Consider the following 57,671-nt stretch of genomic DNA (forward strand, 5'->3'; position numbering starts at 1 on the left):
CGCCGCAGGCCGGATCACCGCCATCACGGTTCAGCCAGGTCAGGTGGTCAGTGCCGGACAAAACGTGATGACGCTGGCAGTGGGGGATGCACGCGATGCGGTGTTTGACCTGACCACACCAGCATTGTTTCGGCCTGACAACCTGACACCGTTGAAGGTGACGCTGCTGGCCGATCCCGGTGTTCAGGCCACCGGCACGGTGCGTGACATCAGCCCGCAGGCCGATCCGCAGACCCGCACGTGGCGACTGCGCATCTCGCTGAATCATCCACCTGAGGCGATGGCACCTGGTGCCACGGTCATTATCAGCCTGCCCGATGCGCAGCTGCCGGTTATCGCCCTGCCCGCCAGCGCCCTGACCCGCTCCGCAGACAAACCCGCGCTGTTGGTCGTTGATGCAGCTTCACGCTTACAGCTTCGTCCGGTAGTACTGAGCCGCTTTAACGCACAGCAAATCTTTGTGACTGCCGGGATCCAGCCGGGCGAACGCGTCGTTACGGCGGGTGTCAGCACCCTGCAGCCTGGCGAAAAAGTGACGCTTACGCAGGAGTCTCCATGAAAAAAACGGCTGGCTTTAACCTTTCTGGCTGGGCGCTGGCGCATCAGCAACTGGTGATCTTTTTTATGCTGCTGGTGATGGCCGCAGGTGTACTGAGCTATCAACGTCTGTCGCGTAACGAAGATCCAGCGTTTACCATCAAAACCGCCGTCATCTCAGCCCAATGGCCGGGCGCTGACGTGGACAATACTGTGCAACTGGTCACTGACGTGCTGGAACAGAAAGTACAGGAGATCCCGTCACTGGACGCGGTAGAGAGCGAAACCCGCGCCGGGCAGACCGTGATTTATGTCAACCTGCGTGATGATACACCGCCGTCTCAGGTGGCTGGCATCTGGTATCAGTTGCGTAAAAAGATGAAGGATGTGACCTCTTCGCTGCCTCAGGGCGTGCAGGGGCCGGCAGTTAACGATGAGTTTGATGACACCTTCGGCACAATTTATGGCTTCACGGCTGATGGTTTTACCGACAGAGAGCTACGTGATCGGGTCGATAACCTGCGACGCAGTCTGACCAGCCTGCCAGACATCGGAAAAACCACCCTGCTGGGTGTGCAGGAGCAGCAGGTGGTTATTGCCTTTTCACCGCGCAAGCTGAACGGCATGGGACTCGATTTACAGCAGGTCAGCGACGCCATTAAAGCCCAGAATGACGTTGTACCCGCTGGCAGCCTGCGAACCGACCGCGAGAACATCGCGCTGCGGGTCAGCGGCACCCTGACCTCGGTCGAAAATCTGCGGGCGATTACGCTACATATCGGGGAACGTTTCATCCCGCTGACTGAACTGGCTACCATCAGCCTGCAACCTGCTGAACCCCCGGCGCCCACGTTTCGGGTTAATGGCGTCCCGGCAATCGGACTGGCGATCTCTATGGCCGCCAGCGGCAACATGCTCGATTTCGGTCAGCAGCTTAACCAGCGCATGCAGACACTGGCCAGTCAGTTACCGCACGGCATCACCATGACCCGCGTAGCCGACCAGTCTTCCGTGGTGAAAACCGCGGTCAGCGGTTTTGTCCGGATACTGGGCGAAGCAGTTGTCATCGTATTAGCCGTCTCCTTTGTCTCGCTGGGACTGCGTGCCGGTCTGGTGGTGGCGGCGGCTATCCCGCTGGTGCTGGCGATGACCTTTACCGGCATGCTACTGGCAGGTATCGGACTCCAGCGCATCTCGCTTGGCGCACTGATTATTGCGCTGGGGCTGCTGGTGGATGACGCCATGATCACCGTCGAAGCGATGGTGGCAAGGCTCGAAGCGGGCGACAGCAAATGGCAGGCTGCCACCTATGCGTTTAAAACCACCGCATTCCCGATGCTGACGGGCACGCTGGTGATGATTGCCGGTTTCATTCCGGTCGGTTTCGCTGCCTCGAGTGCTGGAGAATACTGCTATTCGCTGTTTGTGGTGGTCGCGCTGGCACTGCTCTGCTCGTGGGTGGTCGCGGTAATCTTCTCCCCACTCACCGGTTGCTGGCTGCTGTCGGCAAAGCATATCAAGGCCCACCAGCCGCCAGGCGTGCTGATGCGCGCTTATCATCGGCTGCTGGAGGTGATTCTGCACAACCGACTGGTGACGACGGGCGTAGCGTTGGCGGTGCTGTTATTCAGCCTTTATGCCACTACATTTATGCAGGGTGAGTTTTTCCCTGCGTCAGATCGCCCCGAACTGCTGGTCAGTCTGACATTGCCCGCCAGTGCGGCCCAGGCTGAAACCACACGTCGTACCGAACAGCTGGAAAAGATGCTCCAAAATGACCGGGATGTGGCGAACTTCACCAGCTATGTGGGTTCAGGTGCAATACGTTTCTATCTGCCTATGGATGTGCTGCTGGATAATGAAAACACCGCACAGCTGGTTGTGGTGGCGAAAGATCTCACCGTGCGCGATCGGCTGCGCAGCCGGCTGGAACGAAAACTGGCAGCAGATTTTAATGATATCACCACCCGCGTCTCGCCGCTGGAGCTCGGGCCACCAGTTGGCTGGCCGCTGAAATATCGCATCACCGGCCCGGACAATGCCCAGGTACGGCAGGCTGCCAGTCGGCTGGCGACAGTGCTCGCTCGCTCGCCGTTGACCCGCGGAGTCAATCTCACTGCCGGGGAGCCAGAACGCGTCATGACCCTGGCAGTGAACCAGACCGCAGCGCGCGCGGCCGGACTCTCTTCAGACACCATCGCCACCGCCCTGAACACACTGATGTCCGGCAGCGTGGTGACTACCCTGCGCGATCGCAACCGGCTGATCGATGTGGTGCTGCGCGGCGATGACAAGGAACGACAGAACACGGAAACGCTGGAAGGGTTGATGATCACTAATGCCAGCGGACAAAAAATCCCGCTGCGTCAGGTGGCGACCCTGAACTGGGGTGTGGATGATCCGGTGATCTGGCGCCGTCAGCGGCTCTCTTACATCACCGTGCAGACTGACATCGCGCCCGGTCAGCGGGCTGAACAGGTTTCGCAACAGCTCGCGCCAGGTGTTGCCGCCCTGCGTGCTTCACTGCCAGCCGGATACGGTATTGAGGAAGGTGGCGTGGCGGCGGAATCGGACAAAGGCAATGGTTCGGTATTTGCCCTGCTGCCGGTAACGCTCTGCGCCATGCTGGTCCTGCTGATGATTCAGTTGCAACGCTTCTCAGGCATGCTGCTGGCACTGAGTATGGCTCCGTTTGGTCTGCCCGGCATCGTATCCGCGATGCTTCCGGCTGGTACACCGCTGGGGTTTGTGGCACTGCTGGGGATTATTGCGCTGGCGGGCATCATCATCCGCAACGCGGTGATCATGATCAGTGAAGTGGATGCCAATAGCCGCGCCGGGTTGCCCGCTGATGAGGCAATCAGGCAGGCTGCCCATCACCGGGCGCGTCCCATCCTGCTGACCGCCTGTGCCGCAATCCTCGGTATGATCCCCATCGCCCATCAGGTTTTCTGGGGGCCAATGGCACTGGCAATTATTGGCGGTCTGGTCAGCGGTACGGTGGTCACGCTCACGGTGCTGCCCGCAGCATTGAGTCTGATGATGGAGCGCAGTTCACGTTAACAGCACGCCCGGCGATCCCGGCTGAGAGCAGCGGGATCGCCGGGCATATTTAGTTCATCACCTCAACCAGAATCAGTGGGCACTTTCTGACTTTGCAGGCCTGACTGTAGGCCAGCGAACAGACCGAACAGAGGTCACGCACGTCAGACTGGTACTCATACTCCATGAAATAGCGGAACTGGCCGCCCGCCGAATCTGTTCTCCAGAATCGCTGCGGCTCCAGAATTTCATCCAGTTGCCTGAATGTCAGGGCTGACGGGTTGTGATACCCGACTCTTACGCGGTATGTAGTCATGCACCGATTATTGGCATCCCGGCCCCGCGCCGCCAGTTGGTTATTGTTTTCAGTACAATAGCTGGCGCTTATCAACCCAAGTCGTCGGGTGCCGCAGGCTGGTCCGCCAGCAGCGCAAGCAGATGCAGCACTGCTTTTGACGGGTGATGCCGACGCCAGGCAAAGGCCACATCGGTAAACAGCGTGTTGTTTTCGATATCGCAGAAGCTCACTTCGGGATTATCAACACAGCGCATCGACTCAGGCACCAGTGCAATTCCGCAGCCCGCCGCAACCATGCCCAGCGAGGTAGTGATCTGCGGCGCCTGCTGGAAAGTGTGGCGTGAAAAGCCGGCCCGCAGGCAGGCAGTAACAATCAGCTCATACAGGCTCGGGGAGACATCGCGCGGGAAAATTATCAGGGTTTCACCCGCCAGCGCGGAAAGCCCCACGGTGGGTGTGCCGCTGAGGGGATGGGAACGCGGCAGCGCAATCAGCATCTTTTCGGTGGAGATCACGCGCAGATTAAAGGCTTTGCTGCTTTCGCACGGCAGGCGGATAAAGGCAGCATCCAGCAATCCCTCCTGCAGATCCTGCATCAGCAGAGACATATTTTCTTCGCGGGTCAGCAGCTCCATCGCCGGATAACGTTCTTTAAACTGGCGGATCAGGGTGAAGATGCGCGGATTAAACGCCACTGAGCTGGCAAATCCCAGCGACAGCTGACCGCTTATCCCGCGTGCAATACCGCGCGCATTCTCCAGCGCCTGATCGGCCAGCTGCACAATCTGCCGGGCATCTGCCAGAAACGCTTCACCCGCTTCGGTGAGTTCCACTCCGCGCGTCAACCGCTTCAGCAACGGCGTGCCAATCTCCTGCTCCAGCCGCAATATCTGCTGACTCAGCGGCGGCTGCGAAATGCCCAGCATTTCAGCGGCCCGGGTGAAGTGAAGCGTCTCGGCTACGGCAACAAAATAACGCAGGTGGCGAAGTTCCATATCAAAAACGTCTCAAAGTTAACAGGTTTCGCTATTGGACCCACCGATTGAATCGGTTCACCATTAGGTTAACACGGCTTAATGGTTAATCGACGAGGCATCAAATGAGCAATTGTGTAACTGATTGTTCCTGTGAGGATCAACTAAAACATACTGTCCTAACGCTTTCCCAGGATGCACCAGAAAGCGTTATCTATCAGACCTCTTTAATGAGTGCGCTGCTGAGCGGCGTATACGATGGCAACGTCCGGATTGCTGACCTGCTGCGCAAAGGCGATTTCGGCCTGGGCACCTTTAACCGGCTGGATGGCGAGATGATCGCGTTTGACAGCAAGGTATATCAGTTGCACGCCGACGGCAGCGCGCACCCGGCCGATCCGGCGCAGAAAACCCCGTTTGCGGTCATGACCTTTTTCAAGCCGCAGCACCTGTTTGAGTTTGACCGGCCGATGTCGCGCGAGGAAATCCATCGGGTGATCGACAGCGAAATCACCTCCGATAACCAGTTCTGCGCGCTGCGCATCAGCGGTCGTTTCAGCCGCGTCGATACCCGCACCGTGCCGTGCCAGTGCCGTCCTTATCGCTCCATGCCGGAAGTGCTGGGCGATCAGCCGACCTTTTCCTTCAGCCAGCGTGAGGGGGAACTGATTGGATTCCGCACGCCGCAATATATGCAGGGCATTAATGTTGCGGGCTATCACGAACATTTTATTACCGACGACCGCGAAGGCGGCGGCCACATTCTCGATTACGCGCTGGAACAGGGCACCCTGACCTTTGGTGCCATCAGCAAGCTGGTCGTGGATCTGCCGCAGGACAGTGACTTTCTCAATGCCGACCTGAACCCCGCCAATCTTGACGCCGCTATCCGTGCGGTAGAAAGCTAATCAGAGGAATGACGATGAAAACTCCAACCGATAACACGCTCTGGACCTGCGGCGCTGACCTGGTCGTCGCGCAGCTTGAGGCGCAGGGCGTCCAGCATGTCTTTGGCATCCCTGGGGCAAAGATCGATAAGGTTTTTGACTCGCTGCTGGATTCATCCATCCAGACCATCCCGGTCCGCCATGAAGCCAATGCCGCGTTTATGGCTGCCGCAGTAGGCCGCCTCACCGGCAACGCGGGTGTGGCGCTGGTCACCTCCGGGCCTGGCTGCTCAAACCTCATTACCGGCATGGCCACCGCCACCAGTGAAGGCGATCCAGTGGTCGCCATCGGCGGCCAGGTGAAACGCTCCGACAGCGCCAAGCAGGTTCATCAGAGCATGGACACCGTTTCAATGTTTCGCCCGATCACCAAATATGCGGTTGAAGTAACCGATCCTTCTGCGCTCTCTGAATGCCTGTCGAATGCGTTCCGCCACGCTGAGCATGGCCGGGGCGGCGGTGCCTTTATCAGTCTGCCGCAGGATATTGTCGATCAGCCGGTAACCGGCAAAGCGCTGAGCAGCAAAGGCCGCCCTGTGCTGGGTGCCGCGCCAGACGCGATGATCGATGCGGTCAGCGAGGCGATTGCCGGTGCTAAAAATCCGGTCATCCTGCTGGGATTAATGGCGAGCCAGCCCGAGAACAGTGAAGCGATTCACGATCTGCTGACCCGCAGTCACATTCCGGTCACCAGCACCTATCAGGCTGCGGGAGCGGTCAGACAGGATCACTTCTCACGCTTCGCCGGGCGCGTCGGACTGTTTAACAACCAGGCAGGGGATCGGCTGCTGCAACAGGCTGACCTGATCATCACCATCGGTTACAGCCCGGTGGAATATGAACCGGCGATGTGGAACAGCGGCAACGCGACCCTGATTCACATCGACGTGATACCCGCCGAGACCGACAACCGTTATCTGCCGGATGCCGAGCTGGTGGGTGATATCGCCGCCACAGTGCGTAAGCTGGCGGCACGCATCACCGCTCCGCTGCAGCTGACATCAGAAGCGGCCAGCATCCTTGAGGATCGTCAGCAGCAGCGCAAACTGCTAGCGATGCAGGGTGCCAGCCTCAATCAGTTCGCCCTGCACCCGCTGCGCATCGTGCGCGCTATGCAGGACATCATTAACAGCGACGTCAGCCTGACCGTTGATATGGGCAGTTTCCACATCTGGATCGCCCGTTATCTCTACAGCTTCCGCGCCCGCCAGATCATGATCTCCAACGGTCAGCAGACCATGGGCGTGGCGCTGCCGTGGGCGATTGGTGCCTGGCTGGTCGATCCGCAGCGCAAAGTCGTGTCGGTTTCAGGCGACGGCGGCTTCCTGCAATCCAGCATGGAGCTCGAAACCGCCGTCCGGTTAAAAGCCAATATTCTGCACATCGTGTGGGTCGATAACGCCTACAACATGGTGGCGATGCAGGAAGAGAAAAAATATCACCGCGTTTCGGGCGTCAATTTTGGCCCGGTCGATTTTAAAGCCTACGCCGAAGCGTTTGGGGCAGCGGGCTTTGCGGTGACCAGCGCGGCAGAACTGGAGCCAACGCTACGTAAAGCGATGGATGTGCAGGGCCCTGCGGTCGTGGCTGTGCCGGTTGATTACGCCGACAACCCGCTGCTGATGGGACAGTTGCATCTGAGCCAGCTTCTTTAATTTCTTAAAAAGGACATCATGATGAAAAACAGAGTGGCATTTGTGACCGGCGCAGGCCAGGGCATTGGTGAAGCGATCGCCCTGCGTCTGGCGAAAGATGGACTGGCGGTCGCGGTGGCCGATTTCAATCAGGAGACCGCTCGCAAGGTCGCTGAGAAGATTAACCAGCAGGGTGGAAAAGCGATTGCGCTGAAAGTTGATGTCTCGCAGCGTGATCAGGTGATGGAAGCGGTAGAAGAGGCGCGTCGCACGCTGGGCGGCTTTGACGTCATCGTCAATAACGCGGGTATCGCCCCCTCCACGCCGATTGCTGAGATCACCGAAGCAGTGGTCGACAAGGTCTACAACGTCAATGTTAAAGGCGTGATCTGGGGCATGCAGGCCGCGATCAAAGCGTTTGCTGCGGAAGGTCACGGCGGCAAAATCATCAACGCCTGTTCACAGGCGGGTCACGTCGGCAATCCGGAGCTGGCGGTCTACAGCTCCAGTAAGTTTGCCGTGCGCGGCCTGACCCAGACCGCCGCGCGCGATCTCGCCCCTGCCGGTATCACGGTCAACGCCTTCTGCCCCGGCATTGTCAGAACGCCGATGTGGGAAGAGATTGACCGGCAGATCTCGGAAGCCGCCGGGAAACCGGCCGGTTACGGCACCGAGGAATTTGCGAAACGCATTACGCTGGGACGACTGTCTGAGCCGGAAGATGTGGCTGCCTGCGTCGCTTATCTGGCCAGTCCCGACTCCGATTACATGACTGGCCAGTCACTGCTGATTGACGGCGGCATGGTGTTTAACTGATCTGCCCTCGCCTGCTGCATTCCCTGCGCAGCAGGCTCCTCTCCTGACCCTGATGAATCGTTAATTTTTTTTATCTGAAAAGCGGTTAACCATCAGCCTGTTGACCGCTTAACCGCGTCATTCCTGCCTTTTTGTCGCCGCAGAGATTAAAGCTGCTAATCATGCTGCCGATAAAACAGAGACTCCTCTCCCTGTTCGAAGCGACCATGTTAACGATCAACCATAACGAACCCGCCGCCATTACGAACAAAACGCGGTACAGCACTGACTCTGTTCTGGGAAGAACGGTTGAACGGTTATCATCAGGGATGCGGATTAACAGTGCTAAAGATGACGCGGCGGGTCAGGCGATTGCCAACCGCATGACAGCCAATATCAACGCCGATGCGGCGGTGGCGCGCGGCCTCAATGACGCTATCAGCTATTCCCAGACCGCCAATGGCGGCCTTGGCAGCATCGTCGATCTGCTTATCCAGGCGCGCACGCTGTCTGTCCAGGCAGCCAACGGCACGCTGTCGGATGCGGATCGGCAGAGCGTCAACGGTGCCTATCAGCAGATTCTGGCAGGTATCAATGAAGTTGCGGATCACACTGAGATTTTTGGGCGTTATCCGCTGGCGACCAATAATCCCGATCTGCCGCCTGCGAAACTGGGTAACGTTGACCCGATCAACACTAAGTTTCCGGTTCCGGGTAAGAATTACTCCTTTACCTCTGGCGTGATCCCGCTGGCCTATATTCCGGCAGGCTCGACATCAATAAGCATCACTATCGACTCTCTGGGTATGGATGACGATCTCCAGCTCTTTACCCGCGACGGTAAGCATCTGGTCGGTACACCGCTGGACGGCAGCGCGCCCGATTATACCTGGGCCAGCAAAGGCATCACGAATGCGGCTACCGCAGATACCCGCCTGCTGACCAGCAATAATGGTTTTGACAGCGGTGCGGCGTATGACAGTTCGCAACTGCTCGAGGGCGGTCCGAGCTGGACGCTGGCGGGCAGTAACAGCAGTACCTACAACGGCATGAACATCACTTATAGCGGTGATGGCGACCGTTATGAGGATGTCGCCAGCGGCGATTTCAACAACGGCACCATTACCAGTAACCGGCTAGAGCGCATCACGCTGGATACCGTAAACGAAGATTTGATTGTGGTGGTGGTGGGCAATGGCTCCTTCACTGGTAATCTGACCTGGGGAAAACTGCCCGAACCTAAAGGTATGCCCGCAACGCCGCCACATGAGAGTCGTCCGCTGGAAGTGGTCACCAGCGCCGATTATGGTCAGCCGGTGCAGTCGGATAGCATCCCCGCTACGCCGTCAGATACCAAAACCCTGGGACTGAACAATACCACGCTGCTGAACAGTGATGACATCTCCAGTACCATGAAGGCACTGGATAGTGCGCTGGCGAAGATCAGTGGCTATCAGTCGACCTATGGCGCGAAGATAAATCGTTACGAATCGAACCGTAATGTGCTGGCACAGCAGGGCGTTGACACCTCAACGGCTCGCAGCCGCATCCAGGACGCGGACTATGCTGAAGAAGCAAGCCAGCTGGCACGCAACCAGATCATTCAACAGGGCCAGACGGCCGTCAGCAAGATGGCGAACAAAACGCCTGAAATGATTATCCAGCTGTTAGGCAGTTGATGCCTCGATCAGGCTGAGCCGCCAGGCTTAGCCGTCTCTATCTGTTGTCCTGCATCCCGATTATTTGCTCCTGCTCCAGACCTGCGGTGGCCCGAAATGCGCGGTTACACTTCATCACGCTTTGATCCCAGTCACACATTCTCGTTTAAGAATCGTTTAAGTTTGATCGCGATCACCCTTCTTTGTTAAAGAAATGCTAAATACTGGCAACAATTTAATATCATCCTTCAGCGCAGGGTTAATTAAAACAACAGGTTAATTGTTACCATGCTAAGTAATAACCTGAATTTTCCTGGCGTTATGTAACCTTTTCATTACTTTTACGCCATGCGAGGGCTGTTATTTTGCTGACAATACTGGGTTTTTCGATGGTCGTTTGCTTCATGTATTTAATCATGACCAAACGCATGTCAGCCTTAATTGCGCTGATCCTGATACCAACCATATTTGCGCTGATTGGCGGTTTTTACGCAGGCCTGGGCACCATGATGCTGGATGGCGTCAAAAAGCTGGCCCCTACCGGCGTGATGCTGACCTTCTCCATTCTCTATTTCGGTCTGATGATCGATGCCGGACTGTTTGACCCGCTGGTGCGCTTTATTCTGCGGATGGTACGCGGCGATCCCCTGAAAGTGCTGGTCGGAACGGCGGTACTGACCCTGCTGGTCTCACTGGATGGTGACAGTTCGACCACTTACATGATTGCTATTGCCGCGTTCCTGCCGCTTTATCACCGGCTGGGCATGAACGTGCTGATGATGACCTGTCTGGTCAATCTCGCCAGCGGCATTATGAACCTCTCACCCTGGGGTGGCCCGACGGCCCGTGCCGCGGCGGCACTGCGCATTGACGCTCTCGACATCTTTATTCCGATGCTGCCAGCCATGCTGCTGGCCTGCGTCAGTCTGGTCGCGATGGCGGTGTTGTTTGGACTGCGTGAGCGTAAGCGTTTAGGCGTGATGACCATGAAAGATCACCATCTCGACAACATCGAGCTGGGTCTGGGCGATGCCGAAGAGTGCGCCGCCAACCGTCGTCCGAAGATGTTCTGGCCTAACTTCATCCTGACTACCTTGCTGCTGGTGCTTCTGGTCATTGGTTTAATGCCGATTCAGATCCTGTTTATGCTGGCGTTTGCGATTGCGGTGATGCTCAACTATCCCACGCTGGAGGAGCAGAAAGCCCGTATCAGCTCCCATGCCGGTAACGTGCTGGCGGTGACCGCGCTGATTTTTGCCGCCGGTATTTTTACCGGCATCCTCTCCGGCACCGGCATGGTTGATGCGATGGCGAAGAGTCTGCTGGCGGTGATCCCGCCCAGCTTCGGACCTTACCTGGCGGTGTTCACTGCGCTGGTCAGCCTGCCGTTCACCTTCTTTATGTCGAATGATGCGTTCTACTTCGGCATCTTGCCGGTTATCGCTCAGACGGCGGCCAGCTATGGCATTACTGCTGAAGAGATCGCCCGCGCGTCTATTGTCGGTCAACCATTCCACCTACTGAGTCCGCTGGTGCCGTCAGTCTATCTGCTGGTGGGTCTTGCGAAGGTCGACATCGGCGATCACCAGCGCTTTGCGATCAAGTGGGGGATTCTGGTCAGTCTGGTGCTGATGGCTGGCGGTCTGCTGACAGGCGCGTTCCCGCTGTTCCACAGTTAACCCTCTGCTTTAGGGCGGATAACCGGCTTTTTTGCCCGGTTATCCGCTTCACCGCTCCGCCTTCTGCTTCATCCCTCTCTACACTCTATAGCCAGGCTGTGTTGCTGCGCGCCGAACAGACGCGAGCTACTCAGCAATTTTGCCGTAGAGACGATGGAGGCCCGATGAAAATTCACCACCTTAACTGTGGCTGTATGTGCCCGCTGGGCGGCGCGTTCTACGATGGATTCAGTAAGGGCCTGAAGGCGCATCTGGTCTGTCACTGCCTGCTAATTGAGACGGACCGCAGCGGGCTGGTGCTGGTGGATACCGGCTTTGGTCGCCAGGATATCCATGCGCCCGGCAGCCGCCTGTCTGGCTTTTTCCGCGCATTAAACAATATTCAGCGCCGCGATAATCTGACCGCACTGTCACAGGTTACGTCATTGGGTTTTCGGGCTGAAGATGTGCGGCATATTATTCTGACCCATCTCGACTTTGATCATGCTGGCGGACTGACCGATTTTCCGCAGGCGCGCATCCATCTGTTGCAGCAGGAGGTCGATACCGCCCACCAGCGTCATAGCTGGCTGTCGCGCGAACGCTATCGTCCAGGACAATGGGGAGGTATCAGTAACTGGGAGACCTATCAGGCTCAGGGAGAGAAATGGTTTGGTTTTGAGGCGGTTAACCGCCTGAGTGACTTACCGCCGGAAATTTTGCTGGTGCCGCTGGCGGGCCATACGCCGGGCCATGCGGGCATTGCGATTCAGCAACCCGATGGCTGGCTGCTCCATGGTGGCGATGCCTGGTTCTACCGCGGCGAAATGCGGCAGCCGACGCGGCACTGCACGCCGGGACTGCGCTTTTACCAGTGGATGATGGCGATGGATAACGAGGCAAGACGGCACAATCAGCAGCGACTGCGTGAGCTCTCCTGCCAGCGCGGCGGCGAAATTACCTTTTTCTGCAGTCACGATGCCCGTGAGCTGGATGCATTGCAGGTTAATGCGCCGCTGCGCTGATGTCTGTATGCGCTCAAACAGTCTGGTTTTACCAGGCTGTTTGAGCGCACAAACTCCGGTATAGCCCGAGCGTAGGCATCAGGAAAGCGTTTCGGGCGTCCACATTGAATGATGAACAGGAACAAGCCCTGGCACGGCTCATCGCAAGGGATTAACGTGAGCGCCGTTGGCCGAGAATTCAATACCACACGACAGACTATTCTCAGGGTAAAGGCAGGCAACACAACAAACTAAGAAGTTCATCTGCCACCTCTTTCGCTAAAAGTATGCCCAAAGGTTTAGACTAAGAATATAGTATCACTTGAGGACAAGAAATTTTTTTAATAAACCAAAAGGAATGGACATTAAGGATGAGCAAAAGAAATGATATTATTGATGGTCGTCAAATTCATCTTAAATATGGCCTTATATATACCGAAGTCCTTGGATGGATTGATCTCGGCCATGCTCAGGGTAATGATATAAGAACGCTGCTGAGAAGTATTGATTCCGGAGAATCTTCAGGCAAGGAACGCTACGACATAACCTATTCGCAGTCTATGATTGATCCGACCAGAACCATTAAAATAGGTAAATTTATTACCTGGCGTATCAAACGCGGTCGTTCGAATTTCGAACGTAAAAGCATAGCGCTGGCAATGATGATGTCACTGGCCCGGAAGTTTGAAGGATTGCAGGCATCATTCACCCTCAGTTGCGTTACAGATAGCGGCTTTAGTGGAGAAGATCTGGTATCAGATTTGCTGGGTTTTTACCGTGTTGTCACCCTGTATGATCTCTTTGAGCTGCTGCGCCCCGTCAGCAAAGCAGAAGCACTAAAAAGATGGGATTATTACGGTAAGATCGGTTCCTGGAAAAACGATTCCTTTTTGCCACTTTTATTCCCCGACCCTGAAATATTTCCCAATGCGAGACCCCGAAATGGTGTTCTGCCGAATTTTATGACGACAGTGAAACCGTGGAGTGACTTCCATTCGGGGATAGTTGGTATCGCCAGCGCTGATGGTTCATATATAGACAAAGCTAAAGGGGGGCCATTACCCTATGCGTAAGTCTCTTAAGATATTCGTTGGTGCAATTATCGTTATTGCGGTTACTCTCACCTATGCCTGGCCATGGGTCAAAATGGAATTGGCCGGTAGCGCTCACTATACCGAACTGGATAAACGAGAGTATGATTTTTATACGCCTGACATATTAAAAAAAATGCCGCGAATTTCTGATCATTACTCCTTTGATTTTGCAAATATCACAGGACCTGCAACGCATGTGTATGCAGTGAAATTCTACGATACGAAAGATACCAGTAAAATAGAAGATTATTTGAAGTCCATTGGATACAAGCGGGCTGAATGTCATGTTGAGTCAACGTGTTGGCGTAGAACTGATCCTCAGGAATCTGTTTATGTCGGGGCTTTGAATGGTGAGAAAACCGTAATCGTGCAGGTTGTCTACAACTTCACATAACCATTTTCAATTGATGATTATATAAAGTGGGGATGCTCTATTAATCGCTTCTTGCCATTATCATTATTGATGGGCTCAGGAGCCTTATCCTGAGCCCTTAAAGTGCAGCCGTTTCAGCGGCCATCCACTACAATCCGATTACGCCGGATCGCCCGCCCTCTTTTTCAGCTGTGCTGAAAGCCAGGGCGCAGTCAGGCTCTCTGCAGATGCACTGACCTCTTCCGGCGAGCCGGAGGAGACAATCCTTCCTCCTTTAAGACCCGAGCCGGGACCCAGATCAATCACCCAGTCCGCCTCTGCCACAATGCGCATAGTGTGTTCCGCCATCACAACCGTGTGACCGCGTTTCACCAGTTCATCAAGCACAATCAGCAGCTTATCCATGTCAGACGGATGCAATCCTGTCGAGGGTTCATCAAGCAGATAGAGCGTGGACGTACGCTGAATGCGCTGCAGTTCCCAGGCGAGCTTGATGCGCTGACACTCCCCGCCGGACAGCTCAGTGGCGGGCTGACCCAGCGTCAGGTATCCCAGTCCCAGCGACATTAACGCCTTCAGCGAACGCTGGATCCCGTCATACCCGTGAAATACCTCAGTGGCGTCATCCACGGTAAGATTAAGCACATCCGCTATTGTCAGGTTGTTCCACTTCACCTCCAGCGTTTCTGGATTGTAACGGCTGCCCGCACAAACCGAGCAGGTTGCCGTGGCGCTGGGCATAAAGAGCAGCTCAATCGAAATCTGTCCCTGCCCTTCACACGCCGGACAGCGTCCGGCTGGCAGATTGAATGAAAAGCGGCTGGCGCTGAAGCCTTTGGTTTTCGCTGCGGGGGTGTCGGCAAAGAGCCTTCGGACGATGTCAAAAAATCCGGTGTAGGTGGCCAGATTTGAGCGTGGCGTCCGACCGATAGGACGCTGGTCGATTCTGACCAGCCGGCCGATGGCCTCACTTCCGCTGACAACCTGGCCCTTAACGCCTGGCACCAGATCCTCTTCCTCGCCCTCATCACTGTCAGGCGTTTTATCAAAACGGCCGAGCATTTCCGGCAGCACACGATTCAGCAGCGTCGATTTTCCGGACCCTGACACGCCGGTGACTGCCGTCATTCTCCCCAGCGGAATGGCGATATCCATACCAGCAATATTGTTGCAATAGACCTGCTCAAACCGAAGCCAGCTCTCTGCAGGGCGACGCTGGCGCAGCCCGGTATAGCTGCGGGAGAAGAGATAGCCCGAGGTCGGTGACGCACTGACTTCTTCAAGGCCTGCCGGTTCGCCGTTATAGACTATCTCACCGCCATGCGTTCCCGGGCCAGGGCCGACCTCGATGAGCCAGTCTGCCTCGGCGATAAGATCAATATTATGTTCGACGACCACCAGCGAATTACCTGCACGCACCAGATTCTTCAGGGCCGCGAGCAACGCGTTGACATCATCGGGATGCAGACCGGCTGAAGGCTCATCCAGCACATAAAGCACGCCAAACAGCCGTGATATCAGCTGGGTGGCCAGACGCACGCGCTGCAACTCGCCGGATGAGAGCATGGTGGTGCGACGGCCCGGTGCCAGATGGCCCAGCCCCAGCGTTTTCAGCTGATCAAGCCGCATCGCAATATCCGACGCCATCCGGATAACCGCCTCCCGCAGCGCGGCCTCTTCCGGCAGGTCTGATGAGGTGCCACTCGCATAAGGCTTCAGCAGTTCTGCAAGCTCAGAGACCGACAGCTCACTCAGGCTGGCAATGTCATAACCGGCAAAGGTCACGGACAGCGCGTTACGGTTAAGTCTTTTACCGTGGCATTCAGAACAGGGAGTAACCGTGACAAAGCGCGCCAGCCGTTTCTTCGTCGTTTCACTGCCACCCGAATAGCTCTGTAGCACAATTTTTGCTGCACTGGTGTAGGTGCCTGTATAGGCGGGCTCTTCGCCTGCCGCCAGCGCTTTTTCACGCTGCTCAGCATTCAGACCAGCAAAAATCGGCACCGAGGGCTGATCGTCAGTCAGCAATATCCACTGCTGATTACGGGCTGAAAGCGTATGCCAGGGCGCATCGACATCGTAACCCAGCGTTTCAAGGATGCTTCGCAAATTTTTGTTATGCCAGCCTCTGGGCCAGGAGGCTATGGCTCCCTGTCGGATGCTCAGTGAGTCATCCGGCACCATCGATTCAGTTTTGACGGAGTGAACTCTCCCCAGTCCCTGGCAATGCGGACAGGCGCCTTCAGGATTATTAGGCGAGAAATAATCGGCGGTCATAAAAGACACACCGTCAGGCCTTACGCCCGCACGGGAAAACAGCAGGCGCAGCGTGACGGAAATTCGCGTGAGGCTGCCCACCGTAGAACGCTCCTGCGCGCCAGCCCTGCTCTGCTGAAGCGCCACCGCAGGCGGAAGTCCGTCAATGTTATCCACATCCGGCGCAGCGGCCTGATCGATCAGACGACGGGCATGTGGCGAAACGGATTCAATAAACCGGCGCTGGGCTTCCGCATAGATCGTATCAAAGGCAAGTGACGATTTACCGGAGCCTGAAACGCCCGTGAACACCACCATAGCGTTTCGGGGAAACCGCAGCGAAACATCCTTGAGATTATGCGTTCTTGCACCCTGTACCGAGACATAGGGGTCGATGTGCTCATCAGCGCGATAATGATCGGCGTTGCGTTGTTTTGTCATGATTTCCCTGGTTGATAATGCACGGCAGATTCACGATCGCCTGCCGTTAATGACTAAAAATTGCAGATGCACACCCGGCGTTCGGGCTATCCGGCCCGTTTGGGGAGAGAAACAAACAGCAAGGGTAGTCAGGGATCGTGGTGTTCACAACGCGGGGGGCTGATTCAGGGCTTGCCGGTCTGAAATGTTGTGGTTTATGCCGTCACAGTTCTGGCTGAGTCAGGATTCAATAAGGTACCGCAGGGACAAAAAAGCCCGCACATGGCGGGCTTCGGTTACTGGACGCTTATCCTTTAGGATTGGGCAGAGCCTACAAGGGATGCGAGCGGAATATTAAACATTTTATGCAGGTTCCGGATCATTGGCAGCGTCAGCGAACGCTTATGATTCAGTACCTCATAGACGCGGTTCGGGCGTCCAATCGCTGGCACTAAGTCTTTCGCTGTCAGCCCCATCTGCTCCATGCGGAATTTAATCGCCTCTACCGGATCGGGTGCCTCAATCGGATAATGTTCCTGCTCGTATTTTTCGATAAGCAGGATCATGACTTCCAGAAAGTCCCCGGCTTCACTTCCCGGTTCTGGCTCGTTATCGAACAGGGGAGATACGGCAGCCAGAGCGGCTTCATAATCTGCTTCACAGTGAATCGGTTTGATTTTATAAGTCATCACATTTCCACCGTACTTGCGTTTATTCTGTCGTATTCGGCGTGCGTACCTACAAACTTTATGTAGACCGCCTGAAACCTGTAAGCCACTGCAATAATTAAACGGTAGTGATTGCCTTTAATATCAAACACCACCCGATTGTTGCTCAGAAAATCTGCCGTTCTGTACTTATCCTTAATATCCTGCGGCGTTTTCCACTGAGCCTTACTGACTTCATCTACCCATGCTCTTAGCGGCTGCTCCGCCTGATTATGGGCCTCCCAGAATCGCTTGAGAGACGCGATAGATATAATTCGCACTGACGTTCCCTGTTGTCCCATGGCGGTACTAATATAACAGTCCCAAATCGGGACTTCAAGGCTAAGCCACATTTTGATTTCAGGAAAATAGTGTGAATAAACTTTTATAAAACAGAAGAATGGTATGTTAGCGCTGGATGATGCTAGCAATTTTTAAGCTTCCTTAACGCAAACAAACCCGTCAGAGACGGGTTTTCAGGCATTAAATGCGAAAATCATCGTTACAGCATTACGGCTTTTTAAACTTCTCTTCGACCTTCTCTTTTGCTTCCGCGATTTTATCGCCGGCTTTCTCCGCGAATCCCTCTTTGTACGCCGGGTCGTTGCCTGACGTTACCGGGCGGGTGCCGTCGTCAGCGCGGACCTGATGTGTGCTTTCAGATAGCGGAGCGGGCGCAGTACGATTGCCGGTCATCGGGTCTGCACTGAGAGGATCGGTATTGGCAAGGTCAATATCCACTTCCTGACGGCGTACCGAATCGTTGATGGTTTCAACCCGATCGCTGGCTTCTTTGCGCAGCACCACTTCTTCGATGATCTGCGCGGTCTTATTAATCACTGGCTGCTCATGCGTCTCTTCCACTTCAACTGTTTTTTCAGACCAGTCAACATTCGCGCGTGAGCCCGTTTCGCTGACCGGACGACGGAAGATTTCGGCGTGCTGCTCATGCAGCGAAACATTTTCGGTCACCTGATCCGTGACAGTGTAGCGGCGCACGCGGGTTGAACCTTCACTGACCAGACGTTTACCCACTTCCAGTCGCTCCTCGGCGAGACGCAGCACATCCTCGTCACTTTCGTTACCAGTCAGGGCGGAACGGCCAGTGACGCGATGAGCAGGATCGGTATGAAGCAGGTCGGCTGGTGCGTTATCCGGAAGCGTTCCACTGGCGGATGCAGTCAGGCCTTCACCGGTAGTGTATTCATCTGGTACGGCCGCACTGCGCTCAGTCAGTTCTTCATGTGCATCCAGGATGCCCAGTGCGCGCGGTAACGCATCTTCATCGGCCCGCATTGATAGCACCACACCGCCGGTACGCATGGCGTCTTCATAGACTTCAGCCTGATCTTCTTCCAGCGTATTCCCAAACAGGCGCTGCCAGAAGCCTGGGTGACGGGCTTCGTGACCTTCGGTACGCAGGCGATCACCGGAGATAATATCAATGTCATCATCCAGGAACCCGGCCTTGATCAGGTTACGCTTTGCACCCTCTGCCAGTGAGATATTGCTGAACATTGTTACGATTGTTTCACGTGCCATGTTGTGTTCCTCGGTGATGGATTCGGACGGCTCTGGATAGGGTGTTCGGGTCAGATGAGCGTGCTGTTTACGCAGGGTGACAACCTGTTCTGCAGTTTCCTCGCTGACAACCTTGCGGATATGCCACTCCTCTTTCAGCACCAGATGACGAACAATCTCAATTTCTTCTTCGACGATCGGAATGATCAGCACGCCATTTTCTTCACGGATCTCCGGCATCTCCGCCAGCCGTTCCGACTTAGGAATGCGGTCTATTTCTGCAGTCTGATGCCGGAGCATCAGCGCAATCTTCTGCTGATGCTCATTGACCTGACGGGTAACCCTGACGTGACCATCAATAACTCGTTGTTTCGAGACCTCAACGGTTTCTTCTGCCAGGCTTATCACCTGTTCGCTACCCTCTGACCCTGGTTTTTCAGGAGGTTGATTGTGCATAGTTAACCTGCCTGTGATACAGAGCGATCATTTGTACTTTTCAGGACCTTGAGCATAAGTGACTGCTTTTAGATTGGTTAAAGCCTGGCACAAACGATAGCAAAAGATAGGAAAACTCAGAAAAACGAAGCTATATGAAGATAAAATGACGCTAAAATCTGATAAGCGATGCGGAAGAGTAAAAATGACAAGCGTAACGGAAAACAGTCAAATCTGTTTCGCTGCTTGCCTGGAGAAAGAGGAGGAGCAGCAATCTGGGGCTAACGGGGTCTGAAGTGAATCAGCCGCATCGGATCAGGGGTTGAGCCACTCGCTTCCCTGCAACCCGCCATCAGAGGCATAGCGAAACAGGGCGCGCTGATTATCATTTCGCTGAAGCTGATAAGCGTCCAGTACGCTGACCCACACGATGACCACGCCAAAGCGAGATTCTCCCGCTTCCGCTGTTGTCGCTTCAGGCGTCTCATCAGCCGTTGCCCGTGCTTCACCCGGCGGTCCGGCGGTGTAAGTCTGCCGCGTGTGCTGCGGTAACTCACGCCAGACTGCCCGGGCAATATCACTTCCCGCCGCATAACACTCAGCCTGCCCCGCCATCCGCAACTGCAGGCGGCGCTGATGGCAATATCCCAGCACGGTGACCTGCGGGTTCGCCGCCATCTCCTGCCATTTCGGACTGCGCACATCCGTATGAAAGGTCAGCGTCCGGAGGGCGTCAGCACACTGGCGCAATACCACAGTGCGCGCTTGTGGTCGCAGTGCAACATCCACGGTACAGAGCGTCAGATAACGGAATCCGGCCTGCGGATCAGTAGCTGCCGCCTTCAGTGCCGCCCAGGCTGTAGCTTCAAATGTTTTCAGATCCATTGGGAATTACTCTCATCAGTTTCAATATTCAGTCATCAGGCTAAAAGCGTAGCAACGATGTGCGCGGATCACCCGCAGGGGGGCGATAACAGCCAATGTGCCCGTCAGGAACTCTGTGCTATTTTTGCGCCATCGCCTTACAGATTCGACACGCAGGAAGTTGCACGATGTCCACTGAAGATGTACCGCCAGCAATACCACCGCACGTCACCTCACCACGCCTGACTTACCGTCCGCTGCGCGAAGAAGACTGGGCTTTTTATCTGGCGGTCAGTCAGGATCGATCAGTGATGAAGTACATCAGCGACCCACGCAGCGCAGAGGAAATCAGACTCCACTCTTTTGATGTCCGCCTGCCTGCCTGGTATCCAGGCTGCAAACACTGGCTGTGTCTGGTGATCGAGGAGAAGACATCTGGTTTACCGGCTGGTTTCTGCGGATTTATCGATCGCGGTGAGGGCATTGCGGAGTTTGGTTTTATTCTGGCCGCCGACGCGCAGGGCAAAGGGTATGGCCGCGAGTCGCTTCATGCCACTATCGCGTTTTGCTTTGAGCAGCTGGACTATCGCAAGCTGACCGCCACGGTGACCGCAGGCAATGCGGCTTCACGACGGGCACTACTTTCTGCTGGCTTTCTTCAGGAAGGTACGTTGCGGCAGAACTTCTTTCTTGACGGTCAGTGGCAGGATGACTGGATCTTCGGCTTGCTCGAACAGGAGTATCGGCCTGAATGCTGACCTGCAGTCAAAGAGCAGCCTGCTCTTTGACTGTCACGGGCATATCGATCAGCGTGGCGTCACATCGTGACCGCTGGCAACCGCGGGTGGATAGTGCTCTTCCCCACACAGCATCGCCTCAAAGTCCGCCGGCGTCATTGGCCGGCAAAGGCCATTGCCCTGCATAATGTCGCATCCGGCAGTTGTGACAAAAGCGATCTGCTCTTTGTTTTCCACTCCTTCTGCGGCCACCCGGATCCCCAGGCTATTGCCGAGCGCGGTAATGGCCCGGAACATCATCCGCACCCGCATGCTGGAACCCAGCTCGTGCGTCAGCGACTTATCTATTTTAAAGCCTGCCACAAAGCTATAACGCAGCAGATTAATGGCCCCGAGCGTGTGTCCGTAATGATCGATAACGAACGAGGCACCGGTCCGGCGTACTGCTTCAACCTGAACCGGCAAATCCTGCACCAGCACAGCCAGCAGTGGTTCATCCACTTCCAGCTCAACGAAGCCAGCATCGCCTCCGGCACTTTCACGGATCACTGCTTCCAGACTGTTGCCTGCTAACTGGCGCGGGAACAGGTTGATACTGACGCGAAGCTGAGGCGCGCGAACCTGCCACTGCCGGACCTGTGCCAGAGCACTGCGGATGATCCATTCCCCCAGCGTCACTGAAAGCGGACTCTTAACCAGCATGCCGATAAATTCGGCAGGCAACAGTAGCCCGCGCGTTGGATGCTGCCAGCGCACCAGTGTCTCGCAGCCAGTCAGTTTCCCACTCTCAACGTCGTAGCGGGGCTGATAGTAAAGCGTGAATTGCTGCTGCCGCACCGCCGTTTCCAGTTCACGCTCAAAGCGGCGGCGCTGCTGCTCCGCTTCACGAAACGCGGGCATAAACAGGATACTGCAGCCTTTTCCTGACGCTTTGGCACGGTAGAGCGCCAGGTCAGCGGCGGACATCACCGAGGAGGGATCGCGCCCATGCTCCGGGTAGGAAGCGATGCCGGTGCTGGCACCCACCACAACGGGTGAGTCGTGATAGCGGAACGGCGTCTGTACAGCTGCAATCAATTTTTCCGCCGTGATTGCCGCTTCTTCGCTGCCGCCCGCTAACAGGATCACAAATTCATCACCGCCCAACCGGGCAGCCGTCACGGCACTGGCGCACACCGCACGAATCTGTTCAGCCACATGACACAGCAGCGCATCTCCGGCAGCATGTCCCAGTGTATCGTTAACCTCTTTAAAACCATCGAGATCGGTCATCAGTAATGTATAGGGGACATCCGCTTTAGTCAGTAGTCCGACCTGCTCCATAAATGCGCTACGGCTGGCGAGACGCGTCAGCATATCCATTGAGGCCAGCTCACAGAGCCGCGCCTCACTCTCATAACGAGCCGTGACATCACGGATGATCATGCCCACCAGCCGCTCGCCCTCTTCACGCCAGCCCGAAAAAGAGACTTCTGCCGGGAATTCACGACCGTCGCGCGTCACACCCCATATCTGAAGCGAGCGGGGGTGCGAGATAGCCGCTTCATCAGAGGTAATCCGGGCCAGTTCATTACGGTAGTCAGTCTGGCAGCGAGCCGGAATCAGCTCGCTGACGTACTGACCACGCATCTCCTCTGCACTGTAGCCGAACAACGCGGTGGCAGCCGGGTTCCAGAAGGTAATACCGCGCCGCAGGTCGGTGCAGACAATGGCGTCGGGAGAGGTGGTCGAGATCGCCTGAAGCCGCTGCTGGCTGGTGTAGCGCAATAACTCCAGACGATGCATCTCCATGCGATCCATCACCAGCGCGGCGATATCATTCAGATGCTTCCTATCCTCTGCGGTCAGCGGCTCACGCGGATGGCTGTCGGTCAGGCAGACCGTACCAATGTGATGGCCATCCGGGGTCGAGAGCGGGATCCCCGCGTAAAAGCGGATAAAGGGGTAGCCATGAACCAGCGGACTGTCGCGAAAGCGCGGATCTTTTAGCGTATCGGGCACGCAGAGGATGTCGCCCTGTGCCAGCGTATGGTGACAGAAGGCGACGTTGCGCGATGTCCCTGAGATATTTAAACCATAGCGGGAGGCAAAGAACTGCCGCTTCTCGTCGATAAGCGACACAAAAGCGACAGGAACCCGAAACAGCCGCGCAGCAAGCGTGGTGAGGCGATCCAGCGCATCGGTCGGCGGTGAATCCATTAGATTATACTGCTTAAGTGCGTCGAGACGAGCTGCCTCGGCATCATGATAAACTGGACGTTTCAGCGTAACTCCCCCTCTGATGTTATCTGCTGTGGCCGGCATGACACAGCCTAAAGAGGACACGTTCAATCAGACAGGACATGCAGAATCTGCTGCCGACCCGTTGCCGAAGAAAGGCCCATCAGTAAGCTCTGCAGCAACCTGTCGCCGCGCTGAGCCCGATGAAGCTGGCACCGCAGACTAAGGCGCGCCAGTTAATACATTATGCCTGGCTGAGGGGTTGCGGCGGATCAGCAGCTCATGGCGGACCACACCAGACATCTGGCCAGGGCTTATCAGACGAGCGGTAAATGCGCTTCGCTTGACTCACTATATCGGCCTGACATGACTTTACTTAAGAGAAAACACCGGTTGAAAGCCTTACTTTTTCAGTTTTGGCACCAGTTCATAATGCGGATGCTCTCCGGCCAGCAACATCAGCAGTTCATATTCGCCCTGGCTGAGCAACACCGGATTTTTGGAGGCTTCTTTGGTTTGCCAGACGCGCTGGCTAAGGTCGAAACGTTCTGCCGCAATCTCCTGAGAGAGACCGGCAGCAAGCCGCAGTTCGCGTACATTATGCTGCACGGCGATTGGCCGCTGTAAAATCTGATTTCCCATGTGAAACTCTCCGCCTGCGGAGCTCCGGTAAGATGGCCGGGTAAAAAAATGCGTCCGCGGCCAAAGCATAAATTTGAGTTAAGTTTTAACTACCCGTCAGTTCTTTCCTGTCGGCAGAAAGAAAAGCGCCAATATAATCACAGGAATTAACGTAGATTATATTTAAAGCGATGTCCGGATAAGGCGTGAGTCGCTCTGAATAATAAGAACTCTTCTGAAATTAACGCCCGGCAAGGCCCTGAACAATGACCGTTGATTCAGTTCGCAATAAAAGAAAGTGAACACAGAATGTCATTCCGGCCTGCATCGCATTTGTCAGAACCACCCGGCGACCTGATAAGGCTATGCTTTGCCAAAAGTCACCCAGCCACCATTTGGCTCAGTCGGTGTGATGCGTTTATTCGCCACGTCGACGGTTTGATGCGGGAGGGTAAAGCGCGTAATCACGCTGCCCAGCATTTGGGTCTGTCCGCTGAGGCTACCTGCCGTCGCCGAAACCTGCTGAACCAGCGTTGCATTCTGCTGCGTAACGCGGTCAAGTTCTGCAACGGCGACGGTGACCTGAGCAATGCCTTTGCTCTGCTCATCCGAGGCCAGCGCAATCTGTCCAATCAGTTCATTGACGCCGCCGACACCGCGCAGCACGGCTGCCATGGTGGTTCCCGCACTCTCTGCTGCCCGACGGCCATCGTCAACACGTGCCACGGTATCAGCAATCAACTCTTCGATCTCTTTAGAAGCAGCCGCACTTCGCTGCGCCAGTGAACGGACCTCGCTGGCGACCACCGCGAAGCCGCGACCCTGCTCGCCCGCACGGGCGGCCTCTACGGCGGCGTTAAGCGCCAGAATGTTGGTCTGAAACGCGATGCCATTAATGGTGGCAGTGAACTGCCGGATTTTTTCTGAACCCTGCGCAATGCTGGTGATAGCCGCCGCTACAGTCTGAACCAGTTCCACACCCTGATGCGTCGTATTGGTGGTGCTGGCAGCCAGTTCACGTGCTTCACGGGCATTCTGAGCATTGTGGCGCACGGTAACGGTGATCTCTTCCATGCTGGCTGCGGTCTGCTCCAGCGCAGCGGCCTGAGTGGATGTCCGGTCGGAGAGATCGGCGTTACCCGCGGCGATGTCCCCCGCTTCACGATGAAGAATAGCTGCGTTATCGCGGATAGCGCTGACCGTCTGCAACAGGCTGTGCTGCATCTCTTTGACCAGCGGCACCAGTTGCCCGACACAGTTGCGCCCCAGGTCTTCCGGTTCGCGCGTCAGATCGCCATCAGCAATGATTTTTAAATGACCGCGAATTTTACCTACCGGACGCACCAGGTGGACAACCAGATAGCGGTCACAGAACAGCAGCAACGCCACGGCCGCAATCAGTGCTGCCAGCAATACGTTTTCCAGCCGATGCCGGTCAGCTTTCAGGGGGGCCTGATTATCAGCCAGCTGCTGCGTCAGCTTATCCAGCTGTGCGCGGGCAACGGTTTCGTATTCTGCTGGCGTGGTTGTGAGTGCAGCACGGAAGCTATCCCAGTCAGCATCGGCGGGGGTTAAGGCGACAAGAGCCTGTTTATCGGCTGGCGACCCGCTCTGCAAAATAATAGCGCTGCGGGCCAGAAAGTTTAGCTGCTGCGTCAGAGCCTCTGAGCGATCGATTTGACGAAAAATGTCGCGCACGATTTGGCTGCTGTAGCCGCCAGCCAGCGCAACGACGCCCAGTGAGACGATCATCATCCACAGCACAACGCGGCGGATAGTGAAATGCCTGAGTGAATTCATGAAGTTTTCCCCGATGTTGTCATTGGTGTAGTTAAGAAAATCAGCAAAAATAAGTTATGTCATCTACTTTAATGCGTTATTATATCGCGCACTATGTTTATGCTGCCTATACTGGCAGGATATTTAAGAAATTAATAGGTTTTAACGAAAAAATATTACAATCGTCATTACGAAAATATTTCGTTAAAGAAAAAGAATTTGCTATTCTGACCAACGGTGACGTGCAGCGTAATAAAAAATAAAGACTTAACGGCTATATCTTTTTACAGAAATAGCCTGTAGTTATGACGCTAAATCATTTAAAAATTCTGTTTAATTTCGCTCCGTAACCAACCGGCGCGGAGGAATCCATGCTTATGAGTCTCAGCGTCGGTGACGAATGCCGCACGCGAACCCTGCACGCGCTGCGCAGCAATGACGAAAGTCGTGACGATGTGTTGCGACAGTTCGTCCGGCTCGCCAGCCAGGCACTCGGTATTCCCGGCAGCTTTATCTCCGTACTGGATGATGAGATGCAACATGTAAAGGCGGCGAATAATTTCACACTCACCCAATCCTCACGGCAGGACTCCCTCTGCCGGCATGCAGTGGACAGCGACACCACTGTAGTCGTGCCTGATACGTTACTGGATATCCGCTTTGCTGCACATCCGCTGATTACTGGTGCGCCTTATATCCGCTTCTATGCCGGTGTGCCGCTGAAAAGCAGCACCGGCCTGATACTGGGTACGCTGTGCGTGACCGACACCGCGCCACAGCGCTTTAGTGGCGATCAGGTAGCGATGCTTAAAATGCTGGCGACACTGGTGATGTCATTTCTTGATGCCTGGCACTCGGCGGGGTTTGCCGATCCGGTAACCGGCCTGCCCAACCGTCAGCGTCTGATTCGCGACCTGCAGTTTCTTGCCGCCTCCGGGGACACCACGCCACGGCGGCTGGTGCTGATTGACTGTATTGATATGCCGCGCGCTTATGAGCTTGCGCGCTCAATGGGCATGGGGCCGGTTGAAAGCCTGCTGAAAGATGTGGCGACACTGCTGCCGCTGCGACTGCGTCCTGCGCCGGGGGAGATGCTCTATACCGTGGCAACCGGGCGCTTTGCCCTGCTGACACGTCAGGAGAGCAGGCTCACGGCCAACTGGGTAGCAACGAAGCTGGCGGGGATCAGCGCGGATATCGGCGATGGGCTGTCAGTCGCACTGAAGACCCATACCGGGGAAGTAAGTTTCAAAACCGGAGAGATCCCCGCTCAGGAGATCCTGCGGCGTGCAGTCAGCGCACTGCATGAGGCCATAACCCGCGACGTGGCCTCGATGCCCTTCGGTGAGGCCACCGATACCCGCCATACGCAGGATTTCACCCTGATGCATGACCTGGCCACGGCAATACGCCAGGATAAAGGGCTGTGGCTCGCCTATCAGCCTAAAATCTGTCTGCACAGCGGCAAGCCGATTGGACTGGAGGCGCTGATCCGCTGGCAGCATCCGGAGCGCGGTGAACTGTCACCGGCACAATTTTTACCTTTTGCCGCACAAACCGAGCTGCTCAGCGAGCTGACGACCTGGGTCACAGAGCACGCCATCGCCCGGCTCTCCCGGCTTCGCAACAGCTATATTCAGCTGCCCATCACCATTAACGTCAGCAGCAGCGATTTTTCCCGCGATGGTTTTGCCGACGAGCTGGAAGAGCGGATGATCAGGGCGAAGCTGCCGGTTTCGTTACTGGGCGTGGAATGTCTGGAGACGGAACGGATTCTGGAAAGCCCGACCGCGATGCAGGGGCTTGAGATGCTGAAACTGCGTGGATTCGGTATTTCACTGGATGACTTTGGAACCGGCTATAGCAACATCAGCTATCTGCGGCGCATGCCGCTGGATGTCATCAAGCTGGACCGATCACTGATCAGCGAGATTTCCTCTGATACGGCATCGCGCGTGATCGCCCGCAGTATTATTTCAATGCTCAAGGATCTCGATTACATGGTGCTGGCTGAGGGCGTGGAGAATGAGGAAACGGTAAAAGTACTGACCGAGTTCGGCTGCGATCAGGCGCAGGGCTTTTTCTACTCCAGGCCGCTGGCGGAAACCGCGCTGGATGAGTGGCTGGGCTGGCGATTACGCAGTAAGTACTGAGCCTCCCCAACCAGCCCCCAATTCTTACCTGCCTGACTCAAACGCGCTGAAGCCGTCTGGCCCGGCAATCATCACAGTATTGCGCCCCGCAGCTTTTGCCTCGTAGAGCGCTTCATCGGCACGTCTTAGCAGAGCCTCACGATCGCAAGCCTGTTCCCCCAGCGAAGCTACCCCTGCTGATATCGTCATCGTCCCGGCAAACGGGAAGGTAGTGGCGCAGACGGTCTCACGGATGCGTTCTGCGGTGCGGGCGGCATCTGCCAGCGAGGTGTGCGGCAGCAGCAGAATAAACTCCTCGCCCCCAAACCGGCTGACGATATCGCCGGTGCGGCAAAGCTGCCGCAGCAACCCCGCCAGGCTCACCAGAACCGCATCGCCCGCATCATGCCCGTACCAGTCGTTTATCTTCTTGAAATAGTCAATATCAATAGCGATGACACACTGTTCATGGTCGCTGTCTGACTGCGCCGCCAGCGCCGAAAATCCGCGTCGGTTGCAAAGCCCGGTCAGTGGATCGGTCATCGCTTCATCATTCAATGCGGCCAGGTGACCCGCAACAGCGTGGCGATGCTCCTGCACAGCTTCTTTGAGCCGGTCAGCCTCGTAGTACCAGGTTTTAACCGTGGAGAGAGATTCCGCCTGGGCTTCGCTGCCGCCATAGCGTACTCTGTCCGCCAGCTTTTCCAGTGGAGAAGCGATCCGCCCCGCCATAAAAGCAATAACGCCTGCTGTAACGATGATAATGCCCAAAACGAACCAGATGGCGCTTTCAGCCGTGCGCATCAGAATATGCGTGACCGTTTCTGAGGTACCGGTAATAAAGACGTTCCAGCCGGTTTTACGCAGCGTACCATAGCCGGTGAGATAGTTTTGTCCGTCATTTTCCAGCGTGAAGTGCCCGCTTTCCGTGGTGGCAAGCCGCTTCTGAAGTGCCAGACTCAGCAGCATCTTTGTCCCAACCAGCGCCGGGTCGTGACTGAAAATAATCAGCCCTTCATTGCTGACCACGCTGACCGTCGATCCTCTGGTGTAAAAATGCTGGCTCAGGATCTCACTCAGCATGCTCTGTTTTTTGAGATAGATGGTGCCACCGATGTAGCCCAGGTAATGGCCCTCCCGGCTGAAGAGCGGCTGAGATAAAAACACCACATAGTTACCGACGGCAGAGGTAAAGGGTGCGGAGATAAAGGGCTTCTGGGTCGCAATGGCCTGCAGGCTGACCGCCGAGTGCAGCTTCATGCCAATCAGGTTCAGGCTATCGGGTGAGATTGCCGCAATGATGGCATCATGATTGACCACCACCACCGAGTTGAAAAAGCCTGACTGCATTCTGAGACGCTCGGTCTCTCCTTGAAGCCGTTGAATATCGCTTAGATCCCTGATCTGCGCGGCACTCCAGGCCAGTTCACGTTGCGCTGTCGCCAGGTAACGATCGGTGGTGTCGGCCAGTTTGCGGGCATAGGCAATGTTCCCTTCAAGCAGGCTGTCTTCGATATTGGCCTTCTGAAACAGCAGCAGCGCGCTCAGCAGCAGACCGGAAGTCAGAATGACGCCTCCAATGGAAAGCAAAGTCAACAGCGAACGAAGGCGCATTTTTTCATGGAGCATTGCGGTCAGGATCCGGATTAAGTGTCATTTGAGTGTAACAGTTGACACTGCAGGTCAAGGGGAGAACAGAGGTGGATTTATAGAAGATCAGGACGTATTGCCGGGTGTAGCACAAAATCGTATGGCGTTACTTAAAGCCGGGTTCAGCTTTCAACCGGCCAGAACAAACATCAGCAACAAATGATTAAGCGGTAATAATGAGACTGACTGAGCTGGGTCCTGTGCAGATGATGCGCTATTATTATCGCGGACTGCAATGAGAATGCCTTGCGGGAGCTAAAATAACGGGGCATGCTCTGCCCCGCTTATCATTATGGCTGAAACAGGTGTCGAACAGTTTAATTAAATTAGCGTCAGTAACAGGTCTTCATGAATATGCATAAACATTTAAATTGCTTTAACGCCAGAATACTTTGATATAAGAACGGCTGCTGAGTCTTTTAATAAAATGATGAGGGCAGTTAAAACGATACTCTTCCCATTCCAAATTAAACCACTGAAATTCACCATCTTTAATTTTTTCGAGCAGGGTCATTGCCTGCATAGGCGTCTGAAAAGCATAAGCTTTCATCACGCCCTCTTTGGTGCATAAATCAATATGAACCATGTAACCCCCGGGTGCTAAAAAGATCGGACATTTTATAATTATTAAACAGCCTATTTAGCATAATCCATTTATTGTCTGCCGATAATCTGATTCCGTAATATTTGCGTAAAAATTATGTATTTTATTTCCCCTTTATTATTTTGGGCAACTCTGCCTAATTTCATCAATTAATTTGACCATCTATTTTTGCTCCGGCCATACCCGAAAACTCTTTCTGCCTGCTTTTAAGTCAGCACCGAGGGCGGCAGCAAAACGTGATCGCGAAGCATGACGTTTATCTGCTCATCGTTTCAGCCCCAGACTGCCCGGCCATCATGCTGCAGGAAAGGAATGACGCTGACTGACAGGTTGAGATGGTCATAAACAGAGCACATCGTTTACACTCTCAACAGCCTCATCTGCAATCCGGTAACGGTTATGACAGACCGTGGAGAGAGGCAGGAGATTACTGACGGCGGGCAATAAGGAATCTTATGCTGGATTATATGGTGTCGCTCTACCGTACTGTTCCTGTCTCATCTGACTGTCTCAGCGACTGGCTTGCCAGCTGGCTGGCGCAGCAGCAGACCCGATGCCACGACCATAATTTCTCTGCCAACTTTCCCTGGCGTGAAACCGGTCTGCCCCAGCACACCTTTTTACAGCGTGAACTGACGGTTAACGGTCAGCGTTATCTTACCGGACCGCGATATCTGGGGGGCGATCCTTCCCAGCCTTTTATTGAGATCGTGGCCCGGGACGGCCCTATCGATTACGCTGTCGCTGACGCCATCATGCAGGCGTGGCAGCCGCTCAAACCGCTAAAACTGCGTATCCTGTTACCCGCAAGCCATCCCGATATCGGGTTAACCGATCAACTGATATTCCTCAGCGATCCGGTTGCGCTCGCGGTGCCTCACGACGAAGGCATTTCACTGGTGAAAGCTGGCCGTAAAGATTACCCCGCTTGTATCCAGGCGATTAACCACGCTTATCGCGCCAGCTGGCACATGCTGCCGCATCTGCGTGATCAGCTGATGGCATCAAGCAGGCAGGAATTACGGGAGGATATCGCTGGAGGACATGTGCTTTTGATTGTCTGGCAGGGCATGGTGGCTGGGCTGATGATTTGTGTTCGCCGGAGACTGACCTTTATTGAGGGGTTTCAGATTATGGATGAAGTGATTATGCCTGCTTATCAGGGCCGTGGACTTGCCGCGCGCGCTCAGCAGCGTTTGCTGCAGCAGCTTCATCATCACTATGGTGAGAAGGCGCTGCTGACCGGCACCATTCTGCCTGGTAACACCCCTTCACTGCGCAGCGCGCAAAATGCCGGGCGACGCTGCGTGCTGAAATATCAGTTTTTTACCCCTGACGATTTACGTGCGGGCCGACGGACAATTTAAATCACCATAAAGCCAGCTCAATCAACTTATCCTGCACGCTGTAAACGCGCTGCTTCAGGCTCAGGCTCTCCTCTGTGCTGATCCATTTTGCATCAAACGCACCATTAATTTTTTCCAGGGCGATTTTGGTGCTGCTTTTCAGACCTTCGTGCCAGTTCGCGTCTGAACGTCTTGCCGCCTGTGCTTCCAGGCTCTCAACTAACTCCGCGACACTTTTACCACCGGTAGTCGCTTCAGATACAGACATATCACCCTCTTTTAGCTGCTAAAAACGGCCACACTCGCGGAGCACATTATACCTGATAGCTGATCGGCATGGCGCTTTCCTGTGCGCACGACCAGGCATTCCCTCTGGCACCACAGATATTCGCTGAAGGGCACGGCTTCGCTCGCAAAATTCCGCGAGCTGTTCTTAACTCAGATTCAGTGATTTTCGTTCCACTGAGAGAGCTATCGGAGGATGTTTTGACAACAACATCTCAGACAACCGCCAGTGATAATACTCTGACACTGCGGCGCTGGATTACTGTCGGTCTGCCCGCCACAGAGCTTTTTGCCCTGTGGCTTGAGCCCGATACCCTGCCCCGCATTATGAGCCACTTTGCGAGCGTGAGACCGGTTAATAAAAGCGATGCGCACTGGGAGATTGAGGGGCCATTTGGTAAGCACTACCGCTGGGAAACCCGGATTGTTGAAGCGCAGCCAGGCGAAATTATTGTCTGGCGCTCGCTGGAAGGTGCTGACATCCCTAACGAAGGCGAACTGCGTCTTCGCCCTGCCCCGGGTGAATGGGGTACTGAACTGGCTCTGACGTTGCACTTCACCCCGCCAGGTGGCGCACTGGGAAAAAAGGTGACGAAGTTATTTGATCTGTTGCCGAAAGAGGTGGCCAGCAAAGCGTTACATCGCTTTAAGAGTCTGGCTGAGACCGGTGAGATCCCCACACTGCAGGGGCAGCCCGCGGGCCGCCATGCCGGACATCAGGATAAGGAGAAATAAATGCGCGCACTCTGCTGGAATGGTGTCAACGATTTAAGTGTTGAAACCGTGGCCGATCCCGGTCTGCTCAATCCTCATGATGCCATTATTCGCGTCAGACTCACTACCACCTGCGGTTCCGATCTGCACGTTATTGATGGCCTGATTCCGGGTATGCGGGAAGGCGACATCATGGGGCATGAATTCATGGGAGAAGTAGTGGAGGTCGGCAGCGCGGTCAACACTATCCGACGCGGTGATCGGGTAGTGGTACCCTCCTTTATCTCATGTGGTTCCTGCTGGTATTGCCAGCATCAGTTGCCCTCCTGTTGTGATAATACCCATCCGCAATGGGAGAAAGGAGAGACGGTGCTGGGCCACGCGACCGGTGGCATATACGCTTACAGTCACGCGTTTGGTGGTTATGCAGGCTCACACGCAGAATATATTCGCGTGCCCTTTGCGGACAATGATTGCTTCGTTATCCCTGAGGGCGTAACCGATGAACAGGCGCTGTTCCTCTCCGATGCGACTCCCACCGGTTACATGGGCGCCGATTTCTGTAATATTCATCCTGGTGACACGGTGGTGGTCTGGGGCTGTGGCGGCGTCGGCCTGATGGCACAGCAAAGTGCATGGTTGATGGGTGCACATCAGGTCATCGGTATCGATCGCTATCCGGAGCGACTGGCGATGGCGCGCGACTATGCGGGCAGCATAACGCTGGATTACACTGAGGTCGATATCAACGAAGCGCTGCTGGAGTTAACCGGCGGGCGCGGCCCGGACAGTTGTATTGATGCTGTCGGCATGGAAGCACGTGGCGAGGGATTAAGTCAGGTCTACGACAAGACTAAACAGATGCTGCATCTTGAAACTGATGTGGGTGCAGCATTGCGGCAGGCGATGTATGCCTGCCGTAAAGGCGGCAACATCGCCATTCTGGGGGTGTACGGCGTCATGGATAAGTTTCCGCTGGGGCTGATGATCAATAAGAGTCTGACTATTCGCACCGCCCAGCAGCATGGGCAACGCTACATGCACCGTCTGCTTGAACATGTTGCCCGAAACGAACTGAACCCGGCTTTCATGGCGACGCATCGATTTCCGCTGGAAGAGGCACCGCGGGGCTATGAGATGTTTAAACATAAAGAAGATGGCTGCGTTCGTGCCGTGTTTGTTCCCTGATAACAGGTCTGCCCTGACTCCGCAAAACCCGATCAGGGCGGCTGTGCCGCCCTGCTAAACCTCACTTTATTTTTGCAGTTGATCCCATCAAACTCCGGACGCCCTTAATCGAATTATGACAGCCAGTAATGGCACGACCGCGCTGAAATAAACCGGGCATAGTTGCATACCAATATGAAGTTTTCATGAATTTAAAGCGAAAAACCGGCTTTAAATGAACAACATGTCAATATCAGGCTGGCGCAGATAGCTATTCACATTTTGAAAACAAAATAATCACACTAAGTTATTTTTTCATGCATAAATTAGTGCCAGTTTTCATTTATGGAGCAGGCAAATGACGCAGTTTGTGGCAGTTTTTCTCTCTTCACTATTTATGTGCAGCAACGTTTTTGCAGGTTCAGTCTCTTCTGTCTCACTCGGGGCTATTTCAACCGCATTGAATGAACGCATGCAAGTTATGAAGGCCGTCGCAGGTTATAAAGCGCAGCATCATTTACCTGTTGAGGATCTGCCACGTGAGCAGATTGTGCTGGAGAGCATGCTGAACAATGCACAGCAGGCCGGACTTGAACCTCAATCAGTAGCGCCTTTTGTTCATGCTCTGATGAATGCCAGCAAGGCGATTCAGTATCGCTATCTGGCGGACTGGCTTTCCGCGCCCGATAGCACCAGGCCTGCCGCAGATCTGACTGAGACCCGGCAACAGATACAGCGGCTGGATACGCAGTTGCTGACTGCTATCAGCCAGCGCCTGATGGCGGGTTCGTTGCCAGAAGCTGACAGGCATTGGCTGATTACGCAACTCGCAGCGCCCCACCTCAGTGAGGCGGATAAAAATACGCTTGTTGTTTCTCTCTCACAGATTCAGCGCAGGCATTAACGCTCACGCAGTTAGAGGCCGGAAACGTTTCTGGCCGCTAACTGCGTAGCCGCAATGTGGCAGGCAGCACCAGCTGGCTGTTAACCGGATCCTCGCCACCGATCATGGTGGTCAGCATAGAAAAGCAGGCCTGCGCAAGTGCCGGGACATTCTGCTCTACCGTGTCGATGGGAATGGAGAGTGAATCATAAAGATAGTGGTCATCGAAACTGGCGATACGGATGTCGCTGGTCAGCAGATTATGCTCGCTCATGTAGCGCAGCACTCCCTCCAGCAGGCCGCAGGCGGCGGTGAACATCGCTTTGGGCGGTCGTCCCAGCCGCTTGCAGAGCGCAGCAAACATCTCATAGCCGCTGCCGGGATGATAGTTACCCTGAATAATCCACTCCGGCTGCAGCGTCACACCCGCCCGCGCCAGCCCCTCTCTGAATCCCGCCAGACGATCCTGGGTCGGTGAGAGATTAGACTGACCGCCCATAAAGTAGATCTCCTCCGGACGGGTGCGGGCCAGCTTTTCAACCAGCTCAGCGGTGGGCCTCACAGAGTCGGTAATGACCCACGGCAGCTTTGTGTTGTTCATGTGGCGGTCAAACAGCAGCACCGGCAGCTGTTCGCTGAGGCTGACGTAGTCGCTGTCGCTCAGCATACTGGAGGCGACAATCAGCCCGTCGACCTGACGCGCCACCAGGTTGTTGACCACGGCCATCTCCTGACCGGCATTTTCATCGGTGCAGGAGATCAGCAGCTGCAGGCCGGCTGCGCGGCAAAGATTTTCCAGCGCATGAGAAAAGGCCGCAAAGCCGTGATTGGTGATTTCCGGCACCACCAGCCCCAGAGTATGACTTCGGGCGTCATGCAGCATCCGGGCGTGGATGCTGGGCTGATAATGGTGTTCGCGGGCAAGCGTAAGAACCCGCTCTCGCGTCTCCTTCGCGACCCGTAATTCTTCGCCACGGCCGTTGAGCACCAGGCTGGCAGTGGCTTTTGAAACCCCTGCCAGCCCGGCGATGTCACTGATCGTAACGCGTTTTGTTTTTCTCACGGCAAGGCATCTGTTAATGAAACAAGCGCTTATTCTACCATGCAGCCACGTAACGACCAGTAGCGGGCCTGCAGTTCTGCGCGCCCGCGCAGGGTCAGCAGCGCCGGTTGGTCCGGAAAATAGCGGCTGCTCATCACCCCTTCCCCGTCGTTGATGAAAATCTCAACGCTGGAGTGGTCACACAGGATGTTCAACCGGCGGGCTGCGCCGGTCCAGTAGCGGTACGTCCATTTACCCGTCACCAGGCTGCGACGAGCCAGCCGCAGTTCATTCTGCTGCCAGGTGAGGATCAGCGTATCGGCAAAGTTGAGTTCGATGTCGCCCTGACTTTCCAGCTCCAGCTCCAGACGCTGTGCGCCGATCGGCGGTGCATCCTCGGCGCGGCCCTGATAGTGCTGCTCTTCCTGCCTCAACGCCTGCAGTTCCGCAACGGGCTGCTGACAGAGCCGCCCATTGCGTGAGCTCAGTTCGCGCACACAGGTCATCTGATGGATCCAGCCCTGTGCGACGGTGGGCTGGGCCATCTCTTCACCGTCTGGCGTTCCCATCCAGCCCACCAGCAGACGCCGACCGTCAGCGGTCAGCGTGGTTTGTGGTGCATAGAATTCAAACCCGGCATCCATTTCGTTCAGCGGGCCATGCAGGTATGCAGGCTGCTGATAATCCAGCGAGCCACTCAGCCAGGCGCAGGCGTGACTGTTCAGATAGCGTTTCTCTTCAGGCACAACACCCTGCGGACAGCAGATCAGATACGTGCTGTCGCCGAGCGTGAACATATCCGGGCACTCCCACATATATCCCGCAGCGCCCAGACCACCCAGTTCACTGCCCGCAATCTCGCCGAGGTTCTGCCACTCCCGCAGATTATCAGAACGCAATAGCAGCACCCTGCCCTGCAGCTGGGTATTCTGCGCGGCCAGCACCATGTACCAGTCATCTTTGTGACGCCACACTTTGGGATCGCGAACGTGACCGGTATAGCCCTCCGGCACGGCAATGACCGGGCCGAGTTTGTCAAAACCGCCCGCGTTGTTCTGCTGCGCCAGGCACTGCCACGCCGTGCGCGAGCCATCATCAAACTTCACATTGCCGGTGTAGATCAGCGTCAGCCGACCGTTGTCGTCTACCGCGCTGCCGGAGTAGCAGCCGCTACGGTCATACTCCTCATCCGGCATCAGGGCGATGGGCTGATGCTCCCAGTGCAGCAGATCGGCTGAGCGCCAGTGTCCCCAGCATTTGTGCTGATGCGCACAGCCCAGCGCGTTCCACTGGTAGAAGAGATGATAGTGACCGTCAAAATGGATGAAGCCGTTGGGATCATTAAGCAGCCCGGTAACCGGCGCCAGATGCCAGCCGGGATAGTGGCTGTCGCTGAGCGCCTTTGGCATACCCTGCATCACCGCCTGCAGAATGGCGGCAAGATGTGTTGATGAGGCCATTATTCTGAATCCGTTTTGTATTTGAGCAGGTAAGAGATCACAAACGCGGTGGTGAACGCGATTGCCATACCGATGGCATAATTGAGCATAGAGCCCGCCTGCACAATCGCCATGCCCGGCAGACCGGTCAGCCCGACCGCGGTCATATAGACGTGTACTGAGACGACCCAGGCCCCACCCAGCGCGCCACCGACTAATCCGGCGATAAAGGGTTTCATAAACCGCAGGTTGATACCAAAAATGGCCGCCTCGGTGATCCCCAGCAATGCAGAAAACGCGGAGGGCAGCGAAATCGCCTTGATCTTCGCATCACGGGTTTTGAACCACACCGCCAGACAGGCACCGCCCTGAGCGACGTTCGCCATTGCCCATATAGGCAGCAGGAAGTTCACGCCAATCGAAGGATTGCCCAGCAGCCCTGCCTCAATCGCATGGAAGCTGTGATGGACGCCGGTGATGACAATCACCGAGTAAAGCCCACCAAATACCAGCCCGGCCAGCCACCCAGCGTGCGCAATCAGCGTGCTGAGGACAAAGGAGATGCCATCACCCAGCATACGGCCCGCCGGTCCGATAATCAGCAGCGCAATAAAACCGGAGATAATCACCGTCAGGAATGGCGTCAGGATCAGATCCAGCGCATCCGGGATCACCCGACGCAGCTGCTTTTCCAGCATGCTCATAAACCACACCGCCAGCAGCACCGGGAACACCGTGCCCTGATAGCCAATCATCGCCACTTCAATGCCGAAGAAGTTCATGGTGTGGAAACCGGCGGCGACGCCCCATGCATTTGTCAGCGCCGGGTGGGTCAGAATACCGCCCAGCGTCGCCCCCAGAAACGGATTACCGCCAAACTCGCGGGCTGCAGTAAAGCCAATCAGGATCGGCAGGATAATAAAGGCCGCCGAGCTGCACATATCCAGCATGATATAGAGCGCATTTTCCGGATTGACCCAGCCGTAGGTTTTGACCATCCCCAGCAGGCCCATCAGCAGGCCTGATGCGACTATGGCCGGAATGATTGGCACAAAGATGTTAGACAGCAGGCGCGCGATGCGCTGGAAAGGATTGAGCTTACGGGCAGCAATATCAGCGGCCTCAGACTTGCTCGATTCGCTGATACCCGCCTCGGCGATAAAGGCAGCGTAGACCTTGTTCACCACGCCGGTACCGAAGATAACCTGAAGCTGGCCCGCATTGCGGAAGCAGCCTTTAACGCCTTCAATCTGGCCAATCGCGGTGGTGTCCGCTTTTTCATCATCTGCAAGCACCAGTCGCAGCCGGGTCGCGCAGTGAGCCGCGCTGGCGATGTTCTCTTTGCCACCCAGCAGGGGCAACAGGGCCCGCGATATTTTTACATAGTCCATACACACCTCAGTCTCGTTATGTTTTTATCCGCCTGGCGTTGAGGCCCCGACATCCGGGGCCGCCCGGTCAGAACCAGGTTTCCATCTGTACGCCAAAGTTCCATTCGCCACCGGCGTCGAAGCCTTTGCTGCCGAACGCGTCGTCACTGGCATAGTTATCCAGCCGGTGATCCCAGTTCATCCAGGTTGCAAACAGACGAATTTCCGGACGTTTAAGGAAGTCACCGACGTCACCGGCTTTCAGGGTTGGTGCAACGGTGAGTTTGGTGAAGCTGCCGCTAACCGCGTTACGGTTGTTGTAGCCTTCCGGACGCAGGTCCATGTACTGATAAGAGCCTTCATACTGCATCTCAAAGTTCTGCGTGATTTCCTGAATCAGCCGCAGGTTAACTGTCGCCCAGTCATAGCTGTCCCCTTTGACGTAACGATCGTCACTGCGCTGTGCCAGTACGGCAGGTGCAATGTGCCAGCCTCCACCCAGCGGTGTGATCCCGTAACTCGCCAGCCGCCAGGTATTTGCTTCCGGCAGCAGTGCGCCGTCAGAACCAATCGACTTAACCTCTGCGCCCAGGCCATGACCATAGAGCAGTGCCGTTTTCGATGTTCCCTCTGTCAGCCCATAGAAGCTGTCGTTATGCAGGCCCAGCAGCGCATGTACGCCGGTTTCGGCCGCATCGCTTTTGACTCTGAGACCGTCGATATCTCTGCGATCGTCGTTATCTTTCGCGCGCATTCCACTGACCATCATCTGCACCGGGCCAACAAAGTTATTCAGCGACAGAATGTAGTTCTGCGCGGTATTTTCATTGTTTTCGATGTCGCCAAAGGTTCGGCCATACAGCGAAATGTTGCTGTGCGCCTGATCGCTCCATTTCATGTCATAGATACCTGCACCAGTACCGGCAAGGAACACCACATCGGAGTCAATCCAGTGGATATCAAAGTTATCACGATCAAAACGCTTACCAGCCCATACGGTTGCGTTATCGAACGCGCCGGTAAACGTTGGAAGCTGACCGAGTTCGACAAACGCCTGACGCAGGTTGAGATCGCTGCTGGAAGCCGTCCAGTCGTTGTAGGTGCGCTGTCCATCGGCCAGCATCGCTTTGAAGCGGGTGGTAGCGCCATTGTCCAGCGTCTGCTTATGTTCGAGGTTGAGCTCAACGTAGGTATCCGGTTCATTACCCAGACGTCCAACGTGACCGCCGGTCTCCCCGGCAGGGGTGACGGTCGGGCCACCCTGCGTTTTGGCGGCTGAGCTGTTCATCAGCAATCCGGAACGGGCATAACCGTGGAACTCAAAGCCACCTTCATCTGCAGATTTTTGTTCCAGCTTCGCGGTGCGCTGTGCAACCTCGGCGGTGGAGGTCTGGGTCTGCTGCTGCACGGCTGCCAGCTGCTGAGCCTGCTTCTCTGCCACCTGTGCCTGCTTTTCGGCGACCTCTGCGCGGGTTTCAGCAACACTTGCCCGCTGTTCGGCTGCCTGCAGTCGCTGCTCCATCGCCGCAAGGCGTGCTTCAATGCTGCTCATGCTGGGATCGGCCCAGACGGATGTGGAAAGGAATATCGTAGAGAGGGCGACTGCTAACGTGCTTTTTTTCATTTTCTTATATCCCTGAGGAGAAGCTATCATCACCAGTAATTTTTGCTAAACCGGTTTAGGCGCAAATCATAGCCATGGGTAATTTCCCTCTGCAATGAAAAGTGCTAAACCGGTTTAGTGATTGTGAGATAGCTCCCAAAACAGGGGAGTTACAGGACGATTAGCCGCCCAGATCGTCCAGTTGGTGGAGCCACGGAAGTGCTGTCATGGCACCTTTTGCCGTGGTTGCAAGTGCGCCACATCGTTGTGCAGTGGCAAGACAAATGGCCAGCTGTGATTCATCGGCAGGCAGCCCCAGCTTCGCCAGTCCCCAGAGTAATCCGGCCACAAAGGCATCACCTGCTCCCGTAGTATCGACGCTGTTCACGGGCGTAGTCGTATGGTGAGTTATCTGGCCCTGATAGCAGGCCATCACCCCTTCCCTGCCACGCGTCACGAGTAATAAGCGAATGCCAAATCGTTCGGCCAATTGCAGCATGCTGACAGCCGCTTCCTGACCCGGACAGAGGAAATCAAGTTCTTCGTCGGAGAATTTGACCACGTCGGTATGACCGAAAGCCTCGTTCACCACCGCATGTAGCAGTGCCGGATCGGGCCAGAGGTCTTCACGCAGATTCAAATCGAAGCTGACATGACCGCCTGCCGCCCGGGTCTCTTTCATAGCGGTCAGCGTCGCGGTACGTGAGGGTTCACCCGCTAAGGCGATCGAACAGCAGTGCAGCCATTCACCGCGCTGGAACTCAGGGAGATCCGACGCCTCAAGAAACAGGTCGGCACTGGGGCGCACCATGAAGGTAAAGGAACGTTCGCCCTGCTCGTCCAGCCCCACCACCACGGTTGACGTGCGATGCAGTGGATCGGCGATCATGTAGCGGGTATCTACCTTCTCTTCACTGAGCGTCTGCCGCATAAACTCACCAAAGGGGTCAGCGCCTACCCGGCCGATAAAACCACTATTTCCCTGCAGACGGGCAATTCCAACAGCGACATTGGCGGGTGCTCCGCCCGGACACTGCATCAGACGACCCGGCATTTCGGGTAGCAAATCGACCACAGCATCCCCGATGCACCATACGCGAACAGACATAAAAAACTCCTTTGATTAATCCTGATAGCTAAACCGTTTTAGCTATAACGTTAAACCGTAGTGAGTTCAAGCATTACGATGCTGAAGTGAAGGGTATTTAACAGAAGAGTTTGTCTGGCAAAGGAGTCAGGCACAGAAGAATGTTTTACGCATGCGGGTGGATCTGACAACCAAACCGGCGCAGTGGCCGGTTTGGTTGTCAGAGAAGCGTGATGATGATTACTTCAGTGTAGAGAGTATCTGTCTTATCGACGCATCGATCTGTTCAGCAATATCTTTTGGCAAACGACTGAATTCATACTGCACGGTGCGCTTCTCGTCATTGGTTTTACGACGCGCATAGGTATTGGCCGTGGTAAATGTTGCCAGTTTCTCTGTCACGGTTTTGCTGGCGGGCGCCGGTTTTTTTAACTGACGACGCGCGCCTTTAAAGCCATTCAGGATAGCGCTCTTCTTATCATCCGCGTTGGCGCTTTGCAGGGAATCATCTTCATTCAGCTTTTGCTTAATCTCGCTAACTAACGCAGAGACTTCAACCGCTTCCGCTTTCGCCTCTTCCCAGACATCAAGCAGCAACTGGTAATCCTGAAGAGTCAGCTCGGAAACGACCGGGAAGAGTTCGATAAACTCAGCGGGTACGGCCGCCGCCTGGAACGCACGAGAGACCTTGGCGTTAGAGATACCTTCTGCTTTAGCTATCTCTGATTTGCTCATGCCATTTTCGTTCATCAGCATAAAGCGCAGACCTAACTCACGCAGGTTATGTTCTTTCGCGGTCTGAATATCCGCGGCCAGCTGACGTGCATCGCTGAGGCTCAGTTCATCCGCTGTGACCAGCACTTCCAGACTGGCACCACAAAGAAGGCATGCGGCGCGGCGGCGCGAGCCATCCATGATCTCAATCCTGTCACCGTTGACACGACCTATGGCCGGGAAGAACTGTTGCAGCGTAATGGTGCGAGTGATCTCCTGAAGTGATTCCGGTGTCAGCGTACTCTGATCGCGGCCATTGATTTTTGGGTCAACGCTGGTACGGGTTTCAATATCATCATGCAGGATGAGCTGGCGCACAAAGGTCGCCTTCGCGCCCGACTTCAGCGTAAAGGTGCGCGACTGGCTGCTGCTGTCGATCATGTTCGCGATAGCAGAATCACCAAACTTGCGGCCAATGCGCTGTATAGGTTTGCTCACAGGGTACTCCTGATATATTCGATGCGGTCAAACACAGCCCTTGAGAACTGCTCGGCTTCATATTTCGCTTTGCGCAGAGCGTCTGCGCTGCCCGGATATGAAGAAGGATTGGCACTGATTACCGTATCAAAGGATTCACCGCAGCGTTCAAAGCCATCCAGTCGCGGTAAGCTGCAGTCCAGCATCGATTTGGTAAACACTTCGCGGGCATAGCTTTGCGAAGTCAGGTGATCGTGTTTTGAGGTCATCTTGGACATAAAGCCGATGTTAGCTTTGAGCCGTGGTTCTATACCTTCGGACTCTATACGCTCCAGCATTTCCGGCAGACGCGTCAGATATTTCATGGTGGAGTGGAAATCGACCTGTGCCGGCGGCGTCGGTGTCAGCAACACATCACTGGCCGCAATCGCATTCAGCATGAAGGAGTCCAGGTGAGGACCGGTATCAAGGAAGATAAAATCGTAATCTCCCGCTAGGCGATCAATTACATTCCGGCGCAATACTTCTGAAGGTGCAACGCCGGGCAGATGTTCAGCTACCAGCTCTTCCCAGTCGCTGGCAACAAAACCATCGTCGATAGAAGCCGGGATGACATCCACGCCGGGCATGACGGTCGGCTTGATAAATTGTTCACGAAGCTGGTCTGCATCGAGATCGTTCAGCATCGCCTGCGCTGCCGTTTCCAGAACGGAACCGACGCTATTGGTGTGACTCAGGAACATCGTGCTCGATGCCTGTGGGTCCAGGTCAATAACCAGAATACGCAGGTCATTGTGCAGCATAGAAGGATGCGCGCGCATACCATGAGCCAGCGTGACAGTGCTGACGGTTTTAGAAACACCGCCTTTAAGGCTGACAACAAATACAACAAAGGGACCATCGTGGCGATCGCGATATTTCGGTATTTTACGATGCGCGTAGATGTCAACTACGTTTTCGATGGTCAGGGCATATTGCGAAGTACTACCAGTTTGCTTCTTACCAAACTGATAGCCTGCTGCTTCCATATCGTTGATGGCGGCGACAACAGCATGCTTACTCAGTAAAGGCATATTCGCGACAGCATTGCGCGAGAAGGTCTGATAAAAACCGGTCTGGTTAAATTCCTGACGCTGCTGCTCAATGTGGTTACTTAGTCCATGTAACATGGAATTGGCCCGTGTGGCCATTTCCAGCACTCCACCATAATCACGCTTCATAAGCCCCTCTGCGTTAATGTTTTTTGCATACTACACAAAAAGGATTTACCTGCCAATTTATAAGAAAAAAGACAAAAACCTGGATTTCTTGTCAGGGATGATGAGAAGAAGATGAGAGAGTTGAGTAATTTTGAAGGAGGGGCATTTTGGTGCGCTGCTTTATTTCTGCCGAAGTGAGTGAATTGAAGCGATTCTGGATCATGTCTGGAGAGCGGCTTCAGGGAGTTCCCAGATTTTCATTTCGTAAGACGACTTTTAATAATCTGGCTTTTAAAGGATGAATAGCATACTGATTTTCAGGTAATGTGCATGGTGTTTTCACCATGAAAATATCATAAAAGCTATTATAAATCATAAGATTAAAGGTAAAATCTGATGGTGAAAATCTGTTTTGAAAGATGTATTTATTAAGCAAGCACTTCCAGTTTGTAATGTGTATTGCCTGTAATGTTTATTTTAGGTTTTCAGTTCTGATCTGTAGGCTTGCCGGTAAAATGCATAGATTAACAGTTGCTGCTATCATCCATTATCTTCAACACATCTGGTATATCTCTCCCTTTCATACCTTCATCATCATGACTCTAAAACACACTTGATGGTCATATTTGAACATTGTTTTGAAGCAATTCTTCCAATGCCGCAGAATGATTACATTCTTTCATCAGATTTATTCTGAGCACAATACCAGGACTATATAACAGCTCGTCACTTTAGTTGTTTCATTAGCGTAGCAGCGAAATAGTGAGACTTATGAACGAGGGCAGGTGATTCTCAATTTGAAAGCGGGCATTAACTTCTCATGGGGCATTTGTGGTGACTGAGAAATTTTAGATGCTCGTAATCACTGTTCTGTTGTTTCCTGTCAAAACGCTTTAATCAGGTATCTATGTATCTCTTGTCCTGAGCGACTCACATTACTTCCGTAATAACGATGGTATTCATATCTTCAGTCTCCTTCAGGCAAATTTATTGTGCTGATAGGAATGATTTTCAAGCGCTATGCTTTTGTTCGCGAAGTTTCTGATCAAGTCATGTTTATCCGCTTCAGAGTGGAAACGTTGCATTTCTGATAATTTATCTACAGCTGTGAATCAAAGATGTCGTGTCGGCAGCCAATCTTTCGGTGTTTTCATCATGAAAAAATCAAATAAACTGTTATATATCAGCAATATAAGAAAGCTTATAAAGGGTGAAAAACCACGTTCGCACTGACAGATCTTGAGAATCCTCAATCAAAATCGAATAACATTATTCTTTGAAAGGTTATAAGTGAATATCGATTTGGGTTATTCCTATATTCTGTAGTAAACCGCCTTCACGATTGATCTTCCTCTTAACACTGTTCGTGGTTAATCACGATCTCACCACAGCCGCTAAATAATTAGTTCCATCTGCGATTGTAGGATCTCCTTGTTTTTGTCTGTTTTATCCCCGTTATCCACAGGTCAGATCCAATTGGTCGATCCTTAATAGATCAAATTGAGATCCTTAACAGATCCCCACTGTGTCTGAAGCCTTGTGACACAAGGCCTGAGAGGGTGTTCATAACCACTGTAGCGAGAAGAATAACCACTATAGAGAGTATAACAACCACTGTAGCGAGAAAAGCAACCGCGCTGGCGAGTACCCAACAACCACTGTAGCGAGTAAAAGACCTTTTAAGGTGTGAATAACCCTTAGCAGACTTAATGGCTGAGATTTTGCTGACTATTTGGATGAAAGAGGGTGATCCCAGGAAAAGGCAGGGCATCTGAGGGGTTCTTTAGCTGGCATTGTTACCCGGTTATCCACTGAATAGATCCAATAACAGATCCTCTCAAGATCCTAATAAGTTCCCTAAAGATCCCCACCGTGCGGCAGGCCATGGTGTGTCTGCGTTAAGACAGGTTCACTAACCACTATAGCGAGTAAAGTAACCACTGTATCGAGAGAAATAACCACTATGGCGAGTAGATTAACCGCTGTAGTGAGTGATAGTATCCACTGTATCGAGTAACAGCGGGTCTCGCCTGTTCACATCACGGATCTTCTTAATGCCAAGAAAAGAACCAGATATCCTGAACATAGCTGATGCATTTAGCGAAACAGACAAACGTACAGGTGAAGTCGTTACTCTTACCCCCAACAGTAACAATACCGTGCAGCCGGTAGCGCTGATGCGGCTTGGGTTATTTGTTCCTACGCTGAAATCCACTGCGCGCAGTCAGAAGAACCAGATGAATGCCATGGATGTGACGCAGGACCTTAAGCAGTTATCCCTGGTCAGGTCGGAAGGCTATGACAACATTAAGATTCTGGGTGCCCGCCTGGATATGGATAATGATTTTAAAACCTGGGTCGGGATCATTCGTGCCTTCGCGACGCATGAGTGTCTGGGAGACACTGTAACGCTCTCATTCGTCGAATTCGCCAAACTCTGTGGCATACCCTCAGCAAGGCTCTCCTCGAAGCTCAGGAGCCGTCTGGACGCGTCTCTGACTCGTATTGCATCGAATACCCTGACATTTACCAGCAAGGGCGGAGAAAACTATACGACGCACCTGGTGCAGTCCGCTAAATACAGCATCAAAAAGGACACTGTCACGCTGCAGGCCGATCCCAAAATCTTTGAGCTCTATCAGTTCGACAGAAAAGTTCTGCTGCAGCTTAAAGCCATCAATGAGCTGGCACGTAAGGAATCCGCTCAGGCGCTCTACACATTCATTGAGAGCCTTCCGCCGAAGCCTGCGCCGATATCTATGGCGCGTCTGCGCGCCAGACTTAACCTGACCTCGCGCGTGATTACCCAGAATGCGACCGTCAGAAAAGCTATGGAGCAGTTAAAAGAGATCGGATATCTGGACTACACCGAAACCCGACGCGGCTCATCTGTCTACTTCTGGGTCCATTATCGTCATCCTAAGCTGCGCCCGGCTGAACTGCCGCTCAGTCAATCAGGCCTGATCGATGATGAGATGGATGATTTTGACGATCTTGATATCGATCCTGGCATGATTGACGTCAGCCCGTCTCAGCTGGTGACAGAAGAGGAGAGCAGTGAGCTGGTAATGGTTTCGCGTGAGGAAAAAGAGTTACTCAACAAAATCAGGAAGCAAAAGAATCAGTAAGCCCTGTCAGCTCAGTCATTGTGGCGATCCACAGTATAAAGTTCAGCAGATATTCTTTTTAGCTAAGAAATCTGTCTCTTTAACTGAGAACATTCAACAACCACTGTAGCGAGTAACGATACTCGCTACAGTGGTTATCTACGGATCAGCACACCTGTTAGCCCCTCGATAGTCACGTCAAGCCTCACCTGTAAGGACAGCCCTGACCGCGTCTGGACACCTATTTACTCGCTATAGTGGTTACCCACTCTCATCAGTGGTGATTACCCGGGCGCAGTTGCCAGAAAGAGCCTCTCATTTTACTCACTATAGTGGTTACCCTGTTTTCATTAACTGACTTAAACCCGCTCAGGGCAGGGCAGTGGAGCCCTGGTGATGGATGTAAAGAAAAGCGACGTGCCTGTTTTACTCGCTACAGTGGTTATCCATCCTGCAATCTGAGTTAAAGATGCCTCTTTCCTGTTATTCAGCAGATAAAACTACACGCTACAGTGGTTATCAGGTTTTTTTATGGCTAATGCGGTTAGTTAATGTCCAGATCATCACGCAGATAAAGGAAAAATACTCGCTACAGTGGTTATTAAGTGAGACCAGAAAAGTCAGATCTACTCGCTATAGCGGTTGCCATCATTTCTTTCCTGTGTTTCTGGCGAAGTTAAGTATATTGATGTAAGTGCTCACTATCACATTAAGGCCTTTTAAAAGCTAATTTCAGTCAGATTATCAAATCAGAACACATGTAAATGATTACTCACTACAGTGGTTGGCTATCAGAGATGCCGCTACTGACAGACATAGTAAATCAGCTGCTGAACAGTCTAACCACCAGGCAGCTTAACCACGCTAATCCTGCAAAGAGAGCTGCAGTTCGTGGCTAACTCTGTTTTCCTGTTAATCCTTCTCGCTATAGTGGTTGCTGCGAGATTTAGCCGTACTTTTACCCGTCAAATTCATCAGAACAGGGACTGTAAAGGCCGGTGAGCCAGGTTACCTGCCTTTGTTACTCGCTACAGTGGTTTCTGACAACATGTAGAGCGCAATTTACTCGCTACAGTGGTTAGCGAAAAACTCAGAAAGGGATGAGCCGTGCCAGAAGAAATTTGTTGTCAGGCAAAATCGCCGGATTTTGATCATCAGATCGGGTTGCGATGAAAAGGTGGGGGTGGGGGTGGGGGATAAGTTGTAGTCTGGCTCGGCTGCGGCTCTGTAATCTCAGATCAGGCAACGGCGAAAAAGGCGGCCGCTCTCTGACGTACCGCTTAATCACCCTTCGGGAAGCGTTAGTTACATCGCCTCCCGGTATTCCGGCCAGGCGACGGATTGCGCTTCGTAACGACCTGCGGCGGCAAACAGCGTGCCCTGGAAATTGATGATACCTGCGGCCTCCAGCCACATCCACTCTTCTGCCTGTACGATCCCCGCCGCAATGACGGTGATTTCCAGCGCTGAACAGCATTTGATAATCGCCTGCACCACCGCCTGCTTTGGCCCACTACGATGAACGTCGCGGGTGATACCGGCATCAATGCGAATGCGGTCGGGCTGAATGTGAGTCAACAATGACAATCCTGCAGAGCCGTCACCGAAATTGTCGATCGACAGACTGATTCCGACCGCTTTGAGCATGCGTACCGCTTCAGAGAATGCTTCCAGCTGCGAAATGACTGCGGTTTCACTTACGCCGATAATGACCTGTTCAGGCACCAGCCCCGCCTGCACAATGGCAGATACAATCTGATCGACGGCATCAGGCACCACCACCAGCGTCATCGGCAACAGGCTAACGTAGAGTGTCATACTGTCCGGGCAGACCAGGCCCGCGTGGGCAAACGTCTTTTTCACGGTTTCCAGATCGTTAACATAACGCTGATCGCCCAGGGATTCGTCGGCGGGTGCGGGCCGCAGAGTGGTCGCTTCAATCGCGGTAACCTGACGAGCGAGGGGATCGACAACCGGGCGGAAGCTGACGCCTTCAGTTTCAGGACGGGAGTCCGGCACATCATTGTGTTCAGAAATAAACTCCCAGTAACCCGGCGGAAGAACCTCGTAGTAGTTCTCTTTCTCGCGGGACTCGATAAACGTGCGCAGGAATTGCAGTGCCCGATCATCATAGGTCAGGCGATATTTCGACGTTCCTTTATCCAGCACTGCCTGAAGCAGTGATGAACGATCGTGTTCACGCAGGTCAAAGAGTTCCATACCCGCATTACCAAAGCGGCGATCAGGTGCATAGTCGCGCATCAGTTCCACCACATTATGGTGGCTCCGATCCACACAGATTCGCTGATAGACCGCCTGAATGCCCGCTTCAGGACCTTCAAGCAGCTGAAAAAAATGGGTACCGTTAAATAACAGGATGCCGGTAACGTCGTGAGCCGCATTAATTTTGCTGGCGTTATCGACCATCGCGGGCACGGTTTTGATGGGAAAGTCATCTGAAATATGGCTGCGATATATTATGGTGGTCAGCATGTGCAGCTCCGCTTTATATGATTGTTGCGGACACGCTAACATTGTTCAAAAAATGTTTCATCTCTACTTACCGACTGTCGCACAGACTGCACCAGAGCAGGTGGGAGTAAGCGAAGCGGATAATTGGCTAAATAGTTTTAAGGTTTTTAAATTAATCCCGGCTGGATGAACTTATGCCTGCTGTATAATAAAAAAGGCCGCCGTAATGGCAGCCTCATCGTATTAAAGTGAAAAACGTTATTTAATAAGCTCAGCAGAGACATAAGCACGATTATCAACACGTGCGCCGGTTATTTTATAGGATGCGCCAGCATCTTTGGCCTGCGCCGCGACTTTCGCTTCAGCAGCATCCAGTGTCGAAGCGGTAGCGGTAATGCTCTCGGCAAAACTACCAAAAGAAACCAGTAGTGCAGTAACAGCAACGAAAGTTTTGATGATTTTCATAGTCAATTTCTCAGCTTTTTTTATTCAGGGAGAGGCATTGTGCCTCGATGGAATGAATAATAGACGCGATCATGCCGGACTGAAATAGCTAAGTTTTGCTGAAGTTAATCAAATATTTTGAATTAAAAGGGAGGGTTGTCTGAGAGGACCTGATGGGCGAAACGCGATCTGGTATCAGATCGCGTTCAGGCCCGTTTAATGACAATCGCCACGCAGCTTCCAGTGAAGCCAGTGATCCAGCGCTTTTTCGTTCAGCGGCTTTGAATAGAAATAGCCCTGAGCCTGATCGCAGCCATACTCTGTCAGTGATGATGCGGTATCCGGACACTCAACCCCTTCTGCCACCACGGTATAGTCCAGCTCTTTGAGCATGGCGATAATGCTGCGGGCAATGATGCGTGAAGCGGTATCTGAGGAAAGCTCACTGATCAGAGAACGATCCAGCTTAATCACATCCAGCGGCATACGACGCAGATAACTGATATTGCTGTAGCCGGTGCCAAAATCATCAAGTGAGATCGTGAAGCCTCGCTCTCTGAGCATTTCCAGACCGCGCAGGGCGGTCGGGCTCTCAAGGATACGTTCGGTCTCCAGGCACTCAATTCCCAGCAGAGAGGTCGGGAGCTTAGACTTAACCATCTTGTTTTCCAGCGCTGAAGCGAATCCTTCGCGCGCAAAGTCGCGTACGCTGACGTTTATCGTCAGCGGCAACTGAATGCAGTTGTTACGCAGTCGGCTGAGGCGTTCGACCGCCTGATCGATAATCCAGGCAGTGAGCATAGAGAGCAGATCGGTCTGTTCAGCCAGCGGGATAAAGGCACCAGGAGAGAGCTCGCCCCGGCTGGGATGTAGCCAGCGGATAAGCGCTTCCAGACCCACCGGCTTACCGCTTTGCAGGCAAATTTTTGGCTGGTAAACCACATAAAGCCCGGTGTTCTCGTGTAACGCCGTTTTAAGATCGGTCATTAGCATGAAATCTTCTGAACGCTGGGTTTCTGCTTCAGCGTCAAAACGCAGAGAGGGCAGCCCGCGACCGACCGCATCATTTAGTGCGCTCACCGCACGGCGTAATATTTCAGACGCTGGCATGCTGCCCGCAACAAAATCAGCCTCACCGGTATGAGGAGTGAGTGCGACCGAAAGACCATCATCCATGTCTGCACTGATCCCTTCCAGACGACCGGCTACCCAGGCAGCACTCAGTCGGCTATCCACCCGTGTCAGAATGGCAAACCGGCCTGTGGCCACGGTATAGATCATCTCTCCAACTGCCGGACGCAGGCGTAGCGGTAGCAGGGTAGCCATATCTTTCAGCAGACTCTCGACCGGCGTCATTCCCATGGTGCGTGCCAGTTCGTAAGCACGCGACATATCGATGCAATCAATCAGAACCAGACGACGTGGCGTGGTATCACCGGCCACGGCCAGATACTGCAAATCCCGTATCAGACGCTGGCGGTTAGGCAGGCCGGTCACCGGATCGGTGAACCCTGCCGCATGCCAGGCTTCCAGGAATGACATCACCAGCGTGGAGAGCAGCGTCAGTGTCGTCACCTGATCACTGGCAAATGCCTGTGGCTGGGTGTCGGTAACACAGAGCGTGCCCAGAATAATACCATCGCGAGTTTTGAGGGGCACACCGGCATAAAAGCGAATAAAGGGAGAGCCGGTGATTAAAGGATGCGTGACAAAACGTGCATCATGATACGTATCAGGGACGATTACCGCGCTGTCGCTGTCAACCACGTGTCGACAGAGTGAATCTGCGCGCGTTGAACGTTGCAGATCAAAATTGTGTGACGCGCGTACGGTCTGAAACTCATCATCCAGCACCGAGATAAAGCTGCCCGGGATACCCAGGGCCTGACTGGCTAACCGGACAAACTTCCGCAGAACTTCATCGCGGCTTTCATCCGGGTCGCGCAGCGCCTGTAAAGCGCGGCTTCGGCGTTCGTTGTCGCCGTTGAGATTGTTAAGCATGTGTGTAAAACCCCCGCACCGTCTGATTACGGAGCGAAAAAAGAAAACTGTCCGGAACGAAATGTGATTCGGGCGGCAGGAAATATGGTGTGATTTTTTATTTTCATGCTGATGATAGGTGACTGCGCGGCGGGTGTCTCTTAATATTTTCTTTAACGCATAAAATGGGTGTTTACGATTCGAAAATTTAATCGAAGTGGCGTCCGATTATTTACAACTTGTCATTTTATATATGTAGCAGAAGATTTTCAGCAAAGTTAAGGTTAATTTCCCGTCAGGGGATGAATGACTATTCATAAGCGTTGACGTTAATTATAAGACAGTTATTGCCATGAAACGTGTCTGCTGCCAGAGAGAGAAGCGCGACTGCAGTTAAATCCAGGCGGTAACCTCCTAAAACACAAAGCAAAAGCCCGGAAGTAGCGCAGAACGGCAGATATGGCCTGTCAGCACACTCCTGGCTGATGCAGGCCTATCCACCGCGACGCTGGCAGTTATCCAGCGCTTCAGTCAGCAATCTGATTAACCTTTGATGCTGTTTGAGGTTTGAACCGGACGACGTGGCGGCGGGTTTTGCTCCAGCCAGTCACGGACCTGTTCAGTCATTGGGCCTCGCTCGCGGATAGCGCGCGTCAGCCTTTCCTGTGTCGTCCTCAGTTCCTGAGTCCAGTAAGTGATTTGCCACTGTTCACGAATTTCCACCTGCGATAGATTGTCTGGCGAGCGACGCTGGATAGGATTTTTCATTTATTATCCTCCTCTGGTTTCAAAGATGCAGCCTGAACATTAACCTCAGGCTAAACATCTATCCTGATGAAGAAAGAAGCATTGAGGTAGCGGATTAATCCCTGAATCACCCTTAAGGCAAATAACAGGATAATTCCTGGCGGGAGGAATAAGACATTCTAAGGAAATAGAAAAGTCGCAGTCAGGGCGAAATATCGCGCTTCGCTTAAAGGAGATTATGGATAAATGTTCAGCCTGAAATTTGACATTTATTTAAAATAGTCAATTATTCTCTGGTCTTGTCATCCTTGCTGCTTTCAGGTCGCTTCGCTTTCATTGCTCGCGAAGGGCTGTGCTTTTGCATTTTCATCACGTTGAAGGAGTCTTTGTTTGGTTAATCGTCCCCCCCAGTCGCCTGTGATTGTCCAGAGTAACGTGCGTGAACTTCGCCTTGCCGCCGGGTTGTCACAGCAGAGCGCTGCCGAGCGTTTTGATCTTAGCCTGAGAGTCTGGCAGACCAAAGAAGCCGCAGGTAACCCGACATTATTAAGTCAGGGTGAATATGAGCTGCTGTTATTACTGGCTGGCCGTCATCCCCATTTTGTTCTGACACCTCAGAGCAAAAAATAACGGTTTCGTTAATATCCGGAGATTTATTTCTTGGGTAACCGGCTGTTAGATAACGGTAAAAAATTTTTTATTTCCCGACTTGAAAACTGACAACGGATCCCTATTTATGGAGATGACCGGAAATATGATACCGGTCAGATGAACTTTTGGATGAACCTGTTCAGGAGATTATCACTATGTCAGTACAACAATTTTCCGTTTTTCCTTCGCTGGCTGATTCTGTGTTTTCAGACCGCTTTAACCGCATCGATAAATTGTTCAGTCAGCTGACTGGTGACAGCCCGGTAACCACCGCTCCCGCTTACGATCTGCAGCGGGTTGAGGATAACCGCTATGCGCTGACCGTCAGCGTACCCGGCTGGAAAGAGGATGAACTGGAGATTGAGTTACGTGGCGGACGGCTTTCCGTGGCCGGGCACAGAGAAAAAGCGTCCCAGGACGCGTCTGGCGAGGCACGGGAAGAGAACAGCGGCTGGATCTATCGCGGTATTTCACGACACGATTTCCATCTGAGCTTTTCTATTCCGGAGCACATGAAGGTCACCGGAGCGACGCTGGCGGAGGGCTTACTTAACATCGATCTAATCCAGGAAATACCAGAGAGCGAGAAACCGCGACGTATCCCGATTTCGATCGGTGGACCGCGTACTCTTGAACATCAGTAATGTGAACAGGGCGGAAATGGCACAGGCTGTTTCCGCCTTTTTTGATCACTCACTACGACAGACTGAGATACTGGCATAACAGGGGTTAAACAGGGAGGAAAGCGGCAGGACAGATACCGGGCGCAGAGACGCCCGGCGATTAAGAACGCGTTACCAGTGGTACTTGTTGGAATCTTCCCACTCTTTCACTTCTTTTTCGGCACGATCTTTCTCGTAACCATAGCGTTCCTGAATTTTACCGACCAGCTGATCGCGCTTCCCTTCTACCACGGTCATATCATCATCCGTAAGATCACCCCATTTTTCCTTAACCTTACCTTTGAACTGCTTCCAGTTACCGCTAATGCGATCTTCGTTCATGGTGATTCTCCCAATTCGGTTGTTATCCAGGGACCTGATGAGTATCTGTTTTGCCTGTTGGCTGTCAGATGAATCAAGCATGGCATAGCTTTTGCTTTTTGCAGCGAGGCGGTGTGAGCCGGGTCAAACTCTGAACAAAAGGGGAGGAAAACGTAGATTAATTAAGGTGTATTTATTCCGGGCGGCGTGCTGGCCAGCTCACTGCAGGCAGTGCGTTCAGGACAGGGCGGGCGAACAGAAAACCCTGGTAATAGCGGACTCCGGCACCTTCCAGCCAGAGCCACTCTTCAATTTTCTCAACGCCTTCCGCGATGACCGTAATCTCCAGCGCCTGACAGCATTTAAGGATGGCCAGGACAATCGCCTGACGCGGACCGCTGCGGTGGATATCGGTAATCAGCTTGCGATCGATTTTAACTTTATCGGGCTGGAAATCGGCTAACAGCGACAGGCCTGCGAAACCGGCGCCAAAATCGTCAAGTGCCAGGCTGATTCCGGCGGCTTTCAGTTGCTGAACCGCAAACTGAAATTCGTCGAAGCGCGAGATGATCTCATCTTCGGTCACTTCAACCACCACCTGCTCGGGCCGCAATCCCTGTTCCCTGATCTGCTGGATAAGATGATCGACCGCATCGTCGATGACCACCAGTGACATAGGCAGCAGGTTGACGGAAAACGTCTGCTCCCGCAATCCCAGATGTCTGGCCAGCTGGAAAGCGTAGGTTTTAGAGTGCAGATCGGCCTGGTAGCGCTCACTTTCCTGCAACTGTGAAAAGTAGTCTGCGGGCGAGGCGCCGTGCAGACCGCGTATCAGGGCTTCGCAGGAAACAATCTGGCGATTCGTGGTATCCACGATAGGCTGGAGCGCGAATTCACAGCGCTGATCCGGTGCCGGTTGCCAGGATTGCTGAACACCGGCGGTAACAGGTGTGGTCAGCGTCCAGTGACTGGCGGGGTCAATCCCGATAAACGTCTCTTTATCCCGTCCCTCGACGAACGAACGCAGGAACTTCACGACCCGGTCATGTTTGATGCGCTCATCATTCAGGGTAACCCGATTCAGCAGGGCATCCACCACGGTGTGCTTCTCATAGTCACGCAAATCAAACAGGGCCATTCCGGCATGACCGAAGCGACGGGCGGGCGCATAATCCCGCATTAGCTCAATCAGGTTAAAGTGCCGATCATCCTGGCAGATACGCTCGAATACCGCGTGCACATTATCAACGGTCCCCTCCAGCACCTGAAAAAAGTGCTGCCCATCATAGAGCAGGATCCCGGTGACTTCAGCCGCGGCATTTTTGATACTGGAATGCTCCACCAGCGCCTTTAATCTCTCTGGCGAGACAGTATCCGAAAGCTGGCTACGGTAAATAAGGGTGGAGAGCATAAGCAGACTCATATTGCAGGAAGTTACTGATTAACCATACCACAGAAAAAATGATGGTTAAGGGCACAATTGCGGCCATTATGCCTTTCTGCTTCCGGCATTAATCTGACCATAGGTTCAGGGAATACTTGAGATTTGTAGGATCTTCACAGCGGATCGCTCCGCGGCAGGAAGCGGGCACAGAAATAGCGTGGAAATAAAAACCCCCGCAAAAGCGGGGGCGAATAGCAGATATAGCGCATTATTATAACGTTACGGCATCCCTGGTGAGGCGCCGGTCAATCCGGTAGTGCCTGATTATTACGCGTTTTTTACTCTACTTACCATGTCGGTATGGCAAGGTCTTCAGACGGGTAAAAATATGTTTTTCTGATCTGTCAGAAAATTGCTTTGATATTCAATCAGCTGTTTTGTGCTTCTGGTGATTTAAGCTCAGTTAATGAATTATAAGGTTACAAATCCACCATTTTTCCAGACAGTCCGTTAACATCGTCACCGCATTTTTCCAGAGCGCGTTAACGTTGACGGTCTGCAGTGAAAGGGGGTCGGCATCTGCGTTATCTGAAAAAGTGCCCCCTGTAAAAGGGGGCAAGGGTAGGAGTCAATTCACTCTGTAAAAGAAGTGGATTTCATTACAGAGCCATTTAAAGATAAGGCAAAACCGCGCTTTGTGCCGCTACGGTTAACCTTTTTTTTATTTAGATATCAAATAATTAAAAAACTAACAATACCATAACTCTTTTTTAATCAATGGCTTAATCTGGCATGAAAACGATTTCTAAGATTAGGATTAAAGTCCCTTCCAGCCAGATGCTTATGCAAAAAATGGTCAGAATCCAGACGTCACATAACGATCTGACTCAGGTTTTCCGCGCAGACTTGACCCCTTCAAAGAATAACTATACTGTTTATGCATACAGTTATTTCTGAACTGAAAGCCGTTGTGAGGTAAATGAGATGTCACAGGATGATGAGGTCTGGATAGCATTCAGAGAGGCGATGAAACGGGATAATTCCGGTCAGTACACGGTAAGCACCCGGGATTTTGTCGCTGAACTGGAACAGCGCAATTCACCTCACACGCTTCGCGCCGCGAATACGTGGATAGAGATGCATATTACCATTTTCAGTGATATCTCGGTTGAGGCTGGTGAGTGTCGGCTGTTTCAGGTTCCTGCGGCGCGCGATTAAAACGTGCCGCAGAGCCGGATACTCTTTTCAGCCTGCCTGCGATGATATTTGCAGGCTGAAGCGGGCATCAGAGCCTGGAAGTGTTCCGACGCATGTCAGAACGATCCTGGAATTTAGGATTGGCGGGATAGCTCTTGTCGCAGGCCAGGCGTGCCAGGTTCAGTGCAACTTTGCGTTTTTTAAGCTTTAACTTCGGCAACCATTCTTTGAACTGCGCTGTCAGTGCTGCTGCCTGCTGTTCATTGGTGACGCGACAGATAAACAGCTTGCTCTTGGTCTGACGACTGACATCGATGGCATAGATCTCAATGCCAGTGCTGCAAACATCATATTCAACATCTGTGAACTGCATGTGTGGCCAAAGACCCGTTCTGGTTTCAAATGTGGCTAAATCCATGACAACTACCTTTTTTATTTTAAGCGTTATTGCTATCCAACAGACTAAAGCCTGGTCGGGCCAGTGAGCATAGACCAGAATCAGGATTCCGCCAGTGTTTTCGCTGATTTAATCTGGCCCTGCCACGAATGGCTAAAACCTCAAATCAACGTCTCCATGCCATCGGGCAGTCTGTTATCTACTTATCAGCGGATCTGATGTCAGCCAGGCATTCAGGCTTTTATTCTCTCCGGCCATTCCGCTTTAATCACCCTGTCATTGTTGAGTCTGCTACGAGATGTGATGCATTTAACACTCCCGCCCATTAACAATTATCGTCAGCCATGCTGTTGTATTAGCAGACTAATCATAAGATTCCGATGCATGATCGCTGACGCGTAATTATGTCCATTTGCCAGTAGAAAACATCATCCCGGCAACGTAGGGGATTTTACTAATATGATAAGGTGTAAGAGGGTGTGTCAAAATGAAAATCAGTAAAGGGTAGAGTATTTTACTGCCTGGCACACTTTGTTCCATTCGCAAGGAAAAATAAAAAAATATATCGCACGCGATTAATTAAAGGCCTGCCGACAAACGCCGATATAAACGATCCTGCTTTATACCATGTTCAAATTATTTTTTTGCCGGGGGCAAGTATGACTATTACACAACGTCTGGTATTGATTTTCTCACTGCTTGCAATGTCACTTATTGCGCTGGTGATTATCTCTTTATCAGTCATTTCGGGCTTTCAGTCGCGTTTTGAATATGTACAGGTGAACGCAATACCAAGCATACGCGATCTTAATAAATCGATCAGCGTGACCAATCAGTTAGGTATTGCACTTTATCGCCACCACAGTACCAGTGACGCGACTAAATTCCCGGCGGCGGAAGAGCGCATTGAGAATCTGCTGACGCAGATTAAGTCTCTTAATGACTATTACATGGCTAACGACATCTCGAACGACGAAGACAAAATGATGACGGAGCAGGCCAATAAAAACCTGGATGCGGTCC

The 57,671-nt window shown here is 53.5% G+C and carries 48 protein-coding genes and 1 pseudogene (2 of these 49 running past the window's edge); 22 read left to right on the top strand and 27 right to left on the bottom strand.

The genetic code is table 11. The features are described from left to right. Both AC2LB6_RS12515 and AC2LB6_RS12520 read left to right on the top strand, forming a co-directional pair. Positions 1-559: the 3' end of an efflux RND transporter periplasmic adaptor subunit gene (locus tag AC2LB6_RS12515; RefSeq protein WP_490093759.1), read on the top strand. It extends 575 nt beyond the left edge of the window; 559 of the gene's 1,134 nt are visible here — the last part of the coding sequence; the start codon falls outside the window, past its left edge; its stop codon occupies positions 557-559. Further along, positions 556-3,600 (top strand): efflux RND transporter permease subunit, encoded by a 3,045-nt coding sequence (locus AC2LB6_RS12520; RefSeq protein WP_490093760.1) that lies wholly within the window; start codon positions 556-558, stop codon positions 3,598-3,600. Before AC2LB6_RS12515 ends, AC2LB6_RS12520 begins: the two co-directional genes overlap by 4 nt. Before the next feature lie 49 nt (positions 3,601-3,649). Here AC2LB6_RS12520 and AC2LB6_RS12525 read toward each other — a convergent pair whose 3' ends face one another. Next, positions 3,650-3,895 (bottom strand): hypothetical protein, encoded by a 246-nt coding sequence (locus AC2LB6_RS12525; RefSeq protein ID WP_013356609.1) that lies wholly within the window; start codon positions 3,893-3,895, stop codon positions 3,650-3,652. A gap of 71 nt (positions 3,896-3,966) precedes the next feature. After that, on the bottom strand, positions 3,967-4,872 hold the full coding sequence (locus tag AC2LB6_RS12530; protein WP_490093761.1) for a LysR family transcriptional regulator: 906 nt from the start codon (positions 4,870-4,872) through the stop codon (positions 3,967-3,969). Positions 4,873-4,976: 104 nt separating this feature from the next. On the opposite strand from AC2LB6_RS12530, the gene budA reads away from it, so the two are divergent. From budA to AC2LB6_RS12575, 9 genes and pseudogenes are all read left to right on the top strand, one after another. Further along, positions 4,977-5,759, top strand: a complete 783-nt coding sequence (gene budA / locus AC2LB6_RS12535) for an acetolactate decarboxylase (protein WP_490093762.1) — start codon at positions 4,977-4,979, stop codon at positions 5,757-5,759. Between the two features lie 14 nt (positions 5,760-5,773). Further along, on the top strand, positions 5,774-7,453 hold the full coding sequence (alsS, locus tag AC2LB6_RS12540) for an acetolactate synthase AlsS (RefSeq protein ID WP_490093763.1): 1,680 nt from the start codon (positions 5,774-5,776) through the stop codon (positions 7,451-7,453). 21 nt (positions 7,454-7,474) lie between these two features. After that, positions 7,475-8,248, top strand: coding sequence for a (S)-acetoin forming diacetyl reductase (locus AC2LB6_RS12545; RefSeq protein WP_490093820.1), 774 nt, complete (start codon positions 7,475-7,477; stop codon positions 8,246-8,248). A 206-nt stretch (positions 8,249-8,454) separates the two neighbouring features. Continuing rightward, a complete protein-coding gene (locus AC2LB6_RS12550; RefSeq protein ID WP_490093821.1) occupies positions 8,455-9,906 on the top strand; it encodes a flagellin N-terminal helical domain-containing protein in 1,452 nt (483 codons plus the stop codon). 344 nt (positions 9,907-10,250) lie between these two features. After that, entirely contained in the window at positions 10,251-11,564 is a 1,314-nt protein-coding gene (locus tag AC2LB6_RS12555) for a CitMHS family transporter (RefSeq protein WP_490093764.1), read from the top strand. A gap of 164 nt (positions 11,565-11,728) precedes the next feature. Beyond that, positions 11,729-12,568 carry an MBL fold metallo-hydrolase gene (locus AC2LB6_RS12560; RefSeq protein WP_490093765.1) on the top strand — a complete coding sequence of 280 codons (840 nt, stop codon included), beginning with the start codon at positions 11,729-11,731 and terminating at the stop codon, positions 12,566-12,568. Positions 12,569-12,604: 36 nt separating this feature from the next. Continuing rightward, positions 12,605-12,802, top strand: a pseudogene (locus AC2LB6_RS12565) (helix-turn-helix domain-containing protein); the annotation flags it as partial. 116 nt (positions 12,803-12,918) lie between these two features. After that, positions 12,919-13,620: a hypothetical protein gene (locus tag AC2LB6_RS12570; RefSeq protein WP_490093766.1), complete on the top strand. Its 702-nt coding sequence runs from the start codon at positions 12,919-12,921 to the stop codon at positions 13,618-13,620. After that, a complete protein-coding gene (locus AC2LB6_RS12575) occupies positions 13,613-14,035 on the top strand; it encodes a hypothetical protein (protein ID WP_490093767.1) in 423 nt (140 codons plus the stop codon). The genes AC2LB6_RS12570 and AC2LB6_RS12575 overlap by 8 nt, the downstream gene beginning before the upstream one ends. Positions 14,036-14,173: 138 nt before the next feature. Here the strand turns inward: AC2LB6_RS12575 and AC2LB6_RS12580 are convergent, their stop codons facing one another. From AC2LB6_RS12580 to AC2LB6_RS12600, 5 genes are all read right to left on the bottom strand, one after another. Then, positions 14,174-16,711, bottom strand: coding sequence for an excinuclease ABC subunit UvrA (locus tag AC2LB6_RS12580; protein WP_490093768.1), 2,538 nt, complete (start codon positions 16,709-16,711; stop codon positions 14,174-14,176). Positions 16,712-17,004: 293 nt separating this feature from the next. Beyond that, positions 17,005-17,379, bottom strand: coding sequence for a helix-turn-helix domain-containing protein (locus tag AC2LB6_RS12585; RefSeq protein WP_490093769.1), 375 nt, complete (start codon positions 17,377-17,379; stop codon positions 17,005-17,007). After that, a complete protein-coding gene (locus AC2LB6_RS12590) occupies positions 17,379-17,678 on the bottom strand; it encodes a type II toxin-antitoxin system HigB family toxin (protein WP_490093822.1) in 300 nt (99 codons plus the stop codon). The genes AC2LB6_RS12585 and AC2LB6_RS12590 overlap by 1 nt, the downstream gene beginning before the upstream one ends. Before the next feature lie 229 nt (positions 17,679-17,907). Then, positions 17,908-19,374, bottom strand: a complete 1,467-nt coding sequence (locus tag AC2LB6_RS12595) for a YsnF/AvaK domain-containing protein (protein ID WP_490093770.1) — start codon at positions 19,372-19,374, stop codon at positions 17,908-17,910. Positions 19,375-19,668: 294 nt separating this feature from the next. Continuing rightward, complete coding sequence (locus tag AC2LB6_RS12600) at positions 19,669-20,238, bottom strand: pyridoxamine 5'-phosphate oxidase family protein (protein WP_490093771.1); 570 nt, start codon at positions 20,236-20,238, stop codon at positions 19,669-19,671. A gap of 167 nt (positions 20,239-20,405) precedes the next feature. Here AC2LB6_RS12600 and AC2LB6_RS12605 point away from each other — a divergent pair, with 167 nt between their 5' ends. Further along, positions 20,406-20,975, top strand: a complete 570-nt coding sequence (locus AC2LB6_RS12605; RefSeq protein WP_490093772.1) for a GNAT family N-acetyltransferase — start codon at positions 20,406-20,408, stop codon at positions 20,973-20,975. Between the two features lie 48 nt (positions 20,976-21,023). On the opposite strand, the gene AC2LB6_RS12610 is transcribed toward AC2LB6_RS12605, so the two are convergent. From AC2LB6_RS12610 to AC2LB6_RS12620, 3 genes are all read right to left on the bottom strand, one after another. Then, entirely contained in the window at positions 21,024-23,153 is a 2,130-nt protein-coding gene (locus tag AC2LB6_RS12610; RefSeq protein ID WP_490093773.1) for a putative bifunctional diguanylate cyclase/phosphodiesterase, read from the bottom strand. A gap of 423 nt (positions 23,154-23,576) precedes the next feature. Next, positions 23,577-23,816, bottom strand: coding sequence for a transcriptional regulator (locus AC2LB6_RS12615; protein ID WP_490093774.1), 240 nt, complete (start codon positions 23,814-23,816; stop codon positions 23,577-23,579). Between the two features lie 342 nt (positions 23,817-24,158). Next, positions 24,159-25,595 carry a methyl-accepting chemotaxis protein gene (locus AC2LB6_RS12620; RefSeq protein ID WP_490093775.1) on the bottom strand — a complete coding sequence of 479 codons (1,437 nt, stop codon included), beginning with the start codon at positions 25,593-25,595 and terminating at the stop codon, positions 24,159-24,161. Between the two features lie 350 nt (positions 25,596-25,945). Between AC2LB6_RS12620 and AC2LB6_RS12625 the strand changes: the two genes are divergently transcribed. Then, positions 25,946-27,727, top strand: coding sequence for an EAL domain-containing protein (locus AC2LB6_RS12625; protein ID WP_490093776.1), 1,782 nt, complete (start codon positions 25,946-25,948; stop codon positions 27,725-27,727). Positions 27,728-27,751: 24 nt separating this feature from the next. On the opposite strand, the gene AC2LB6_RS12630 is transcribed toward AC2LB6_RS12625, so the two are convergent. Beyond that, positions 27,752-29,335, bottom strand: coding sequence for a sensor domain-containing diguanylate cyclase (locus tag AC2LB6_RS12630; RefSeq protein ID WP_490093777.1), 1,584 nt, complete (start codon positions 29,333-29,335; stop codon positions 27,752-27,754). 397 nt (positions 29,336-29,732) lie between these two features. Then, positions 29,733-29,942, bottom strand: a complete 210-nt coding sequence (locus tag AC2LB6_RS12635; protein ID WP_490093778.1) for a hypothetical protein — start codon at positions 29,940-29,942, stop codon at positions 29,733-29,735. 473 nt (positions 29,943-30,415) lie between these two features. Here AC2LB6_RS12635 and AC2LB6_RS12640 point away from each other — a divergent pair, with 473 nt between their 5' ends. Further along, entirely contained in the window at positions 30,416-31,327 is a 912-nt protein-coding gene (locus tag AC2LB6_RS12640; protein ID WP_490093779.1) for a GNAT family N-acetyltransferase, read from the top strand. A 1-nt stretch (position 31,328) separates the two neighbouring features. Here AC2LB6_RS12640 and AC2LB6_RS12645 read toward each other — a convergent pair whose 3' ends face one another. Continuing rightward, positions 31,329-31,574 (bottom strand): hypothetical protein, encoded by a 246-nt coding sequence (locus tag AC2LB6_RS12645; RefSeq protein WP_490093780.1) that lies wholly within the window; start codon positions 31,572-31,574, stop codon positions 31,329-31,331. A 218-nt stretch (positions 31,575-31,792) separates the two neighbouring features. Here AC2LB6_RS12645 and AC2LB6_RS12650 point away from each other — a divergent pair, with 218 nt between their 5' ends. From AC2LB6_RS12650 to AC2LB6_RS12660, 3 genes are all read left to right on the top strand, one after another. Next, a complete protein-coding gene (locus AC2LB6_RS12650; RefSeq protein ID WP_490093781.1) occupies positions 31,793-32,326 on the top strand; it encodes an SRPBCC family protein in 534 nt (177 codons plus the stop codon). Then, positions 32,327-33,493 carry a zinc-dependent alcohol dehydrogenase gene (locus AC2LB6_RS12655; RefSeq protein WP_490093782.1) on the top strand — a complete coding sequence of 389 codons (1,167 nt, stop codon included), beginning with the start codon at positions 32,327-32,329 and terminating at the stop codon, positions 33,491-33,493. A gap of 337 nt (positions 33,494-33,830) precedes the next feature. Further along, a complete protein-coding gene (locus AC2LB6_RS12660) occupies positions 33,831-34,376 on the top strand; it encodes a chorismate mutase (RefSeq protein WP_490093783.1) in 546 nt (181 codons plus the stop codon). Positions 34,377-34,413: 37 nt separating this feature from the next. Here the strand turns inward: AC2LB6_RS12660 and AC2LB6_RS12665 are convergent, their stop codons facing one another. The 7 genes from AC2LB6_RS12665 to AC2LB6_RS12695 form a co-directional block, all read right to left on the bottom strand. Next, entirely contained in the window at positions 34,414-35,418 is a 1,005-nt protein-coding gene (locus AC2LB6_RS12665) for a substrate-binding domain-containing protein (protein WP_490093784.1), read from the bottom strand. A 29-nt stretch (positions 35,419-35,447) separates the two neighbouring features. Further along, positions 35,448-36,857, bottom strand: coding sequence for a sucrose-6-phosphate hydrolase (locus AC2LB6_RS12670; RefSeq protein WP_490093785.1), 1,410 nt, complete (start codon positions 36,855-36,857; stop codon positions 35,448-35,450). Further along, positions 36,857-38,227 carry a sucrose-specific PTS transporter subunit IIBC gene (locus AC2LB6_RS12675; RefSeq protein WP_490093786.1) on the bottom strand — a complete coding sequence of 457 codons (1,371 nt, stop codon included), beginning with the start codon at positions 38,225-38,227 and terminating at the stop codon, positions 36,857-36,859. Before AC2LB6_RS12675 ends, AC2LB6_RS12670 begins: the two co-directional genes overlap by 1 nt. A 67-nt stretch (positions 38,228-38,294) precedes the next feature. Beyond that, entirely contained in the window at positions 38,295-39,830 is a 1,536-nt protein-coding gene (locus tag AC2LB6_RS12680; protein ID WP_490093787.1) for a carbohydrate porin, read from the bottom strand. A 160-nt stretch (positions 39,831-39,990) separates the two neighbouring features. Next, the gene (gene cscK, locus AC2LB6_RS12685) at positions 39,991-40,917 is read right to left on the bottom strand and encodes a fructokinase (protein WP_490093788.1); all 927 of its coding nucleotides are present in this window, start codon (positions 40,915-40,917) and stop codon (positions 39,991-39,993) included. Positions 40,918-41,136: 219 nt separating this feature from the next. Next, positions 41,137-42,108, bottom strand: a complete 972-nt coding sequence (locus AC2LB6_RS12690; RefSeq protein ID WP_490093789.1) for a ParB family protein — start codon at positions 42,106-42,108, stop codon at positions 41,137-41,139. Further along, complete coding sequence (locus tag AC2LB6_RS12695) at positions 42,105-43,307, bottom strand: AAA family ATPase (RefSeq protein WP_090967098.1); 1,203 nt, start codon at positions 43,305-43,307, stop codon at positions 42,105-42,107. The genes AC2LB6_RS12690 and AC2LB6_RS12695 overlap by 4 nt, the downstream gene beginning before the upstream one ends. Positions 43,308-45,340: 2,033 nt before the next feature. On the opposite strand from AC2LB6_RS12695, the gene AC2LB6_RS12700 reads away from it, so the two are divergent. Then, a complete protein-coding gene (locus tag AC2LB6_RS12700) occupies positions 45,341-46,414 on the top strand; it encodes a RepB family plasmid replication initiator protein (RefSeq protein ID WP_490093790.1) in 1,074 nt (357 codons plus the stop codon). Positions 46,415-47,698: 1,284 nt separating this feature from the next. On the opposite strand, the gene AC2LB6_RS12705 is transcribed toward AC2LB6_RS12700, so the two are convergent. The 4 genes from AC2LB6_RS12705 to AC2LB6_RS12720 all read right to left on the bottom strand — a co-directional run bounded on the left by AC2LB6_RS12705 (position 47,699) and on the right by AC2LB6_RS12720 (position 52,057). After that, positions 47,699-48,886 carry a diguanylate phosphodiesterase gene (locus AC2LB6_RS12705; protein ID WP_490093791.1) on the bottom strand — a complete coding sequence of 396 codons (1,188 nt, stop codon included), beginning with the start codon at positions 48,884-48,886 and terminating at the stop codon, positions 47,699-47,701. Between the two features lie 237 nt (positions 48,887-49,123). Beyond that, positions 49,124-49,330: a YdgH/BhsA/McbA-like domain containing protein gene (locus AC2LB6_RS12710; RefSeq protein WP_490093792.1), complete on the bottom strand. Its 207-nt coding sequence runs from the start codon at positions 49,328-49,330 to the stop codon at positions 49,124-49,126. A gap of 195 nt (positions 49,331-49,525) precedes the next feature. Continuing rightward, complete coding sequence (locus AC2LB6_RS12715; protein ID WP_490093793.1) at positions 49,526-51,310, bottom strand: EAL domain-containing protein; 1,785 nt, start codon at positions 51,308-51,310, stop codon at positions 49,526-49,528. A 522-nt stretch (positions 51,311-51,832) separates the two neighbouring features. Further along, on the bottom strand, positions 51,833-52,057 hold the full coding sequence (locus tag AC2LB6_RS12720) for a DUF3606 domain-containing protein (protein WP_490093794.1): 225 nt from the start codon (positions 52,055-52,057) through the stop codon (positions 51,833-51,835). Positions 52,058-52,426: 369 nt separating this feature from the next. On the opposite strand from AC2LB6_RS12720, the gene AC2LB6_RS12725 reads away from it, so the two are divergent. Beyond that, on the top strand, positions 52,427-52,666 hold the full coding sequence (locus AC2LB6_RS12725; RefSeq protein WP_090967092.1) for a transcriptional regulator: 240 nt from the start codon (positions 52,427-52,429) through the stop codon (positions 52,664-52,666). A 176-nt stretch (positions 52,667-52,842) separates the two neighbouring features. Beyond that, positions 52,843-53,331 carry an Hsp20 family protein gene (locus tag AC2LB6_RS12730; protein WP_490093795.1) on the top strand — a complete coding sequence of 163 codons (489 nt, stop codon included), beginning with the start codon at positions 52,843-52,845 and terminating at the stop codon, positions 53,329-53,331. Positions 53,332-53,481: 150 nt separating this feature from the next. Here AC2LB6_RS12730 and AC2LB6_RS12735 read toward each other — a convergent pair whose 3' ends face one another. Further along, on the bottom strand, positions 53,482-53,691 hold the full coding sequence (locus tag AC2LB6_RS12735; protein WP_064738984.1) for a CsbD family protein: 210 nt from the start codon (positions 53,689-53,691) through the stop codon (positions 53,482-53,484). Positions 53,692-53,863: 172 nt separating this feature from the next. After that, the gene (locus AC2LB6_RS12740; protein ID WP_490093796.1) at positions 53,864-55,081 is read right to left on the bottom strand and encodes a diguanylate phosphodiesterase; all 1,218 of its coding nucleotides are present in this window, start codon (positions 55,079-55,081) and stop codon (positions 53,864-53,866) included. A 957-nt stretch (positions 55,082-56,038) separates the two neighbouring features. Between AC2LB6_RS12740 and AC2LB6_RS12745 the strand changes: the two genes are divergently transcribed. Then, positions 56,039-56,272, top strand: coding sequence for a DNA polymerase V subunit (locus AC2LB6_RS12745; protein ID WP_490093797.1), 234 nt, complete (start codon positions 56,039-56,041; stop codon positions 56,270-56,272). 67 nt (positions 56,273-56,339) lie between these two features. On the opposite strand, the gene AC2LB6_RS12750 is transcribed toward AC2LB6_RS12745, so the two are convergent. After that, positions 56,340-56,669 carry a hypothetical protein gene (locus AC2LB6_RS12750; RefSeq protein ID WP_490093798.1) on the bottom strand — a complete coding sequence of 110 codons (330 nt, stop codon included), beginning with the start codon at positions 56,667-56,669 and terminating at the stop codon, positions 56,340-56,342. Between the two features lie 638 nt (positions 56,670-57,307). Here AC2LB6_RS12750 and AC2LB6_RS12755 point away from each other — a divergent pair. Further along, on the top strand, positions 57,308-57,671 hold the beginning of the coding sequence (locus tag AC2LB6_RS12755; RefSeq protein ID WP_490093799.1) for a methyl-accepting chemotaxis protein. The gene runs 1,295 nt beyond the window's last position; 364 of the gene's 1,659 nt are visible here — the first part of the coding sequence; the start codon lies at positions 57,308-57,310; the stop codon falls past the right edge of the window.

The organism is Pantoea sp. RCC30.1 (genome assembly GCF_058148845.1).

Bases quoted from the DNA above. Each gene is read 5' to 3' on its own strand.
- AC2LB6_RS12520 (WP_490093760.1), top strand. From the start codon at position 556: ATGAAAAAAACGGCTGGCTTTAACCTTTCTGGCTGGGCGCTGGCGCAT.
- AC2LB6_RS12525 (WP_013356609.1), bottom strand. From the start codon at position 3,895: ATGACTACATACCGCGTAAGAGTCGGGTATCACAACCCGTCAGCCCTG.
- AC2LB6_RS12530 (WP_490093761.1), bottom strand. From the start codon at position 4,872: ATGGAACTTCGCCACCTGCGTTATTTTGTTGCCGTAGCCGAGACGCTT.
- budA (WP_490093762.1), top strand. From the start codon at position 4,977: ATGAGCAATTGTGTAACTGATTGTTCCTGTGAGGATCAACTAAAACAT.
- alsS (WP_490093763.1), top strand. From the start codon at position 5,774: ATGAAAACTCCAACCGATAACACGCTCTGGACCTGCGGCGCTGACCTG.
- AC2LB6_RS12545 (WP_490093820.1), top strand. From the start codon at position 7,475: ATGAAAAACAGAGTGGCATTTGTGACCGGCGCAGGCCAGGGCATTGGT.
- AC2LB6_RS12550 (WP_490093821.1), top strand. From the start codon at position 8,455: ATGTTAACGATCAACCATAACGAACCCGCCGCCATTACGAACAAAACG.
- AC2LB6_RS12560 (WP_490093765.1), top strand. From the start codon at position 11,729: ATGAAAATTCACCACCTTAACTGTGGCTGTATGTGCCCGCTGGGCGGC.
- AC2LB6_RS12570 (WP_490093766.1), top strand. From the start codon at position 12,919: ATGAGCAAAAGAAATGATATTATTGATGGTCGTCAAATTCATCTTAAA.
- AC2LB6_RS12575 (WP_490093767.1), top strand. From the start codon at position 13,613: ATGCGTAAGTCTCTTAAGATATTCGTTGGTGCAATTATCGTTATTGCG.
- AC2LB6_RS12580 (WP_490093768.1), bottom strand. From the start codon at position 16,711: ATGACAAAACAACGCAACGCCGATCATTATCGCGCTGATGAGCACATC.
- AC2LB6_RS12585 (WP_490093769.1), bottom strand. From the start codon at position 17,379: ATGACTTATAAAATCAAACCGATTCACTGTGAAGCAGATTATGAAGCC.
- AC2LB6_RS12595 (WP_490093770.1), bottom strand. From the start codon at position 19,374: ATGCACAATCAACCTCCTGAAAAACCAGGGTCAGAGGGTAGCGAACAG.
- AC2LB6_RS12600 (WP_490093771.1), bottom strand. From the start codon at position 20,238: ATGGATCTGAAAACATTTGAAGCTACAGCCTGGGCGGCACTGAAGGCG.
- AC2LB6_RS12605 (WP_490093772.1), top strand. From the start codon at position 20,406: ATGTCCACTGAAGATGTACCGCCAGCAATACCACCGCACGTCACCTCA.
- AC2LB6_RS12610 (WP_490093773.1), bottom strand. From the start codon at position 23,153: ATGGATTCACCGCCGACCGATGCGCTGGATCGCCTCACCACGCTTGCT.
- AC2LB6_RS12615 (WP_490093774.1), bottom strand. From the start codon at position 23,816: ATGGGAAATCAGATTTTACAGCGGCCAATCGCCGTGCAGCATAATGTA.
- AC2LB6_RS12620 (WP_490093775.1), bottom strand. From the start codon at position 25,595: ATGAATTCACTCAGGCATTTCACTATCCGCCGCGTTGTGCTGTGGATG.
- AC2LB6_RS12625 (WP_490093776.1), top strand. From the start codon at position 25,946: ATGCTTATGAGTCTCAGCGTCGGTGACGAATGCCGCACGCGAACCCTG.
- AC2LB6_RS12630 (WP_490093777.1), bottom strand. From the start codon at position 29,335: ATGCTCCATGAAAAAATGCGCCTTCGTTCGCTGTTGACTTTGCTTTCC.
- AC2LB6_RS12635 (WP_490093778.1), bottom strand. From the start codon at position 29,942: ATGGTTCATATTGATTTATGCACCAAAGAGGGCGTGATGAAAGCTTAT.
- AC2LB6_RS12640 (WP_490093779.1), top strand. From the start codon at position 30,416: ATGCTGGATTATATGGTGTCGCTCTACCGTACTGTTCCTGTCTCATCT.
- AC2LB6_RS12645 (WP_490093780.1), bottom strand. From the start codon at position 31,574: ATGTCTGTATCTGAAGCGACTACCGGTGGTAAAAGTGTCGCGGAGTTA.
- AC2LB6_RS12655 (WP_490093782.1), top strand. From the start codon at position 32,327: ATGCGCGCACTCTGCTGGAATGGTGTCAACGATTTAAGTGTTGAAACC.
- AC2LB6_RS12660 (WP_490093783.1), top strand. From the start codon at position 33,831: ATGACGCAGTTTGTGGCAGTTTTTCTCTCTTCACTATTTATGTGCAGC.
- AC2LB6_RS12670 (WP_490093785.1), bottom strand. From the start codon at position 36,857: ATGGCCTCATCAACACATCTTGCCGCCATTCTGCAGGCGGTGATGCAG.
- AC2LB6_RS12675 (WP_490093786.1), bottom strand. From the start codon at position 38,227: ATGGACTATGTAAAAATATCGCGGGCCCTGTTGCCCCTGCTGGGTGGC.
- AC2LB6_RS12680 (WP_490093787.1), bottom strand. From the start codon at position 39,830: ATGAAAAAAAGCACGTTAGCAGTCGCCCTCTCTACGATATTCCTTTCC.
- cscK (WP_490093788.1), bottom strand. From the start codon at position 40,917: ATGTCTGTTCGCGTATGGTGCATCGGGGATGCTGTGGTCGATTTGCTA.
- AC2LB6_RS12695 (WP_090967098.1), bottom strand. From the start codon at position 43,307: ATGAAGCGTGATTATGGTGGAGTGCTGGAAATGGCCACACGGGCCAAT.
- AC2LB6_RS12700 (WP_490093790.1), top strand. From the start codon at position 45,341: ATGCCAAGAAAAGAACCAGATATCCTGAACATAGCTGATGCATTTAGC.
- AC2LB6_RS12705 (WP_490093791.1), bottom strand. From the start codon at position 48,886: ATGCTGACCACCATAATATATCGCAGCCATATTTCAGATGACTTTCCC.
- AC2LB6_RS12710 (WP_490093792.1), bottom strand. From the start codon at position 49,330: ATGAAAATCATCAAAACTTTCGTTGCTGTTACTGCACTACTGGTTTCT.
- AC2LB6_RS12715 (WP_490093793.1), bottom strand. From the start codon at position 51,310: ATGCTTAACAATCTCAACGGCGACAACGAACGCCGAAGCCGCGCTTTA.
- AC2LB6_RS12720 (WP_490093794.1), bottom strand. From the start codon at position 52,057: ATGAAAAATCCTATCCAGCGTCGCTCGCCAGACAATCTATCGCAGGTG.
- AC2LB6_RS12730 (WP_490093795.1), top strand. From the start codon at position 52,843: ATGTCAGTACAACAATTTTCCGTTTTTCCTTCGCTGGCTGATTCTGTG.
- AC2LB6_RS12735 (WP_064738984.1), bottom strand. From the start codon at position 53,691: ATGAACGAAGATCGCATTAGCGGTAACTGGAAGCAGTTCAAAGGTAAG.
- AC2LB6_RS12740 (WP_490093796.1), bottom strand. From the start codon at position 55,081: ATGCTCTCCACCCTTATTTACCGTAGCCAGCTTTCGGATACTGTCTCG.
- AC2LB6_RS12745 (WP_490093797.1), top strand. From the start codon at position 56,039: ATGTCACAGGATGATGAGGTCTGGATAGCATTCAGAGAGGCGATGAAA.
- AC2LB6_RS12750 (WP_490093798.1), bottom strand. From the start codon at position 56,669: ATGGATTTAGCCACATTTGAAACCAGAACGGGTCTTTGGCCACACATG.